Genomic DNA, 56,063 nt, shown 5'->3' with positions numbered 1-56,063 from the left:
AACGGGCCGACCACCAGTTCGGTGCCGTCGAAGAAATAGAACCCGACCCAGTTGAGGTCCGGCAGCGCGTGGTAGACCAGCGCCGACAGGTTGGCGGCGTTGGCGATGCGGTCCGGTTCGCCGGCCAGCAGCGCGCGTGCCTGGGCGACCAGCTGCGCGTACTGCTCGGGCTTGTCGCCGCTTAGAATCTGCGAGGTGAACATGACCGCAAGTGTAGCGCGCGGGGTGCTGGTGACCGGCACCGACACCGGCGTGGGAAAGAGTGTTGCCAGCGTCGCACTGCTGCACGCGCTGCGCGCCCGCGGGCTGCGCGCGCGCGGCATGAAGCCGGTGGCTGCCGGCTGCGATGCGACGTCGCTGGGCCTGCGCAACGAGGACGCGCTGGCGCTGCAGGCGGCCAGCGATCCGCCAGCCGACTACGTCGACGTGAACCCGTGGGCACTGCCCGAGCCGACCGCGCCACAGCTGGCCGCGCGCGCGGCCGGGATCGTGGTGGCACTGCCGCCGGTCGTGGCGGCCTACGCGCGGCTGGCCGCGGAGGCCGATGCGATGGTGGTGGAGGGCGCGGGCGGCTGGCTTTCGCCGCTGGCGGACGGCATCGAACATGCCGACCTGGCGCGCGCGCTGCAGCTGCCGGTGCTGCTGGTGGTCGGCCTGCGCCTGGGCTGCCTCAGCCACGCCCGGCTCAGTGCGCGCGCGATCATCGGCGACGGCTGCGATCTGCTGGGCTGGGTGGGCAGCGCGCTGGACGACCGGTTCACGCGCCGCGACGAGTATCTCGAGCTGCTGCGCGGCACCCTGCCGGCCCCCTGCCTTGGCGTGCTGCCGCATGCCGGCGCGATGCCGGATGCCGGCGTGCTCGCGGGCAGCCTGCACGCCGCGGCGGTCGCCGTCGCCGGCGCCCGGCCATGACATGTACCTGCACCTGCACCTGCGCATGCCAGCATCGGGGCTGGCCGGCCTGACTTCAGGCACGGTTTTTGGCCGGGACCGCCGATGCCATACTTGCCAGTTCAAGAATCCCCCGTGCCCAAGGACCTCCCATGCGTCGCATCGCCCTGATCCCGGTCCTTCTCGCGGCATTGGTGGCATGCGGAGGGGAGGAGCAGCAGCAGGCACCGCCGCCGCCCGAGCTCGGCGTGGTGACCGTGCAGCCGGAAGACCTGCCGCTGCGCAAGGAGCTGGTCGGACGCCTGGCCGCGTTCCGCAGTGCCGACGTGCGTGCCCGCGTGCCCGGCGTGGTGCAGCGGCGCGTGTACGAAGAAGGCAGCGACGTGGCGGAAGGCGACGTGCTGTTCGTCATCGACCCCGCGCCGCTGCGTGCGGCGGCCGGCGAGGCACAGGCCGCGCTGGCGCAGGCGCGTGCCAGCCAGGCCAATGCGCGCGCCACCGCCGCACGCGCGCGCCGGCTGGCACCGGAACGCTTCATCTCGCAGTCCGACCTCGACAACGCGCAGGCCGCCGAGCGCAGCGCGAATGCCGCCGTGCAGGCCGCGCAGTCGGCGGTGGACAGCGCCAACATCAACCTCGGCTATGCCACCGTGCGCGCGCCGATCTCCGGCCGCGCCGGCAAGCAGCAGGTCACCGAAGGCGCGCTGGTCGGGCAGGGCGCGGCCACGCTGCTCACCACCGTCGACCAGGTCGACCCGCTGTACGTCAACTTCACCATGGGCGTGGCGGAGCTCGACGAGGTCCGCCGCATGCAGCTCGACCGCAGCGGCCCGGTGTCGGTGCAGGTGCTGCTCGCCGACGGCGTGGTCTACGACCATCCCGGCCAGCTCGATTTCTCCGGCGACGTGGTCGATCCGCAGACCGGCGCGGTGTCGCTGCGTGCCACGCTGCCCAATCCCGACCGCCGCCTGCTGCCGGGTTCCTACGTGACCCTGGTGGCGACGCTGGGCGTGCAGCAGAGCGTGTACGCGGTGCCGCAGGCCGCGGTGCAGCGCGATGCCGCCGGCGCCTATGTGCTGGTCGTGGGTGCCGATGACATGGTGGCGCGCAAGGAAGTCGTGACCGACCGCGCCGATGCCGGCCGCTGGATCATCAGCAGCGGCCTGGCCGCGGGTGACCGCGTGGTGGTGTCGGGCCTGCAGCGTGCGATCCCCGGCAAGCCGGCCAAGGCCACGCCGTGGCAGCCGGCCGCCGCGCCGGCTGCAGCGCCGGGAGCAGTACCCGCCGCCGCGCCTGCCGATGCGGCCGCGCCCGCGGATGCCGGCGATGCCGCGGATCCCGCGGAGCCGGCCGCTGCGGCCCCCCCGGCCGACGAAGGCTGACCTCCGATGCCCCGTTTCTTCATCGACCATCCGGTCTTCGCCTGGGTCATCTCGATCCTGATCTCGCTGTCCGGCGTGATCGCGCTGCTCAACATGGGCGTCGAGTCGTACCCGAACGTGGCGCCGCCGCAGGTCACCGTCTCGGCCAGCTATCCCGGTGCCGATGCGCAGACCACCGAGCGCGCGGTCACCCAGGTGATCGAGCAGCAGCTGACCGGCATCGACAACCTGCTGTATTTCAGCTCGAGCTCGAGTTCGTCCGGCCGCGCCAGCGTCACGCTGACCTTCCAGACCGGCACCGACGCCGACATCGCCCAGGTGCAGGTGCAGAACAAGGTGTCGCTGGCCACGCCGCGCCTGCCCACCGAAGTCACCCAGCAGGGCGTGGTGGTGGCCAAGGCGAATGCCGGGTTCCTGATGGTGGTGGGCCTGCGCTCGCAGACGCCGTCGATCGACCGCAACGCGCTCAACGACCTGATCGGCTCGCGCGTGCTGGAGCAGATCGCGCGCGTGCCCGGCGTCGGCAGCACCCAGCAGTTCGGCTCCGAGTACGCCATGAACATCTGGCTCAACCCGGACAAGCTGCAGGGCTACGGACTGTCGGCCACCCAGGTGCTGGCGGCCGTGCGCGGCCAGAACGTGCAGTTCGCGGCAGGCTCCATCGGCTCCGACCCCGCGCCCGCGGGCCAGGGCTTCACCGCGACGGTGTCGGCCGAAGGCCGTTTCAGTTCGCCCGAGCAGTTCGGCGACATCATCCTGCGCGCGGACGCCGGCGGCGGCACGGTCCGCCTCAAGGACGTGGCGCGCATCGAGGTCGGTGCGGCCGGCTTCGGCTTCGACACCCGCTTCAACGGCCAGCCGACCGGCGCGTTCGCGATCCAGCTGCTGCCAGGCGCCAACGCGCTGACCGTGGCCGAAGCCGTGACCGCGCGCATGGACCAGCTGGCGCCCAGCTTCCCGCAGGGCGTGGAATGGTTCAGCCCGTTCGACAGCACCACCTTCGTCACCATCTCGATCAAGGAAGTGGTGAAGAGCCTCATGGAGGCGATGGTGCTGGTGTTCCTGGTGATGCTGATCTTCCTGCAGAACCTGCGCGCGACCATCATCCCCACGCTGGTGATCCCGGTGGCGCTGCTGGGCACGTTCCTGGGCCTGAGCCTGATCGGCTTCACCATCAACCAGCTGACGCTGTTCGCGATGGTGCTGGCGATCGGCATCGTGGTGGACGACGCGATCGTGGTGATCGAGAACGTCGAACGCATCATGGCCGAGGAGCACCTGCCGCCGCGCGAGGCGACCATCAAGGCCATGGACCAGATCACCGGCGCGGTGGTGGCGATCACCGTGGTGCTGGCGGCGGTGTTCATCCCCAGCGCGCTGCAGGGCGGCGCGTCGGGCGAGATCTACAAGCAGTTCGCGATCACCATCGCGGTGGCGATGGGCTTCTCGGCGTTCCTGGCGCTGGGCTTCACGCCGGCGCTGTGCGCCAGTTTCCTCAAGCAGCACGACGCGGACGCGCCCAAGCGCCAGAACGTCGTGTACCGCACCTTCAACAAGTACTACGACCGCATCAGCGGCACCTACGTGCGCCACATCGGCGGCGCGGTGCGCCATGCGCCGCGCTGGATGATCGTGTTCGTGGCCTTGACCGTGCTCTGCGGCCTGCTGCTCACGCGCCTTCCGGGCAGCTTCCTCCCCGAGGAGGACCAGGGCTATGCGCTGGCCATCGTGCAGCTGCCGCCCGGTTCCACGCTGCAGCGCACGCAGGCGGTGTTCGAACAGGTGCGCACCACGCTGGAGCAGGTGGATGGCTACCAATCGATGATGCAGGTCGCCGGTTTCAGCTTCGTCGGCCAGGGCGAGAACGTCGGCATGGCATTCATCAAGCTCAAGGACTGGGGCGAGCGCGACGGCACGGTGCAGGATTTCATCCAGGCGGCCAACGGCGCGCTGTACGGCGTGCGCGATGCCGGCATCTTCGTGGTCAACCTGCCTACCGTGCAGGGCCTCGGGCAGTTCGGCGGCTTCGACATGTACCTGCAGGACCGTGCCGGCATGGGGCGCGAGGCACTCACCCAGGCGCGCAACCAGCTGCTTGGCGCCGCCGCGCAGAACCCGGCGCTGGTCGGTGTGCGCCCCAACACGCTCGAGGACGCGCCGCAGCTGAAGCTTGCGGTCGACCGCGTGCAGGCGCAGGCGATGGGCCTGTCGGTGAACGACATCTACGGCGCGATCCAGCTGATGCTGGCGCCGGTGTACGTCAACGACTTCTTCTCCGAAGGCCGCATCAAGCGCGTCAACATGCGTGCCGATGCCGAGTACCGCAAGGATCCCGCGTCGCTCGCGCGCTTCTACACCCCCGGCCCCGCCACGGCGGACGGCACGCGCACGATGATCCCCCTGTCCAACGTGGTGGACGCCAGCTGGGGCACCAACACGCCGTCGCTGACCCGCTACAACGGCTACTCGGCGGTGAACATCGTCGGATCGCAGGCGCCCGGCCACAGCTCCGGCGAAGCGATGGCGACCATGGAAGGCCTCGTGGACAGCGAGCTCCCCGCCGGCTTCGGCTACGACTGGGCGGGCATGTCCTACCAGGAGATCATCGCCGGCAACACCGCGACCCTGCTGCTGGTGCTGTCGGTGGTGGTGGTGTTCCTGTGCCTGGCGGCACTCTATGAGAGCTGGTCGATCCCGGTGGCGGTGCTGCTGGTGGTGCCGCTCGGCATCCTCGGCGCGGTGGTGTTCACCATGCTGCGCCCGGGGCTGTCGAACGACATCTTCTTCAAGATCGGCATGGTCACGGTGATCGGGCTGGCGGCGAAGAACGCGATCCTGATCATCGAGTTCGCGGTGCTGGAGCGCGCCGCCGGCAAGACCCTGCGCGATGCGGTGGTCGAAGCCGCGCGCCTGCGCTTCCGCCCGATCCTGATGACCTCGTTCGCCTTCATCATGGGCGTGACGCCGCTGGCGCTGTCGAGCGGTGCCGGTGCCAACGCGCGCCATGCGCTGGGCACCGGCGTCATCGGCGGCATGCTGTTCGCGACCTTCCTCGGGCTGCTGCTGATCCCGGTGTTCTTCGTCAGCGTGCGCCGCGTGCTCGGCGACAAGATGGACGAGCCACTGCCGGGGCTCGGACAACGGCAGCAGCAGTAGGCTGACGCCACCGGCTTCAGCCGGAGGCGCGCGCCTCGCGCAGCACCCTGGCGAACAGCGTGAGGAACTGTTCCGCCGCTTTCGACGGGGGGCGGTCCTCGAGGTGCACGGACTGCACCTTGAACCGCAGCGAGGGCGAGAACGGCCGGAAGCCGGTGGTCCCGTCGCGGCTGGCGCGCGCGGTGAATTCGTCGACCACCGCCATGCCGGCGCCACAGCACGTCAACGCGGCGGCGATATAGAACGACTGGTTGGAGACCACTTCGCGCACGTTGACATCGAGTCGGCGCAGTTCGCGATTGAACAGCTCGCCAAGCGGCCCGCCGATGGTCAGGCCCACCATGTCCCGGCCTTCCAGCAGCTGCATCGGCACGCTGTCGCCGACGTCGGGCAGGCTGGTCTTCTCGAACAGCAGCATCAGCTCCGCGGTGTCGATGTCGCGACGCTTCATGCGCGGGTGCATGGGCGGGTCGTAGGCGATCGCGATGTCGCAGCTGCGCTCGTAGAGCGCCTCGAACAGCTCGTCGTGGTGCAGCGCCTGCACGTCGAAGAGCACGTCGGGGTGCGTCTTGCGGAAGCGCGTGATGGCCAGGGGCGCGAGGTGCAGGCCGAGCGAGGGCACCACTGCCAGGCGGATGCGTCCACCGGACACATTCTTCAGGTTGCCGACCGCCTTCTGCAGCGACGTCAGGCGCTGGAAGACCTCCGACGCTTCGACGAACAGCGCATGCGCCTGGTCGGTGGCCACCAGCCGGCCGCGCACGAGGCGGAACAGCTCCAGGCCCAGCTGCTGCTGGGTGTGGTTCAGCACCTTGCTGACCGAGGGCTGCGAAACGTGCAGGAGCCTGGCCGCGGCGCTGATCGAGCCGGTGGTGTAGACGGCGTGGAAGACCTCGATCTGGCGGAAACGCATGGTCCGATCCCGTGGGGCGATCGCCATGATGGCCGATCGCGTGCGGCGCTGCCGGCGCCATAACCGTGGGTTATGCGTGCATGTCGGGTTTTCCGTGGCGCCGCGTGCGGCCAGCACCGAACATGGTGGCAACCCCATCGCAGGGCATCGCCCGCAGGCCCAACACCATGCCGACCTCACCGCCCGACGTTTCCCCCGAAGCCGCCGGCTGGCCGCCGCCTTACCTGCTGTACCTGGGCAATGCCCCGGACGAACTCTCCGGCAAGACCGCGCGTGGCCTCGCGCAGTTCCGCCCGCAGTGGTGCGTGGGCCAGTTCCGCGGACCCGACTGCAAGGCCACCATCGACCTGCCGGTGATGGGCTTCGATGAAGCCCGCGCCGCCGGCGCCAACACCATGATCGTCGGCGTGGCCAACGCAGGCGGCAGCCTCGATCCCGCCGCGGTCCAGCATGTCGTGGCGGCGCTGGAGGCCGGGATGAACGTCGCCTCCGGGCTGCATGACAAGCTGGCCGCGTATCCGCCGATCGTCGAGGCCGCCCGTCGCAATGGCCGCCAGCTGTTCGACGCACGCACGCCACCCCCGACCCCGGTCGGCAACGGCCGCAAGCGGGCCGGCCGGCGACTGCTGACCGTCGGCACCGACTGCTCGAGCGGCAAGATGTACACCACGCTGGTGCTGGAAGCGGAAATGCGCGCGCGCGGCATCACCGCCGACTTCCGCGCCACCGGCCAGACCGGCATCTTTGTTTCCGGCCGTGGCATCCCGATCGACGCGGTGGTCGCGGACTTCATCTCCGGTGGCATCGAGTGGCTGTCGCCCGCGCGCGACGACAACGGCTGGGACCTGATCGAAGGCCAGGGGTCGTTGTTCCACCCCTCGTTCGCCGGCGTCTCGATGGGCCTGCTGCACGGCGCACAGCCCGACGCGCTGGTGCTGTGCGACGAACCCGGGCGCCCGCACATGCGCGGCCTGCCGCACTTCGCGATGCCGTCCCTGCGCGACACGCTCGACGCCAACCTGGCCCATGCCCGGCTCACCAACCCCGCGGTGCTGGCGGTCGGCGTGGCGCTGAACACGGCCAGGCTCGACGACGACGAAGCCGTGCGCATCTGCCGGCGCGTCGAGGACGAGCTCGGGCTTCCGGCGCAGGACCCGGTGCGCCATGGTGTCGGTCGGATCATCGACAGGCTGAAGGCATGCTTCCCGGACTGACGCTCGAACCCGCCGTCCATCCGCTTTCCGCGCCGTTCCGCATCTCGCGCGGGGTGCGCACGTCCACCGAAGTCCTTGTTGCAACCGCCAGCGACGGCCGTCACGTGGGCCGCGGCGAATCGCTGCCGTATGCACGCTACGACGAGACCGTGGCATCGGTGGCCGCGCAGGCCGCACCGTTGCGCACCGAGATCGCCGCGGGCATGGACCGCCGCAGGCTGTGCGCGCTGCTGGGTCCGGGTGCGGCGCGAAATGCGCTGGACTGCGCGCTCTGGGACCTCGAGGCACGGCGCCGCGGCATGTCGGTGGCGGCGATGCTCGGCCAGCCGGACGCCCTGCCGGCGCTGTGCAGCGCGCAGACCGTCAGCCTGGACACGCCGGCGAACATGGCGCGCGCGGCGGCCGGGTTGCGCCACCTGGACCTGGTCAAGGTCAAGGTGGACGCCAACGATCCCGCCGCCCTGGTGCGCGCGGTCCGCGCCGAGCTGCCCGCGGCGCGGCTGATCGTGGACCCCAACGAGAGCTGGGACATCGAGCTGCTGCGCGCGATGCAGCCGGTGCTCGCCGAAGCCAGGGTCGACCTGGTCGAACAGCCGTTGCCGGCCGCCGCCGACGATGCACTGCAGGGCTTCGCGTCGGTCTCGCGGCTGTGCGCGGACGAGAGCTGCCACGTCGCGGCCGACCTGCCGCGCCTGCGCGCGCGCTACCAGGTCGTCAACATCAAGCTCGACAAGACCGGCGGACTCACTGCGGCACTGGACCTGCTGCAGGCCGCCCAGGCCGGCGGCTTCGGCATCATGGTCGGCTGCATGATCAGTTCCTCGCTGGCAATCGCTCCGGCCTGGCATGTCGCACGCCACGCGGAGTTCATCGACCTCGACGGACCGCTGTGGCTGCGCGAGGATCATGCCGGAGGGGTGGCGATGCGCGACGGCATGCTGCAGCCGGCATCGCCGCAGCTGTGGGGTGGCGGACGTCCGCTGGCTGCCCGCCGACCCGCGGCAACGCACTGACCAGGAGCCACCATGCTGCAGCTCGACGCCGTCCAGACCCTGGCCTTTGCCGGGCTCGCACTGTTCCTCGGCTACGGGCTCTGCAGGGCGATCCCGGTGCTCGGGCGCTACAACCTGCCGCCACCGGTGATCGGCGGCCTGGTGTTCGCCATCGCCGCCTGGATCGCGCATGGCCGCGGTGAAGCGCTGTTCGTACTCGACACCGGGCTGCAGGCGCCGCTGATGATCGCGTTCTTCACCACGGTCGGCGTCAATGCCAGCCTGCGCCTGCTCAAGATCAGCGGCCGGCAGGTGGTGGTGTTCCTGCTGCTGGCGTCGCTGTTCGCCGTCGCGCAGAACCTGCTGGGCATGGCGGTGGCGGTCGGCTTCGACCTGGATCCGCTGTTTGGCGTGCTGGCCGGTTCGACCACGCTGACCGGCGGCCCCGCCACGGGCCTGGCGTTCGCGCCGCTGTTCGAGGAGGCCGGGGTGCAGGGTGCCGAATCCATCGCCGTGGCCTCGGCGATGGGCGGCATCGTGCTCGGCGGTCTGGCTGGCGGGCCGGTGATCACCGTGCTGATCCGCCGCTTCGGCCTCGTGTCCAGCCGGCCCCACGACCATGCCGCGCCGGTCGACGAAACCAGCGGCTCGGCGCAGACCGAGGCACAGCGCGAGTTTGGCGCGCTGAAGAGCATCGTGGTGATCCTGGTGGCGATGTGGCTGGGCGCATGGGTCAGCGGCTGGATCTCGGCCACCGGCATCACCTTGCCCGCCTACGTCGGCGCGATGCTGGTCGGCGCCCTGATCCGCAACCTCGACGATGCGACCGGATGGATCGGCCTGTCGGTGCCGACCACCGACCTCATCGGCAACGTCTCGCTGTCGCTGTTCCTGGCGGTGGCGCTGATGAACCTCAAGCTGTGGGAGCTGGCGGGCCTGGCGCTGCCACTGCTGGTGAACCTCGGACTGCAGCTGGCGATGGTGGTCGCGTTCTGCAGCGTGGTGTTCCGGGTGATGGGCCGTGACTACGACGCGGCGGTCATGGGCGGCGGCTTCATCGGCTTCATGCTCGGCACCACCGCCAATGCCATGGCGGTGATGCGCACCCTGGTGGAGCGCTACGGCGCGGCGCCGCGCGCCTTCCTGGTGGCGCCGCTGGTCGGCGCGTTCTTCATCGATTTCAGCAACGCGCTGATCATCACCACCTTCATCAACATCTTCGACTGAGTCCGGCGGCTTCGCGCGGTGCACTCCGTCCCACGACATATGGCCACGGGCCGAACCAGGAGTGTTTCGATGATCGAGGGAGGGCGGTCGCGGCGGCTGGCGGGGTTCGCGGCGATGCTGGTGCTGGTGGCGGGCGTGGCGCATCCGCGCGACGCAGGGGTTGCTGCCGCCGAGCGGCCGCGCGCACGCGATGCGGGGGTCGTGATCGGGCTGCTGCCGACAGGCCCCCGCAACGCCATCGTCGACGTCGACGGCGTGGCCGTCGGACATGCCACGGTCATCGAGGGTGACGGCATCCGCACCGGCGTCAGCGCCATCCTGCCGCACGCCGGTGACCTCTACCGCGACCGCGTACCCGCCGCGATCGTGGTCGGCAACGGCTACGGCAAACTGGTTGGCGCCACCCAGGTCGAGGAACTGGGTGAGCTGGAAACACCGATCCTGTTGACCGGAACGCTGGGCGTCTGGCGCGCGGCGGACGCCCTGGTGGCGTGGCAGCTCGCGCAGCCGGGCATGGAGGAGGTGCGCTCGTTGAACCCGGTCGTGTGCGAGACCAACGACGGCTTCCTCAACGACATCCGCCTGCGCGCGCTGCGCCCGGCACACGTGCACGCCGCGCTCGACGCGGCCTCCATGGACAACGTCGACGAAGGCGCGATCGGTGCCGGAACCGGAACCGTCGCCTTCGGCTGGAAGGGCGGCATCGGCACCAGCTCGCGCAAGCTGCCGCAGGCGGCGGGCGGCCATACAGTCGGCGTCCTCGTGCAGAGCAACTACGGCGGTCGCCTGACCATTGGTGGCGTCGCGCTCGATGCGCTGCGGCCGGGCGCGTCCCCGGCGCCGGAGACACGTGATGCACCGCTGGCCACCGGCGACGGCAGCATCATGATCGTGGTCGCCACCGATGCGCCCCTGGATGCCCGTCTGCTGCGGCGGCTGGCGACGCGCGCGCTGCTGGGCGTCGGTCGCACCGGATCGTCGATGAGCAACGGCTCCGGGGACTACGTGATCGCCTTCTCCACCGCGCTGGAGGCGCGCAGGACGCAAGATACGGAACGCCACCGCGTGGTGGTGCTGGACAACGGCATGATGACCCCGCTGTTCGACGCCGTGGCCGAGGCGACCGAGGAGGCCATCATCAACTCGCTGTTCCGCGCGGACACGATGAGCGGACATCGCGGCACGGTGCCGGCGCTGCCGCTGGAGCGCGTGCTGCCGCTGTTGCGCGCGGCAGGCGCCGCCGGGGATCCGCGCGCTGCGGAGTGAGCCGGCCCCCGCGGGAGCGGGCACGAAAAAACCCGGCAGTTCGCACTGCCGGGTCTGTCGCACGCGGGAGAAATGCCGCGCGGTGCCTGGCCCTGTCGCCGGGGCCGTCGGCGTCTTACTTGCGGGTCTTGCCCGACGCGGCCTTGGCGGCGCCTTCCACGGTTTCCTGCGCCTTGGCGGCGGCGGCCTCGACCTGGCCCTTGGCCAGCTGGGCGATCGCCTCATTGGTGGCGACGGTCTGGCCGAACACTTCCTGGCTGGCGCTGACCGAGCGCTCGATGCTCTCGCGGGCAATCTGCGCGCCCTTCGGCCACGCGGCCTTCAGGCCATCGGCGTCACGCACCTCGGCCAGCTCGCCCCAGAACGAGAACGCGGCGGTGGCGTTCTGCTCGAAGGTGGCCAGCTGCAGGCCGAACGCCTTCTGGGTGTTCTCGAGGGCCAGGCGGCTGATCTGCGAGGTGCTGTCGGCGAACTGGCGGGCAGCGGTGGTGAACTGTTCGTTGATGTTCTGGTACATGGCGGGTTTCCTGCTGATGTCCGGCAGGGATTGCCGGTTTGTGCAGTGCACAATAGACCAGCTTATGTTGCGATGCAACATTACGCCGACGAACGGTGGGTTCTCGTTCAGTTCTTATGGATATCAATCACTTGCGGGGCCACGATAGCGGCATCCCGAGGTGCAGGTCTCGTGCACCACCACCTCGCTCAGCAGCGGCAGCGCCGGCTTCAGGCGGTCCCAGATCCACGCCGCGAGCCGCTCGCTGGTGGGGTTTTCCAGCCCTGGGATGTCGTTGAGGTAGTAGTGGTCGAGCTGCGCGTGGATCGGCTTGAAGGCCGCCTTGATGTCGGCGAAATCCATGATCCAGCCGCTGTCGTCGCCGGGCTCGCCGCTGACACAAAGCTCGATGCGGAACGAGTGCCCGTGCAGGCGCGCGCACTGGTGGCCTTCGGGCACATTGGGAAGCCGGTGCGCGGCTTCGATGGTGAAGACCTTGAAGATGTCCATGGCGCGGATTCTACCCGGGCACCCGCACCGCGCCGTCCATCAGCACGCGCGCGCTGCGGCTCATGACGGCCTTGGTCACCGTCCAGCGGCCGTCCACCTCGCGCGCCTCGGCGCCCACGCGCAGCGTGCCCGAGGGGTGGCCGAAGCGGACCGCGCTGCGGTCTCCGCCGCCGGCCGCGGCATTCACCAGCGTGCCCGGGATCGCCGCCGCCGTGCCGATGGCCACGGCGCAGGTGCCCATCATCGCGTGGTGCAGCTTGCCCATCGACAGCGCGCGCACGTTGAGGTCGATGTCGCCGGCGGCGATGGCCTTGCCGCTGGACGCCACGTAGTCCGCGGCCGGCGCCACGAAGGCGACCTTGGGCGTGTGCTGGCGCGTGGTGGCGGCGGCGATGTCGTCGATCAAGCCCATGCGCACGGCGGCGTGCGCGCGGATGGTCTCGAACATGGCCAGCGCCTTCGCGTCGCCGTTGATCGCGTCCTGCAGCTCGGTGCCGGCGTAGCCGACGTCGGCGGCGTTGACGAAGACGGTCGGGATGCCGACGTTGATCATCGTGGCCTTGAGCGTGCCCACGCCCGAGACGTCGAGGTCGTCGACCAGGTTGCCGGTGGGGAACATGCCGTTCTGGAGCTGCGCGCCGGCATCGCCGTCGTCCGACGGGTCGATGAACTCGAGCACGATCTCGGCCGCCGGGAAGGTCACGCCATCGAGTTCGAAGTCGCCGGTCTCCTGCACCTCGCCATTGGCCACCGGCACGTGCACCACGATGGTCTTGCCGATGTTGTTCTGCCACACGCGCACCGCGACCGTACCGTTGTCTGGCAGCCGCGCGCGGTCGATGAAACCGTTGGCGATCGCGAACGGGCCGACCGCGGTGCTGAGGTTGCCGCAGTTGCCGGACCAGTCCACGAAGGCGCTGTCGATCGACACCTGGCCGTAGAGGTAATCCACGTCGTGCCCCGGCTGCGTGGCCGGCCCGATGATCACGCACTTGCTGGTCGACGAGGTCGCGCCGCCCATGCCGTCGGTGTGCTTGCCGTAGGGATCGGGCGAGCCGATGACGCGCAACAGCAGCGCATCGCGCGCCGGGCCGGGCACGCGCGCGGCTTCGGGCAGGTCCTCGAGGCGGAAGAAAACGCCCTTGGAGGTGCCGCCGCGCATGTAGGTGGCGGGGATGCGGAGCTGGGGAGCGTGCGACATGTCAGGCCACCCTGGAGGAGGCGAGGAAATCCTGCGCGAAGCGCTGCAGCACGCCACCGGCCTCGTACACCGAGGCCTCCTCGTCGGAGTCGATGCGGCAGGTCACCGGCACCTCGAGCACTTCACCGCCGCGGCGGCGGATGACCAGGGTGAGCGTGGCGCCCGGCGTTGGCGCACCGATGACGTCGAAGGTCTCGCTGCCGTCGATGGCCAGCGTGTTGCGGTTCGTGCCTGGCAGGAACTGCAGTGGCAGCACGCCCATGCCGACCAGGTTGGTGCGGTGGATGCGCTCGAAGCCCTCGGCGACGATCACTTCCACGCCGGCCAGGCGCACGCCCTTCGCCGCCCAGTCGCGGCTCGAGCCCTGGCCGTAATCGGCGCCGGCGATGATGACCAGCGGCTGCTTGCGCTGCATGTAGGTTTCGATCGCTTCCCACATGCGCGTCACTTCGCCCTCGGGCTCGATGCGCGCCAGGGAGCCCTGGCGCACGCTGCCGTCCTCGTTGCGCACCATCTCGTTGAGGAGCTTGGGGTTGGCGAAGGTCGCGCGCTGCGCGGTGAGGTGGTCGCCGCGGTGGGTGGCATAGGAATTGAAGTCTTCTTCCGGCAGGCCCATCTTCGCCAGGTATTCGCCGGCGGCGCTCGAGGCCATGATCGCGTTCGAGGGCGACAGGTGGTCGGTGGTGATGTTGTCGCCGAGCACCGCGAGCGGGCGCATGCCGGTCATCGCGCGCGCGCCGGCCAGCGCGCCCTCCCAGTACGGTGGGCGGCGGATGTAGGTGCTCATCGGGCGCCAGTCGTACAGCGGATCCACGCGCGTGCCGTCGTCCACCACCAGGCGGAACATCGGCTCGTACACGCGGCGGAACTGCTCCGGCTTGACGCTGGCCTTGACCACCGCGTCGATCTCCTCGTCGCTGGGCCAGATGTCCTTCAGCGTCACCGGCTGGCCGTCGGCATCCACGCCGAGCACGTCCTTCTCGATGTCGAAGCGGATGGTGCCGGCGATCGCATAGGCGATGACTAGCGGCGGCGACGCCAGGAACGCCTGCTTGGCATACGGATGGATGCGGCCGTCGAAGTTGCGGTTGCCCGACAGCACCGCCACCGCGTACAGATCGCGGTCGATGACTTCCTGCTGGATCACCGGATCGAGTGCGCCGGACATGCCGTTGCAGGTGGTGCAGGCGAAGCCGACGATGCCGAAGCCGAGCTGCTCGAGTTCGGTGAGGAGGTTCGCCTCTTCCAGGTACAGCTGCACCGCGCGCGAGCCCGGCGCCAGCGAACTCTTCACCCACGGCTTGCGCACCAGCCCGCGCGCGTTGGCGTTGCGCGCCAGCAGTGCGGCGGCGATCACGTTGCGCGGGTTGGAGGTGTTGGTGCAGCTGGTGATGGCGGCGATGATCACCGCGCCGTCGGGCAACAGGCCTTCGGCTTCCTGCGCGTGCGCACCGGCGAGGTTGCCGGCGATGCCGCGCTCGGCGAGATCGCTGACCGGCAGGCGGCGGTGCGGATTGGACGGGCCGGCCATGTTGCGCACGACGGTGGAGAGATCGAAGTGCAGCGTGCGTTCGTATTGCGCATTGGCGAGATCCGACACCCACAGGCCTGCGGTCTTGGCGTAGGTTTCGACCAGCGCCACCTGCGCGTCCTCGCGGCCGGTGAGGCGCAGGTAGTCCAGCGTGTTGTCGTCGATGAAGAACATCGCCGCGGTGGCGCCGTACTCGGGCGCCATGTTGGAGATCGTGGCGCGGTCGCCGATGGTCAGCGCCGCGGCGCCTTCGCCGCGGAATTCGAGGTATGCACCCACCACCTTCTGCTGGCGCAGGAACTCGGTCAGCGCCAGCACCACGTCGGTGGCGGTGATGCCGGGCGCGGGCCTGCCGGCCAGCTCCACGGCGACGATCTCTGGCGTGCGCATCCACGACGCGCGGCCCAGCATCACGTTCTCCGCTTCCAGCCCGCCCACGCCCACGGCGATCACGCCCAGCGCGTCGACGTGTGGCGTGTGGCTGTCGGTGCCGACGCAGGTATCCGGGAACGCCACGCCGTCCTGCACGTACACGACCGGCGACATCTTCTCCAGGTTGATCTGGTGCATGATCCCGTTGCCCGGCGGGATCACGTCGACGTTCCTGAACGCCTTCTTGGTCCAGTCGATGAAGTGGAAGCGGTCGGCGTTGCGCCGGTCCTCGATCTCGCGGTTGCGGGTGAACGCATCCGGGTCGAAGCCACCGCACTCCACCGCCAGCGAGTGGTCGACGATCAGCTGCACCGGCACCACCGGATTGACCTGCGCGGGATCGCCACCGGCATCGGCGATGGCGTCGCGCAATCCGGCCAGGTCGACCAGCGCGGTCTGGCCGAGGATGTCGTGGCAGACCACGCGCGCCGGGAACCAGGGGAAATCGAGGTCGCGGCGGTGCTCGACCAGCTGGCGCAGGTAGTCGTCGACGCGCCCGGGCTCGGCGCGGCGCACGATGTTCTCGGCATGCACGCGCGCGGTGTACGACAGCCGATCCCAGGCGCCGGCCTGCATGGCGTCCACCGCTTCGCGCGCGTCGAACCAGTCGAGATCGGTGCCGGGGAGGGGCTTGCGGTGCTGGCTGTTGGTCATGGCGGCGCGCAGTTCACGGGAAACGGCCATTGTATCGCCGCCCGGCGTCTTGCCCTGGATCAAGGCCCACTCCGCGTCTATGGGAGAGGCTGGGTGCACGGGCCGGCTCCGGCCCGGTGAAAGGAGGATGCCGTGCCGGAATACAGCTGGTTGCTGGTGGCGATCGTGCTGCTGGTGCCGTCGCTCGTGGTGGGGTTCCTGCGGTTCGGGCTGCGGAAAGAGGCTTCGGCAATAAATGGCTGGGGCGGCGTGCTGTTTGCGCTGATGACGTTCGCGGCCGCCATCTGGATCATTCTGGAAAAAGTGTCCTGATCGGCTTTCAGGCGTCCGGTTTCGTTTCTGGTGGCTGGCCGGCCGGCGCGTGTCGCCGCGGGCCGTACCAGAAATGCAGGGCATCCCGTGTGCGCGAGACGCGCTTGGGCGATGCGAGGAACCGCAGCGTGAAGCGGACCTTCTCGCCCATCGAGTACGTGTGCATCTTGCGCGCCGAGGTGGTCACCGCAGCGCGCAGGATGGCCACCCGCCCCTGCGTGGCCAGCGCACGCCCGAACGCGACGTCCTCGGCCACGAACAGGCGTTCGTCGAAGCCACCCGCGGCCTCGAACGCGGCGCGGGTGCAGAAGATGAAGCAGCCCGGAGTGACGCCGAACATGCGGAACAGCACGATCGACGCGGATTCGAGCAGGCGGATGTAGAGCGGCAGCGGGCGCATGAAGCGCACGGCGGTGCCGCCGCCCACGGCGCCGGCATCGAGCGCCTGCATCGCTGCCTCGATGGCCTGCCGGTTCACCAGGGTGTCGGCATCGACGAACAGCATCCGGTCGCCACGGGCGGCGGCTGCACCGGCATTGCGCGCGGCTGCGATGTGGCGCACGTCCACCTGCACCACGCGTGCCCCGCGAGCGCGCGCGATCGCCGCGGTGGCGTCGGTCGAGGCATCATCCACCACGATCACGTCCACCCTGGCGCCGAGTGCGCGGGTGGCAACCGCGACAGCGTCGAGCGTGGCGCCAATGACCGGAGCCTCGTCGTGCGCGGGAATGATGATGGACAGCACGCGTGCTCCGGCAGTTCATTGCAATGGGATTCAGGATGATCGCGGGTGCCGGTAATCCACGTGAAACGCGGCACGGCAGGCGCTTTCCGCGATAATGGTGGCATGAGCACCAAGGCAGACCGCATCCGCGCCGCGCTCGGCGCCCTGTCGCCCACGCATCTCGAGGTGCTGGACGAGAGCCACATGCACAGCCGCGGCCTGGAGACGCACTACAAGGCGATCGTGGCCAGCGACGCGTTTTCCGGCCTGGCCGCGGTGCGCCGCCACCAGGCAGTGTATGCGGCGCTGGGTGGCCTGATGACGGAGATCCACGCGCTGGCGCTGCACACCTACACGCCGGGCGAGTGGGCGGGGCAGGGCGCGGCACCGGATTCACCCGCATGCAGGGGCGGGAGCAAGCACGACCGCGCGTGAGCGGCGGGCCCTGGCGCAGTGCCGGGCGGCCGCGTCGGAACTGCATGCTGGCCGCTGCTGGCGCCTGCAGTGTGTCAGGGTGAAGATCACGTTTTCCCACGGGGATGCCCATGACCGGAACCAGTGCGCGGCACAAATGGCTGTTCGTCGCCGCGGCCGTGGTCGTCGTGCTGGTGCTCCTGTGGGGCCTCGGGCGCCTGCGTGGCCCGGAGCTGCCGGGGTACGAGGTCGTCACCGGCCCGCTGGTGCAGAGCGTGGTCGCCACCGGGCGGGTCGCGGCGCCGTCGCGCGTGCAGGTGGGCGCGGAAATCGCCGGCCTGGTGCTCGAACGCCGGGTGATCGAAGGCGATCGTGTCGCCCCCGGTGACGTGCTGGTGGTGCTGCGTGCGCGGGATCTTGAAGCGCGGCGCGCCGAAGCAAGCGCCGCCCTCGACACCCTGCGCCAGGCGGACCGGCCCGATGCCGAGGCGCGCCTGCGCCAGGCGCGCGCCGGACTTGCCCAGGCCGAGCGCGAACTCGCGCGTCGCCGTGAGCTGGGCCAGCGCCAGCTGGTGGCGCGCGAGAGCGTGGAGCAGGCCGCGCAGGCGGCCGTTGCTGCGCGTGCAGCCGTGGAGCAGGCGCGCGTGGCGGTCGCTGCGCTGAGCGGCGGCGCGCGCGAGGCGCAGGCGCGCGAGCGCCTTGGCGCGGCCGACGCCGATCTGGCGCGCGCAGTGATCCGGGCCACCGTGTCCGGCACCGTGCTCACGCGCGACGTGGAAGCCGGCGACACCGTCAACCCGGGCGATGTGCTGCTCGAGATCGCCCGCGACGCGCCCGGCGAGATCCTGCTGCCGCTTGATGAAAAAAACCTCGCGCGCCTGGCGCTGGGACAACCCGCCACCTGCATCGCCGATGCGTTCCCCGACCGTCCGTTCGCGGCCACCGTGCATCACGTGGCGCCGGGCATCGACCCCTCGCGCGGCACGGTCGACGTGCGCCTGCGCATCGATCCGGCCGCGGACTTCGTGCGCCAGGACATGACCGTCACCGCGACCATCCGCACCGGCAGCCGCGAGGACGCGTTGGCGGTGCCCAACGACGCGCTGCTCGACGCGGATGCCGGCTCGAACCGTGCCAGCGTGCTGCTGGTGCGCGACGGCCGCGTGCAGCGCACGACGGTGCGCATCGGCCTGCGGGGGTTGGCGATGAGCGAAGTCACCGAGGGGCTGCGCGCCGGCGACCACGTGCTGGCCGCCGCTGCGCTCGATGCCGCGGACCTGCCCGGCGATGGCAGCCGCGTGCGTGTCGCCGGCCAGCCGCCGCCCGACAGCGGACACGCCACGCGCGGCGAGCTGCCGGTGAAGTTCGACTGAAGCGGTGTGGATCGAATCCACCATCGCCGTCCGCTTCATGCGCCAGGGCAGGGCGCAGACGCTGCTGATCCTGGTTGGCATCGCGGTGGGCGTGGCGGTGATCGTGTTCGTGACCGCACTCATCGCCGGCCTGCAGGACAACATCGTCGCGCGCACGCTCGGCACGCAGGCGCATATCCGCGTGGAGGCGCCGCGCGAGGCCAACCGCATCGCGCCGGCGCCGGCCGGCACGCTGCAGCTGGTGCTGGAGGATCCGCGCCCGCAGGCGCTGCGTCCGATCAACAACTGGCTCGAGGCACGCGACGTGCTCGACGGCCTTGACGGCGTGGCGGCGGTGTCGCCGGTGGTGTCGGGGCCTGCGTTCGGGCGTCGCGGCGAGGCGGTGGAGTCGGTCGCGCTGGTGGGCATCGACCCGGCGCGCTACCTGCGCGTGATCCCGCTTGACGACAACATGGTGGAAGGGCGCCTCGACGTCGGTTCCGGCAATGCCGTGGTCGGCCGCCAGCTCGCCGAGGACCTTGGCCTGCGCCTGGGCGGCAAGCTCCGGCTCGACGCCGGCGGTGGCCGCGAGGCGATCGTCAACGTGGCCGGGATCTTCGAACTCGGCGTGCGCGAGCTCGACGCGCGCTATGTCTACCTCGACCTGAAGCAGGCGCAGTCGCTGCTCGCGCTGCCCGGTGGCGTGACCGTGATCGACGTGACCGTCGACGACCTGTTCGGCGCCGACCGGGTGGCGTCGCGCGTGCGCGGCCTGACCGGGCTGCAGGCGGAGAGCTGGATGGAGTCCAATGCGCAGCTGATGAACGCGCTCAGCTCGCAGAGCCTGTCCACGAACATGATCAGCTTCTTCGTGGCCATGTCGGTGGCGCTCGGCATCGCCAGCGTGCTGGCGGTGAGCGTGGCCCAGCGCACGCGCGAGATCGGCATCCTGCGCGCGATGGGCACGCGCCGGCGGCAGATGCTGCTGGTGTTCCTGGTGCAGGGCGCGGTGCTCGGGCTGGTCGGCTCGGCACTCGGCGCGCTCGCCGGCTGGGGCCTGGTGGCTGCGTTCAACACCTTCGGCCCGAAACTCTTCACCATCCCGATGCCGGCCGTGCTGGTGCCGGCGGCGATGGCGCTGGCGACCATCGCCGGCGTGGGCGCGGCCCTGGTGCCGGCCTCGCGCGCCTCGCGGCTCGACCCGGTGGAGGCCATCCGTGGCTGACACCCGCGAAGTGCTGCGCCTGGAAGGACTGCGCAAGTCGTACAACATCGGCAAGCCCAATGAAGTCGAGGTGTTGCACGGCATCGACCTGCGCCTGGACAGCGCCGACTTTGCCGCGCTGGTCGGGCCGTCGGGCTCCGGCAAGAGCACGCTGCTCAACCTCATCGGCCTGCTCGACTCGCCGACCGCCGGCGAGCTCTACCTGCGCGGGGAAGCCACGCGCGCGATGGACGACGAGGCGCGCACCGCGCAGCGTGGCCGGCACATCGGCTTCGTGTTCCAGTTCCACCACCTGATCGGCGCGTTCACCGCGCTGGACAACGTGCTGATGCCGTGGATGGTCGCCCACGGCAAGCCCGGCCCGGAAACGGTCGACATGGCCCGCGGCCTGCTGGCCGACGTGGGGCTGGAGAAGTTTGCCGATCGCCATCCCGACCAGCTCTCCGGCGGTCAGCAGCAGCGCGTCGCGATCGCCCGCGCGCTGGTGACGCGCCCGGCATTGCTGCTCGCCGACGAACCCACCGGCAACCTCGACACGAAGACCGCCGCCGAGGTGTTCACGCTGCTGCGCCGCTTCAACGCGCAGTACGGCTGCGCTGTGCTGGTGGTGACCCACGATCCGCGCCTGTCGGAGACCTGCGACCGTACGGTCACCCTGGTCGATGGGCAGGTGGTTTCGGATGAGCGGCGGGCGGCGGCGGGGCGGGCTGCGGACCCGCCCTGACCCTTGTCCGGGCAGGTGTGCGGCGCGCATGGCGGGTGTACGCTCGGCGCACAACCAGGATGGAGGGCAGACATGAACTCCCTGACGGCGGCGCTGGATCGCGTCTACGCGCAGATCGCGCCTGAACTCCTGGAGATCTACAAGGACCTGCACCGGAACCCCGAGCTGTCGATGCAGGAGCATCGCACCGCGGGAATTGCCGCCGACTACATCGGCAAGCTTGGCTACGCGGTCACCCGCGGCGTCGGCGTCACCGGCGTGGTCGGCGTGCTGCGCAACGGCGAAGGGCCCACGGTGATGCTGCGCGCCGACATGGACGCGCTGCCCATGGCCGAGGACACCGGCCTGCCGTACGCGAGCACCGTCACCGCGACTGACACCGAGGGTCGCAGCGTGGGCGTGGCGCATTCCTGCGGCCATGACCTGCACGTGGCCTGGATGCTGGGCGCGGCGCGCGTGCTGGCGGAGCATCGCGATGCCTGGCAAGGGACCGTGTTGATCGTGTTCCAGCCCGGCGAGGAAACCGCGGAAGGTGCCAACGCGATGATCGCGGACTGGGACGCTGCCGGGTTGCCGCGCGCGGACGTGGTGCTGGGCCAGCACGTGATGGTCGGCGCGGCGGGCACGGTGAGTTGGCGCGAAGGCGTGATCCTGTCCGCCGGCGACAGCCTCAAGGTGCAGCTGTTCGGGCGCGGCTCGCACGGCTCGCAACCGCAGACGTCGATCGATCCGGTGGTGATGGCCGCCGCCACCGTGATGCGCCTGCAGACCATCGTCTCGCGCGAGATCGGGCCGCAGGAGAGCGCGGTGCTGACCATCGGCTCGCTGCAGGCCGGCACAAAGGAAAACATCATTCCGGACGATGCCACCATCAAGCTCAACATCCGCACCTACGACGAAGGCGTGCGCGAGCACATGTTGCAGGCGGTCAGGCGCATCTGCTGCGCCGAGTGCGATGCCTCCAACGCGCCACGGCCGCCGGAGTTCACGACACTCAGCAGCTATCCCCTGACCGACAACGACCACGCCGCGACGGCGCGCATCGTCGACGCGTTCCGCGCGCAGTTCGGCGACGCGGTGCTGGAGAGCAAGCGCATGGCCGCCAGCGAGGACTTCAGCGTGTTCGGCCGCACCTGGGGCGTGCCGTATGTGTTCTGGTTCGTCGGCGGCACCGATCCCGAGGTGCATGCGAAGGCGAAGGCGGAAGGCACGCTCAACCGGATTCCAAGCAACCACTCGCCACGGTTCGCACCAGTGCTCGACCCCACCCTGGAGACGGGGCTGCAGGCGATGCTGAGCGCGGCATCGGCGTGGCTGTGTCCAACGGCCAGCACGAAGGGAGATGCCGCATGAGCGCCGTCATGGGAAATGTCCACATCCCGGAGACCGGGTTCCGCGGCAACGACCGCCTGCTGTTCGGAATGATCCTCGGCGTCGTGACCTTCTGGCTGTTCGCCCAGTCCACGCTCAACATCGCGCCGGACATGCAGCGCGACCTCGGTATCTCCGCGGGCACCATGAACAGCGCGGTGGCGATGGCCGCGCTGTTCTCCGGCATCCTGATCGTGGTGATGGGCGGTCTGGCCGACCGCCTCGGCCGCATGCGCATCCTGCGCGTCGGCTTCGTGCTCAGCATCGTCGGCTCGCTGCTGGTCGGGCTGGCGCCGACGGGGGCGTTGGCCGCGCCGATGCTGCTGGGCGGGCGCGCCGTGCAGGGCATGTCGGCGGCCTGCATCATGCCCGCCAGCCTCGCCCTGGTGAAGGCGTACTGGGATGGTGCCGAACGCCAGCGCGCGGTGAGCATGTGGTCGATCGGGTCCTGGGGCGGCGCCGGCCTGGGGTCGCTGTTCGGCGGCCTGATGGCGCAGACGCTGGGCTGGCGCTGGATCTTCTTCTTCTCGGTGGCCGTCGCCCTGCTCGGGCTGTGGCTGGTACGCGGCACGCCTGAAAGCAAGGCGGCTGGCGGCGGTGCCTACCGCTTCGACTTCGCGGGCATCCTGGTCTTCGCCGTGGCCATGCTCGCGCTGCAGGTGGTGGTGACCCAGGGCAGCGCCCTGGGGTGGGGCAGCCCGCTGGTGCTGGGCCTCATCGCCGTTACGGTCATCGCCGGCATCGCGTTTTTCCGCATCGAGTCCGGCAGCGACCATGCCTTCGTCGATTTCCGCCTGTTCGGCAACCGCACCTACACCGGCGCCACCATCTCCAACTTCCTGATCAACGCCACGGTGGGCATGCAGCTGGTGTCGCTGCAGCTGGTGCAGATGGGTGGCGGCATGAGCGCGCAGCAGGCGGGCATGCTGACCCTGGGCTACGCGATCGCGATCATCGGTTTCATCCGCGTCGGCGAGAAGCTGCTGCAGCGGTTCGGTCCGCGCAAGCCGATGGTCTGGGGCTGCCTGATTACCGGCGTGGCGATCGCCTGCCTGATGCCCACGCAGATCATGCTCGACCAGTACCGCATCGTCGCGATCGTCGGCTACACGCTGTTTGGCCTCGGGCTCGCGTTCTACGCCACGCCGTCGACCGACGCGGCGCTGTCGAGCCTGCCCATGGACCAGTCGGGCTCCGGCTCGGGCATCTACAAGATGGCGTCGTCGCTGGGCGCCGCGCTGGGCGTGGCGATCTCGGGCGCGATCTTCGCCGCGCTGGGCGCGACCGACGCCGGCGTGCGCTGGCTGGAGGGCGTGATCACCTTCGCGGGCCGCCAGGACAACCTCGCCATCCGCGAGGCCGCGATGGTGGCGCTGGGCTTCAACCTGCTGATGGTCGCCGTGGCCATCGTCTCGATCCTGCTGACCATTCCGGCGGGCAAGCGGGAGCGCTGAGCGGAACGCAAAAGGCCCCGCGGTGGCGGGGCCTTGCAGTGGTGGCTATGGGTGGACTCGAACCACCGACCCCAGCATTATGAGTGCTGTGCTCTAACCAGCTGAGCTACATAGCCATTCGGCACGCGCACGGGGCGCGGCGAGCCGGGAATTGTCCATGGCCGGCGGGCCGGCGTCAAATCCCCGGGCACTGCGCTTGTTCCCCCGTTCCACCCGTGGCAGAGTCGGTCGCAGTGACGCAGGTTCGCGTCGACCCCTTCAGGAGTCCGCATCGTGATCGATCCGGACGGTTATCGGCCCAATGTCGGCATCATCCTGATGCACCCCGACGGGCGCGTGTTCTGGGCGCGGCGGGTGCGCCGTGATGGCTGGCAGTTCCCGCAGGGCGGAATGAACACCGACGAGACGCCGCTCGAGGCCATGTACCGCGAGCTGCGCGAGGAGACCGGGCTCTTGCCCGACCACGTCGACGTTGCCGGGGTGACGCCGGGCTGGCTGCGCTACCGCCTGCCCCCGCGGGCGATCCGCCGCAACGACCGCATGGTGTGCATCGGCCAGAAGCAGGTCTGGTACCTGCTGCGTTTCACCGGCAACGAGGCCGACCTGCGCCTGGACCTGACCGAGAAACCCGAGTTCGACCACTGGTGCTGGGTCGATTTCTGGTACCCGCTGGAGCACGTGGTCAACTTCAAGCGCGGGGTCTACGAACGCGCGCTGCAGCACCTGGCACCGTTCGCACGGCAGATCGCGGGCATGCAGGCGGTGCCGAGCGTCAGTCTGGAGGCGACGCGCAGCCGGGCGCGGCAGCGGCCGCAGCGCACGCGGCCGGGCCCCGCGCGGCTGGCTGCGGACGGCATGAAGGGACCGGACGGCGGCGTTCGCTGAACCCGTTGGCGCCACGGCGACCAGCGGTATTGACAATCATTCTCATGTGCAAAGACAATGGGAACCAGTCCCATCTGCCAGTGAGCCCGCCGTGTACGTCTGTGTCTGCAATGGCGTGACCGACCACGATATCCGCCAGGCGGCCGCTTCCGGCTGCAGCGGCATGACCGAACTCACCATGCGCACCGGTTGCGGCGCGAGCTGCGGGTCGTGCGTCGAGACCGCGATGGGACTCCTCGATCAGGAAGCCCGCGCCCGCGACGCCACGCGCGCGCTGCCATTCGCCCAGGCTGCCTGACCCTACCCTCCCGCGCGGGCGGGATGAGCACGATTCGCGTTCCGCCACGCACACGGTGATGGCGATACAGTCCCGGTGACTCATTACTGCCGGAGACATCCCATGCAAGGCGACGCACAGGTCATCAAGTACCTGAACGAGGCGCTCTTCAACGAGCTGACCGCGATCAACCAGTATTTCCTGCACGCCAAGATGCTCAAGAACTGGGGCATCCAGGAGCTCGCCAAGCACGAGTACGAGGAATCGATCGACGAGATGAAGCACGCCGATCGCCTCGCGGACCGCATCCTGTTCCTCGAAGGCCTGCCCAATTTCCAGGCGCTGGGCAAGCTGCGCATCGGCGAGAACCCGCGCGAGATCCTCGAATGCGACCTCGCGCTCGAACTCGACGGCCTGCCGCTGCTGCGCACCGCGATCGAGTACTGCGAGAGCATCAAGGACTACACCAGCGGACGCCTGTTCAAGGACATCCTCGATTCCGAGGAAGAGCATGTCGACTGGATCGAGACCCAGCTCGACCTGATCAAGCGCATCGGCGAGCAGAACTACCTGCAGTCGAAGATGGGCGGCTGAGCCTGCCCATCGGATCCGACGCCGTCAGGCCTGTGCCGGCGCCCAGGCCTTGAGCGCAATGCGCGCGCGCGTGAACTCGTTGGCCACCAGCGCCACGGCTACGGCCGGGCGTTGCAGCGAGCGCTCGCGGGCACCCAGTTCCACGCGCTTGGCGGCCGCCGACAGCGACATCGCGCCGAGGTTGGCGCTGGACGACTTGAGGGAATGCGCGGCGTCGCGCAGGCCGTCATAGTCGGGACCGATGGCGGCGTTTTCCATGGCGGCGACCAGCCTGGGCGTGTCATCGAGGAACACCTCGATGAGGCGCTCCACCTCGCTGCCCAGCATGGCGCGCAGCTCTTCGAGGATCTCGTTGTCGATGACCGGCGGTTGCGGCGTGGCATGCGGCACGGCCGGGGGCACCGCAACACCCCCAGCGGGCGCGGCGGGCGCCACCGCGAGCTCTTCGACGGGAGGATCCGCCGCCGCGGCCGGTGCCGGCCCGATGGCTTCGCCGCTCAGCGGGTCCACCTGGTAGAACGCCATCTGCGGCGCGGCCGCGGCCGCCTGTTCCGGCGACCACCAGCGGTGCAGCGCACGCTCCAGCTCGCTGCGCGTGACCGGCTTGGCCAGGTAGTCGTCCATGCCGGCGTCCAGGCACTTCTGCCGGTCGCCGGCCATGGCGTTGGCGGTCATGGCGATGATCGGCACGCGGCGCCCGTCGTTCACGGCGTCCTCGCCTTCGCGCCAGCGGCGCGTGGCGGTGTAGCCGTCCATCACCGGCATCTGGCAGTCCATCAGCACGATGTCGTAGCGCGATGCCGACATGCGCATCAGCGCCGCCTCGCCGTTGCTGGCGGTGTCGCAGGTGATGCCGAGCACGGACAGCAGGCGCTGGCCGACCATCAGGTTGACCGGGTTGTCCTCGACCAGCAGCACGCGTGCCGCGCGGACGGGCAATGAGGGCGTTTGCAGGCTGGCGCGGGTGTCCATGGCAGGCTCTCTGGCGATGACCGATGTCTGCGTGACCGGGCTGCCGATGAGGGCGGCGCGGAGATCGGCATCGGGGGCCTGCCGGCTGAGGAGGGTGACGCTGCGCTGCAGCTCGTCGGGCACGGCATCGTCGCCGTACAGGCACACCAGCTTGAGGTCGCCGTAGACCGCCTGGCGGCCGAGATTGCGGTACAGGGCCACCGCGGTGCTGCGCATGCCGGCGAGATCGGCCAGCACCAGCGAGTACGCCCAGGGCGCACCCTGCGTGGCGGCGGTGCGCAGCCGTTCCAGTGCTTCCTGGGTGTTTTCCACCGAGCTCACCCGCAGGCCCCAGTTGGGCAGCAGCATGGACAGGCGCAGGCGCAGGCGCGGGTCGGCGCTGAGCAGCAGCAGGCGGCCGCCGGAGGAGGTGTCCTCCGCCAGCGACGGCATGTCGCCCTGCGCCTTGAGCAGCGGGATCTCGAACCAGAACGTGGCGCCCTGGCCGGTCTCGGACTCGACGCCTATGCGCCCGCCCATCAGGTCGACGATGCGCTTGGAGATCGCCAGCCCCAGGCCGGTGCCGCCGTACAGGCGGGTGGTGGATGCGTCGGCCTGGTTGAATGCCTGGAACAGCCGCGACTGCGCGGCGGATGCGATGCCGATGCCGGTGTCGCGGACTTCGAAACGCAACTGGTGTTGCGCGGCGCTCTCGCCGATGCGGCGCACCGTGACCGACACCGAGCCGCGCTCGGTGAACTTCACCGCGTTGCTGACCAGGTTGCCCAGTACCTGGCGCAGGCGCACCGGGTCACCGCGCACCGCCAGGCGCACCGCCGGCTCGATGTGCAGCGTCATGCGCAGCGCCTTGCCGAGCGCCGGGCGCTCCATCAGCTGCATGACGCTTTCCAGCAGTTCGCGCAGGTTGAAGGCGGTGCTCTCCAGCTCGAGCTTGTCCGCCTCGAGCTTGGAGTAGTCGAGGATGTCGTCGACGATGCGCAGCATCTGCTGCGACGAGGTGTAGGCGGTGCGCACCAGTTCGCCGTGGTCGGCCGCGAGTTGTGCGTGCATCAGCAGGTCGAGCATGGGCACGATGCCGTTGAGCGGGGTGCGGATCTCGTGGCTCATCGTGGCCAGGAACTCGCCCTTGGCCATCACCGCCGATTCCGCCGCCTGCTTGGCCTGGCGCAGCTGCTGCTCGAGCTGCGTGTGGCGCTCGACTTCGGCCTGCAGCTGTGCGAGCAGGGTCTCGTCACGCCGCGCACGCTCCTCGACCTCTTCGATCTCCTGGTCGCGTTTGCGCAGCACGATGATGGTGGCGATCACCGCGAACACCGCCAGCAGGGCCAGCACCAGCGCCGCGTGCTGCCACGGGCCGGCCAGGCCGATGATGTCCAGCACCAGCGTCAACGCCGCGCCCGCGGCGGCGCCCAGGGCGAGCCAGCGCATCATCAGGGCGGAAGGACGCGTGCGTTGGATCATGTCAGAGCACCGAATGGTGGAAGTCGAAGTCCATCCCGTCCGCGGCCTGCTGCACCAGGTTGCCCTGGATGTAGTCCACGCCGCTCATCCACAGGGTCGCGGCCGCCTGCGGGTCCTCGACCTGCGGGCCGATGACCTGCAGACCGAGGCGATGCGCGCGTTCGATGGCGTTGCGCATCTCGTCGCGCACGGCGGTGTCGTCGAGGCGGCTCGAGTAGCGTGCCGCCAGGCGCACGAAGCCCAGCGGCAGCTGGGTGAGCAGCGCATCGGCCTCGCGGCTGGCGTGGTACTGGCTCAGGCAGAGCTGGATGCCGGCCGGCACCATGGCGGCGCAGAACTCCTTGAGCGCCAGGGTGTGGATCAGCGCCTCGTCCTGGCGGACGTCGATCACCAGGCTGCCGCCGCCGCCGCCGTGCGCGGCCAGGGTTTCGATGACGTGGTCGGCATAGCGCTCGCGCGCCAGCGTGCGCGCCGACTGCGAGACGAACAGCCGCACCGGCCGGCTCATCGCGCTGCGCGTGTGCAGCACCTCCACGGCCAGCTCCAGCACGCGGCGGTCGACCTCGTGCATCAGGTCGGCGGCGTCGGCGGCGGGCAGGAACTCCGCCGCGGCGTGCAGCCGCCCATCCCCGTCGCGCATGCGCAGCAGGGTCTGGTACTGCGCAGCGTCACCGCCGGCCACCGCGACCACCGGCTGGAACGCCAGCTCGAAGCGGTTGTCGAGCAGGGCCTGGCGCACCGACTCCACCACGGCCTGGTCGTGGTTGCGCTGCGGCGGCGGCTGGAACCCGGCGATCGCGGCGGGCAGCGCGCGGGCCTCGCGCAGCGCGCGTTCGGCGGCGGCCAGCGCGCTGCTGGCGTCGCCATAGGCATGCGAGAGCGTGGTGTAGCCGACGAAGGCCTGCAGGCGGACCGTTTCCTCGCCGACCGGGAACAGGTGGCGACCCAGCACATCGCGCAGGATGCGTGCGGTCTCGGGCAGCTGCCCGGCGGGGAGGACCGCGGCGTGGATCAGGTAGATGCTGTCGCTGAGGCGCGACACGGCGTTGCCGCTGATGGCCTGGGCGATGCGCCCGCCGGCATCGGTCAGCAGCTGTTCCAGGCCCGCGTACCCGTAGCGGTCGCGCAGCGCGCCGATGCCGGCGACCTCGAGCATGAAGATCGCGCCCTGGCCATCACCGGGGATCGCGGAATTCAGCAGTTGCAACATGTGCGAGCGGGTGAACAGCCCGGTCACCGGGTGGCGCGCACCGCCGTTGCGCTGCTGCGCCAGCATGCGCGCGCGCCGCACCCGGCTCTGCACCGCGGCGATCAGGTGGCGCGGACGCACCGGCTTGGTCAGGAAGTCGTCGGCACCGACCTCGAGCACCTCGAACTGGCGTTCGGGGTCGGGATCGCCGGTGAGGAACACGATCGGCACGTGGCCGTGCACGTCATGGCCGCGGATCAGGTTGGTGAGTTCCACGCCGTCCATGCCGGGCATGTGCAGGTCCATCAGCACCAGGTCGGGGCGGAAGCTCTCCAGCGACGCCATGACCTCGCTGGCCACCGAGACCACCGTGGCCTCCATGCCGGCACCGCCGAGCACGCTCTCGGCGAACAGGCCCTGGCTGATGTCGTCCTCGACCACGAGCACGCGGTAGGGCGCCTCGACGCTGCCGTCCGCGCCTACTTTCGGCTGCGGTGCGGGCAGCGGCTCGACGGCCGGGGCGTCGACGGCGGCGGCGAGCGGCGCGCCGGCATCGCCACACCAGCGGCGCCAGTACTGCGCGGGCGGAAACTCCGCGCGCACCCCCGCCGCATGCGCGCGCGGCAGGGCCGCCAGGTCGCGCGCCGTGCTGTTGTCGATGCCGGGTGCTGCGTTCGCCACGTTGCTCGATCCCCCAAACGGGGTCGACGCCTCGCGCCCCCCGGCCGTCAAGCCTACAACGAACGCGTGCCCGGATCGCTGCGGGCCGTCGCAGTCACGCGCCGGGCGGGGTGGCGTGCGGTGGCCGGCGGCGGAACAGGCGCCGCCAGACCCACCACAGCGCCAGCGCCAGCAGCGCGCTGATCAGGCCCGCCAGTCCCAGGGCCAGCCACGGGTAGGCGAGGGCAAGGCCCATCAGCCCGACCACCGCCACGTCTTCCGCGGCCGATGCGCCCCAGTTGCTGAGCGGTTCCGGCGATGTATTGATCAGTGCGCGGCTGCCGGCCTTCAGCACGTGGCTGCCAAGCGCGACCCCGGCCCCGGTGGCGAGCATGCCGGTGGACAGGTCGCCGTCAGGCGACAGCGCGGCGGCCGCCAGGAAGGCGCCTGCCGGCACGCGGGCGAGGGTCTGCAGCAGGTCCCATGCGGAGTCCACCCCGGGGATCTTGTCGGCGAAGAACTCGACCAGCGCCAGCACGCCGGAGATGCCCATCACCCACGGCGAGGTGGTGACCTCGAGTGCCTGCGGCAGGTCGAGCCAGCCGAGCGCGCCGGCCACGCCCACGCCGAACACCGTCATGTACACGCGGATGCCGGCAAGCCAGGCCAGCAGCACGCCGATTGCGAACAGCTGGGCTTCGGACATCGCGCATCTCCCCGAGGGTGGTACGCCGCGGAGTATAGGGGCCTTGCGCCATGGCCGAGGACCCGCGCTACCATGCGCCGATGCCCGATTCGCAGCTCCCGGAACATCCGCACCCACGCGCGCATCTCGCGCTGCTGATCCTGCTGGCCGCGGCGCTGCTGTTCGGCCTGTGGGGCGTGTGGACGGTGGTGGGCGCGCGCGGCGGCGAGGCGGCGACGGTCGGCTCGGAACTCGATGGCCTGCGCCAGCAGGTCGCCACCCTGGCGCGTTCCGACCAGGTCAGCCGCGAGGCCAACCAGGACCTGCAGGGCACCCTCGCAGAGCGCGACGAGGAGGTCTCCGCGCTGCGCGCCGACGTCGCCTTCTACGAGCGCCTGGTCGGTTCCACCAGCCAGCGCCGCGGCCTGACCGTGCATGGCCTGCGCCTGCAGCCGCAGGGAGAGGGGGCCTGGCACTTCACCGCCACCCTCACCCAGACCCTCAACCGCGCCGCGGTCAGCCGCGGGCGGCTGACGCTCGCGGTGGAAGGCTCGCGCAACGGCAGCCTGGAGCGGCTCGAGTGGAGCGACCTGCGCCCGCAGGACGATGCGATGGGCGCGGAGTATTCATTCAAGTACTTCCAGCAGCTGGAGGGCGACATCCTGTTGCCCGAGGGGTTCACCCCGCTGCGCGTGCACGTGCGCCTCGCGCCGGTCGGGGCGCCCGCGGTCGACGGGTCCTTCCCGTGGGCGGACGCGGCGGGCGACGTGGCACCGCGTTCCAGCCCCGACGCTTGAAGCGGGGGGCCGTGCCCCCCATCCTGTCCGCATGGACACCATCATCGATCTGGCCGCCCCCGATTACCTGGGGCTGGACCGTCCGCTCCATTTCACGCCCGCCGCTGCCGCCAAGGTCCGCGAGCTGATCAGCGAAGAAGGCAACCCGGCGCTGAAGCTGCGCGTGTATATCCAGGGCGGCGGCTGCTCCGGCTTCCAGTACGGCTTCGAGTTCGACGAGACCCGTGGCGAGGACGACCTGGCGGTGGACACCGACGGCGTCACCCTGCTGGTCGACCCGCTCAGCCTGCAGTACCTGATGGGCGCGGCGGTGGATTACAGCGAAAGCCTGCATGGCGCGCAGTTCACCATCCGCAACCCGAATGCCAAGTCGACCTGCGGCTGCGGCAGCAGCTTCACGACATGACCGAGCGGCGCCGGGCGCCGTTCGCCTTCATCGACGCACCGCTCGACCGCGCCGAACACCTCCGTGACGATCCCGCCGCCCTCGCGCGCCTGTGGGCGGATGGCCGCGTGCTGGTGGTGGACGCCGATGGCCGCGCCTGGTCGGACGACCAGGGGCAGCTGCTGGCGCCGCCGTGCGCAAGCCTCGGCGCGATGCCTACCGATGCGCTGTTCCTCGGCCTGCGTGGCGAGGAAGGCTGGTTTGCCCTTCCGGCCACCTCGGCGGTGGAATCCGGCGAGCCGCCGGGCGTCGACCTGCGCACCGCGGCCGGCCAGTGGCCCGGCTTCGAAGCCACCGCATTCGCGCAGGCGCGCGCGGTGCTGCACTGGCGCGCGCGCCACCGCCATTGCGGCGCCTGTGGCACGACGCTCGCCTTCGCCCGCGCCGGCTGGCTGGGCCGCTGCCCGGGCTGCGCGCTGGAACACTACCCGCGCACCGATCCGGCAGTGATCGTGGCGGTCAGCGATGGCGCGCGGCTGCTGCTCGGGCGCAGCCCGGGCTGGCCACCGCGTCGCTATTCGGTGCTGGCGGGCTTCGTGGAGCCGGGCGAATCACTGGAGCAGACCGTGGTGCGCGAAGTCTTCGAGGAGAGCGCGGTGCGCGTGCGCGCCTGCCGCTACCTGGGCTCGCAGCCGTGGCCGTTCCCGTCGTCACTGATGCTCGGCTTCGCGGCCGACGCCCGGCCGGACGTTCCGCGCTGCAACGACGAGCTCGAGGACGCACGCTGGTTCGGGCGCGACGAGGTCGGCGCCGCGCTGCGCGGCGAGTCCGGTGATGACGGCCTGCTGCTGTCGCCGTCGATCTCGATCTCGCGCTGGCTGATCGAGGACTGGTACGCCGGCACCGGCTGAGCCACGCGACAGGCCACGCGCGCCCGCCATGGCTGCGGCTAGAATCGGCGCATGTTCTCCACCCTCTTTGCCGTCGTGATCGCACTGGCGATCGGCCACGGAGCACCCGCATTCGCCGCCGCCATGCGTGACGACGGCTGGTACCAGGCGTGGCTGCGCTGGCTGGACGGCCGTTTCCCGGGCGACAGCTTCTGGCGTGGCCCCGGTGGCGTGCTGCTCGCGCTGCTGCCGCCGCTGCTGGTGGTCGCGTTGCTGCAGCTGCTGCTGCGCGACGTGGTGTTCGGGCTGCCCTCCCTGCTGTTCGGCGTGGCGCTGCTGTTCTACGCCTGGGGGCCGCGCGATCTGGATCGCGATGTCGACGTGATCATCGACGCCCCCGATCCCACGGCCCGCTCCGTGGCGCTCGCGCTGCTGAGGCCACCGGCGGCGGCCGGCGCCGCCGATGCCGGCGACCCGGTGGGCCGGGTGTTCTCCGCCGCGCTGCGGCGCTGGTTCGGGGTGCTGTTCTGGTTCCTGCTGCTCGGGCCGGCAGGCGCGCTGCTGTACCGCCTGGCGGCGATCGCCGCCGAAGGCGAACCCGCGCTCTACCTGCCCGCCGGCTTCGTCGACGGCGCGCGCCGCCTGCTGGCGCTGCTCGACTGGCCGGCGGCGCAGCTGATGGCGCTGTCGCTGGCGCTGGTCGGCAATTTCGACGTGGTGGTCGGCGCGTGGAAGGCGGGTGGCGGTGCGCGGTTCACGCTGGATGCCGGGTTCCTCGCCGCCGTGGGGCGCGCCAGCGTGCGCCACGAGCTGGAGGAAGACGGCATGCAGGACGCCGCGCTGCCACAGGCGCTGCGCGACGCGATGTCGCTGGTGTGGCGCATCCTGCTCGCGTGGCTGGCGCTGCTGGCGCTGTTCGTGGTCGCCGGCTGGGTGAACTAGGCGGCGTCGCCGCGCAACGTGCGCACCTGCGCCTCGAGCGAGGCCGCCGTGGCGTCCTGGCCCGCGACCGGCGCCTGGGCCATCACCGCGACATGGGCGCGGAAGCGGCGCGGCACGCGCATGCGGTCCAGCAGGCCGCCCTCGGCCGCGGCGCCGCGGCGGCTCCACATGCTGGCCCACATGCCGCGCAGCGCCATCGGCACCACCGGCACCGGTCGCCGCGCCAGGATGCGCTCGACTCCCGACTTGAACGGCGCGATGGCGCCATCCCGCGTCAGGCGGCCCTCGGGGAAGATCAGCACCAGTTCGCCGTCGGCCAGCGCGGCATCGATGGCGTCGAAGGCGCGTTCCATCATCGCCAGGTCCTCGCGCGGGCTGGCGATCGGGATCGCGCCGGCGGCGCGGAAGATCCAGCGCATCACAGGGATCTGGAAGATCCGGTAGTACATGACGAACCGCACCGGGCGCGGGATGCTCGCCGCCAGGATCAGCGCATCCATGTAGCTGACGTGGTTGCACACCAGCAGCGCCGGGCCCTCGTCGGGCACGTGGCGTTCGATGCCGTGCAGCTCCAGCCGATACAGCGTGCGCACCAGCAGCCAGCTGACGAAGCGCATCGCGAACTCGGGCACGATGGTGAAGATCCACGTGGCGACCACCAGGTTGGCGATCGCCAGCGCCAGGAACACCTGCGGAATGCTCCAGCCGAGCACCTGCTGCAGCGCCAGGCCAATGACTGCCGCGGCGACGATGAAGGCCGAGTTCTGGATGTTGAGCCCGGCGAACACGCGTGCCATCTCGTGATTGGGCGTGCGGCTCTGCACCAGCGCGAACAGCGGCACGATGAACAGGCCGCAGGAGAAGCCGATGCCGGTCAGGTCGAACGCGATGCGCCAGCCGTTGTCGCCGGCGAGGAAGCCGGCGATGTCGAGTCCGGCCTGCGGTGCCAGCCCGCTGCGCGCGAAGTACAGGTCCAGCATGAAGGCACTGATGCCCAGCGCACCGAGCGGCACCAGGCCGATCTCGACGGTGCGCGCGGAGAGCTTCTCGCACAGCAGCGAGCCGGTGCCGACGCCGATCGAGAACAGCGCCAGGCCGAAGATGTAGAGGCTGGTCGAGCGCTCGGCTGCGCCGAGGTGCAGTTCGGCATAGTTGGGCAATTGTGCGGTCAGGACCGTGCCCACGAACCAGAACCAGGACACGCCCAGGATCGCGTTGCGCACCGCCGGCGTGCGCCGGGTGAGCTTCCAGATGCGCACCGATTCCGGCACCGGGTTCCAGTTGACCTGGAGGTCAGGCGCGCCGGCGTCGACACGCGGGATCATGCGCGCCACCAGGTTGCCGATGACCGCCAGCGCGACCACCGAGGCGGCCGCGGCCTCCGGCCCCCAGCTGCCCGCCACCTGGAAGACCAGCCCGCCATAGATCATGCCGGCGAGGATCGACAGCGACGTGCCCATCTCCACCAGGCCGTTGCCGCCGGTGAGTTCCTCGGGTTTCAGCACCGCCGGCAGGATCGAATACTTCACCGGCCCGAACAGCGTCGACTGCATGCCGGTCGCGAACAGCGCCACCAGCAGCAGCGGCATGCTGCCCATCAGGAAGCCCACGCCGGCCAGCGACATGATCACGATCTCCATCGCCGTGGTGATGCGGATCAGGCGCTGCTTCTCGAGTTTCTCGGCGAACTGCCCGGCGATCGCAGAAAACAGGAAATAGGGCGCGATGAACAGTGCCGGCGCGAGGTTGGTGTAGAGCGTACGCTGGTCGCTGTCGACGCCGAGATGGAACAGCAGGCCGATGATCGCCTGCCGGTACACGTTGTCGTTGAAGGCGCCGAGCGCCTGCACGCCGAAGTAGGGCAGGAAGCGGCGCTGGGTGAGCAGTGCGAACTGGCTGTGGCGCATGCGGCCCCCGGTCGAGTGGCCGTGAGACTAGCAGACCGGTTGCGGGCTGCGGACGACAGGCAGCGATACCTGCCGTCCGGTATGTCAGGCGTTCGCGGCCTTCTTCGCGCGCGGCTTGGCCTTCGCCTTGGGCGCGGTGGACAGCGCCTCGAGTCGCGCCTGCGCTTCGCGCTTGCCGAGCGAACGCAGCGGCACGATGCCCGCGACCTGGGTGGCGCGGGGAATGGTCTTGCCGTTTTCCCAGTTGTAGACGGACTGCGCACTGGCGCCGGCCAGCTTGGCGAAGTCGGCGGCGGACAGGTCTAGGCGCGCGCGCAGCGACTTCAAACCCTTGGCTGAAAAGCGCGACGAGGTCGCGTCGTCGGCGTCGCCGGAGGTATCGACGGCCTGCTTGCCGCCCGACTTCTTCAACTGCCGCGACAGCACGGCCACCTGGCGCTTGAGTTCGGCGATGTCGCGGCGATAACTGCTGCTGGCCTTGCGCAGGGCATCGGTCTGCGCCTTCATTTCCTTGCGGGCAAGGCGCGAGATTTCGGACTTCAGGGTCGACGCGAGGTTGGACACCGGCAATACCTTGTTCGGGGGATTCGCGAGTTTAGCGACAAACCCGGAAATATCCACGCAAGGGTATGGGGACGGTATGGCCAGGGTATGTCGCCGGTATCCCGCCGTGGCGATCGCGGCGGCCTTCATCGGGCCTTTCGCTGCCCGGTGCTGGAATGCGCGCCACAGACCCATGGGAGCGGGGCAATGCGCTACATCCTGTTAATGGTGCTGGCCGTCATGTTGAGCGGCTGCGGCTACAACCAGATCCAGCAGAAGGACGAAGCGGTCGACGCCGGCTGGTCGGAGGTGCTCAACCAGTACAAGCGGCGCGCGGACCTGGTTCCCAACCTGGTATCCACGGTGAAAGGCTACGCCGCGCACGAGCAGCAGGTATTGACCGCGGTGACCGAGGCGCGCGCCAAGGTCGGCGAGGTCAACGTCAATGCCGACGACCCTGCTTCGCTGCAGCAGTTCCAGCAGGCACAGGGTGAGCTGTCGAGCGCACTGTCGCGGCTGATGGTGGTGGTGGAGAACTATCCCAACCTCAAGGCCGACCAGGGGTTCCTCAACCTGCAGACGCAGCTGGAGGGCACGGAGAACCGGATCACCGTGGCTCGCGGCCGCTACATCCAGCTGGTGCAGGACTACAACACCTACATCCGCTCGTTCCCGCAGAACCTGGTCGCCAAGATGTTCGGCCACAAGGTCCGCCCCAACTTCGAGGTCGAGAACGAACGCGAGCTCCAGGACGCGCCGGCGGTCGACTTCGGCGCGGCGGCGGACCGCGCGCCGCAGCCCATGTTGCAGCTGGCGGCCTGAGCGGACGCCGGGCGCCAGGATGCGCATGCGCGCCGTGCTGACGGGCCGGTGGTGGCCGGCGCTGGTGCTGGCCTGCGCGCTGGCGTGGCTGCCGTTGCCGCAGGCGCGCGCGCAGGAACTGGCCGCGGTCCCGGCGCTGGACTCGCCGGTGGTCGACGCCACCGGCACCCTCGATGCCGCGCAGCGCGCGCAGCTGGAACGCCAGGCGCTGGAGCTGCAGCAGCGCAAGGGCAGCCAGCTGCAGGTGCTGGTGGTCGCCAGCACGCAGCCGGAATCGATCGAGCAGTACACGCAGCGCGTGTTCGACCAATGGCGGCCGGGACGCAAGGGCGTCGACGACGCGGTGCTGGTGGTGGTGGCGAAGGATGATCGCCGCGTACGCATCCAGCCCGGCTACGGCCTGGAGGGTGCGATACCCGATATCACCGCCGGGCGGATCATCCAGGAATACATGGCACCCAGGTTCCGCGCCGGCGATTACGGCGGCGGGATCATCGATGCCACCGCGGTGCTGGTGCGCCTGATCGATGGCGAGCCGTTGCCGGAACCGATCGCCAGCCACCGCGAAGGCGGTGGTGGTGGCGGCAGCGGCAGCTGGCTCGGCGCGCTGTTCGCCGCGTTCGTGGTCGCGACCATCGTGCGCGGCGTGTTCGGGCGCGCACCGGCCGTCCTGCGCGGCCTGTTCACCGGCGGTGCCGCCGGCACCGCGGCCTGGCTGCTTTCGGCCGCGCTGGGGCTGGGTGGCGTGGCGGCGGTGATCGGCTTCCTGTTCGGCCTGTCGAAGGCGTCCGCTGGCCGTTACGTACGCCACGGCGGCTGGGGCGGGTTTGGCGGCGGTGGCTGGGGTGGCGGCGGTTTCGGTGGCGGCGGTGGCGGATTCGGCGGTGGAGGTGGCGGTGGCTGGTCCGGCGGTGGCGGCATGAGCGGGGGCGGTGGTGCCTCGGGGAGCTGGTGAGATGGCGACCGTGATGCGCCTGCTGCGGCACCTGTTCGCGCCGACCGCCCACGGCGTGTTTCCCGCCGACAGCCTGCAACGGATCGCGGAGGCCGTGGCGGAGGGCGAACGGCGCCATCGCGGCGAAGTGTGTTTCGCGGTGGAGCCTGCACTGCCGGCGTTGCGCGTGGTCCAAGGCGTCACCGCGCGCGCGCGCGCGAGCGAGGTTTTCGCCGAGCTGCGCGTGTGGGACACGCAGGCCAACAACGGCGTACTGGTCTACCTGCTGCTGGCCGACCACCGGATCGAGATCGTCGCCGATCGCGGCCTCGACGGGCTGGTCACCGATGGCCAATGGCGCGAGGCATGCGCGCGGATGGAGGAACGCCTCCGCGCCGGCGAACACGAAGCCGCCGCGCTCGCCGGCGTCGGCGCGGTCTCCGGCCTCCTCGCACGACACTTCCCGCGCGTGGCCGGGGACATCGACGAGAACGAACTGCCCGATCTCCCGCGGCTGCTGTGAGCCACGCCCGGCGCGACATCGCGCCGCACGGTCAGGCGGGCGCCAGCCATGCGCCGGCGGCGGCCAGCACCACCATCAGCACCAGCCCACCGCCCGTGATGCGGCCATAGCGCGCCCCGCCGCTGGCGAAGGCCAGCACCAGCTTGGTCAGCGCCGACGCCGCGAGCAGGCCGGCCACGCCCCAGCGCGCCTGCGCATGCGGCAGTCCGCCGATCTCGGCCAACCGCGCGATGGTGGCCCCCGCGGCCTGCAGTTCGGCCAGCGCGGCGACCGTCGCGCCGATCAGCGCGCCGGCATCGCCGAAGCTGCGCCGCAGGGCCTCGGCGGCGAGCATGACCGCGGCAATCAGCAGCGCGATGCCGATCGCGTGGCTGAGGCGGAAGGCCCGCGCCTGTGGCGCCTCGGCGGCAGGCGAGTCGCCGCGCGTCCGATGCAGGCCGGTGGCGGCGACCAGCAGCAGGCCGATCGCGGCACCACCGAGCGGCCACGCCGCCGTGCGCAGGAAGCCCGGCGACACGGCGCCGATCACCGCGGCCAGCAGCAGCACCGAGGCCAGGTTGGAGAGCAGCGCGGCGGCGGCGGCCTCCGTCGCCAGGCGCGGCTGGTCACGCGCCAGGCGGCCGTAGCTGGCAACGGCCGCGGTGGAGGAGGCGAATCCGGAGAAGAAACCGGCAACAGGCAGTCCGCGGCGTGCGCCGACCGCGCGCAGTGCGACGTGCCCGACCATGCCCACCGCCAGCACCAGCACCACGATCCGCCACAGCATCGCCGGCTGCAGCACGCCCCAGGGATCGAGTGGTACGTCGGGAAGCAGCGGCAACACCACCAGCGCGGCGGCCGCCAGCAGCAGGCCGTCCTTCATCTCGCGTTCGCTGATCAGTTCGCGGCTCAGGCGCCGCAGCGGATCCTTGGCCCAGAGCAGCACCGCCACCACCACGCCGAGGCCGGCGGCGAGTGACGGCGATTCCCGCGTCAGCCCGGCGAGCGCCACGGTGAGCAGCATCGCCACCTCGCCGGTGAGGCCCGGATCCTGGTCACGCGTGCGCACGTAGGCGGCATGCGCCAGCAGGGCGACCGCCAGCAGCACTGCGACATACGCGGCGGTGCCGAAGCCGTAGGCGATCGCGCCCAGCAGCGCCAGCAGCGCATGGGTACGGACGCCGGCGACGCTCGAACCGTCGACGTGCGCACGCTCGCGCACCGCACCGATCAGCAGGCCGATGCCGAGCGCGGCGCTGAGCGCGCGGACCACCTCGTTCCAGTCCACCGCGTCGCGCTCCCGGCGTCAGCCGCGTTCGCGCGCGATCGCGCGCCAGCCGATGTCGTGGCGGTGGAACTCGCCGTGCCAGGAGATGCCGGCAAGCTCCGCATAGGCGCGCCGCTGCGCGTCGGCGACGCTGTCGCCCAGCGCGCACACGCACAGCACGCGGCCACCGGCGGTGACGGCCTGCCCGTCCTCGAGGCGGGTGCCGGCGTGGAACACACGGGTGTCGTCGAGGTCCGGAACGTCCCAGGCGTTGATGACGTCCCCCGTGCGCGGCGTGCCCGGATAGCCTTCGGCCGCCATCACCACGCCGAGCGCGGGCCGCGGATCCCAGCGCGCCTCCATCCCGGCCAGGCGGCCGTCGATGGCGGCCTGGATCAATGCCGCGAGGTCCGACTGCAGCCGCATCATCACCGGCTGGGTTTCGGGATCGCCGAAGCGCACGTTGAATTCGATGACCTTCGGCATGCCGTCGCCGTCGATCATCAGCCCCGCGTAAAGGAATCCGGTGAACGGGATGCCGTCGGCGGCCATGCCGCGCACGGTCGGTTCGATCACCTCGCGCATCACCCGCGCGTGCACCGCGGGCGTGACCACGGGTGCCGGCGAATACGCGCCCATGCCGCCGGTGTTGGGCCCGGTGTCGCCGTCGCCGACGCGCTTGTGGTCCTGGCTGGTGGCCATCGGCAGCGCGGTGGTGCCGTCGACGATGGCGATGAAGCTGGCTTCCTCGCCTTCGAGGAATTCCTCCACCACCACGCGCGCGCCGGCGTCGCCGAAGGCGTCGCCGGCGAGCATGTCGTCGATCGCCGCTTCCGCCTCGGCCAGCGTCATCGCCACGATCACGCCCTTGCCGGCGGCCAGGCCATCGGCCTTGACCACGATCGGCGCGCCATGCGCGCGCACGTGGGCGACCGCCTCGCCCGCATCGGTGAACACCGCGTAGTGCGCGGTGGGAATGCCGTGGCGTTCGAGGAACGCCTTGGCAAACGCCTTGCTGCCTTCCAGCTGCGCGGCCGCCGCGGTGGGCCCGAAGATGCGCAGCCCGGCGGCGCGGAACCGGTCGACGATGCCGGCGACCAGCGGCACCTCGGGGCCGACCAGGGTGAAGGCGACGGCTTCGTCCTGCGCCAGCTGCAGCAGCGCGTCCAGCTCGCTGACGGCGATGGCGACGTTGCGGCACTTGCCCTCGATGGCGGTGCCGGCGTTGCCGGGCGCGACCAGGACGTCGTGCACGTCCGGCGACTGCGCGAGCTTCCAGGCCAGCGCGTGCTCGCGGCCGCCGGAACCGATGACCAGGACTTTCATGTGTCGACCTCGCCGTTCAACTGGGTTGAGCATAGCCCCCTGAGTCAGGGGGCGATTCGCGCCGCAGGCGCGAATGGGGGTATCAATGCCTGAAGTGGCGCACGCCGGTGAACACCATGGCGAGGCCGTGCTCGTCGGCGGCGGCGATCACCTCGGCGTCGCGCATCGACCCACCCGGCTGGATCACCGCGCGGATGCCGGCCGCGGCCGCGGCGTCGATGCCGTCGCGGAACGGGAAGAACGCGTCCGACGCCATGACCGAACCCGGCACCACCAGCCCGGCCTCTTCGGCTTTCAGGCTGGCGATCTTCGCGCTCACCACGCGGCTCATCTGCCCCGCGCCGATGCCGACGGTGTACTGGCCGCTGGCATAGACGATCGCGTTCGACTTCACGAACTTCGCAACGCGCCAGGCGAACAGCAGGCTGTCGAGCTCCGCGGTGTCCGGCGCGCGCGCCGTGACCACGCGCAGCTCCTCGCGCGCGACCTCGCGATTGTCGGCGTCCTGCATGAGCAGGCCCGAGCCGACGCGCTTGACGTCCATCATGTTGCGGCCCGCACCGTGCGCGATGCGCAGCACGCGCACGTTGGCCTTGCGGCGCGCGACATCCAGCGCGCCCGCGTCGTAGTCCGGTGCGATCAGCACTTCGACGAACTGGCGGTCGAGGATCGCCTTGGCCGTCGCGGCGTCGAGCGTGCCGTTGAAGGCGATGATGCCGCCGAAGGCCGAGGTCGGGTCGGTGGCGTAGGCGAGCTCGTAGGCATCACCGCAGCCGGCGCCGGTGGCCACGCCGCAGGGATTGGCGTGCTTGACGATCACGCAGGCCGGCGCATCGAACTGGCGCACGCATTCCCAGGCGGCGTCGGCATCGGCGAGGTTGTTGTAGCTGAGCTCCTTGCCCTGCAGCTGCGTGAATGTCGCCAGCGTGCCCGGCACCGGATGCAGGTCGCGGTAGAACGCGCCACGCTGGTGCGGGTTCTCGCCATAGCGCAGGTCCATCACCTTCACGAAGCTGCCGTTGGCCTGCGCGGGAAACGCGCTGCGCGCGCCGTCGTCGCCGATCGAGGACAGGTAGTCGCTGATGCAGGCGTCGTACTGCGCCACGCGGTTGAACGCCGCCACCGACAGCGCGAAGCGCGTCTTCGCCGACAGCGTGCCGTCATGGGCGTCGAGTTCGGCGAGCACGCCCGCGTACTGCGCGGGATCTGTGGCCACGGCGACGCGCGCGAAGTTCTTCGCCGCGGAGCGCAGCATCGCCGGGCCGCCGATGTCGATGTTCTCGACGATGTCATCCAGGCTGCTCGCCGGATCCGCCGACACCCGCTCGAACGGGTACAGGTTCAGCACCAGCAGGTCGATCGCGGCGATCCCGTGTTCGGCCATCACCGCGTCGTCCACGCCGGCGCGCCCGAGCAGGCCACCGTGCACCACCGGGTGCAGGGTCTTGACGCGGCCATCCATCATTTCCGGGAAGCCGGTGGCGTCGGCGACGTCACGCACCGCCAGGCCGGCGTCGCGCAGCGTGCGCGCGGTACCGCCGGTGGAAAGGAGTTCGACACCGCGTGCGGCGAGCGCGCGCGCGAGGTCCAGCAGCCCGGTCTTGTCGGACACGGACAACAGGGCCCGGCGCAGGGGCAGGCGGTCGATGGTCATGGGGTGCGTACCGCAGCGGGAAAACGCCGATTATACGGCCGGGCCCGAAGCACCGGCCCTCGCAGCCGCGTCAGACGATGCCGTAGTCGCGCAGCTTGCGGCGCAGGGTGGCGCGATGGATGCCGAGGATCGCCGCGGCGCGGCTCTGGTTGCCCTCGCAGTGGTTCAGGACCTCGACGAACAGCGGGATCTCGAGCTCGCGCAAGGCGATCTCGTAGAGATTCTTGGCGTCGCGGCCGTCGAGGTCGCGGATGTAGCGGCGCACCGCGTTCGCGACGTGCTCGCGCAGCGGCGGACGCGGCGTGCCGCGCGCATGCGGCTCGGAATGGTCGGCAGCGTTCAAGAGGGCCCCGGAAGCACCACGCCCTGGTGGCGCGGATCGTCGTCGAGTCTAGCGCGCGCCCGGCGGGCACGCCAAATGGCGTGCCGTCAGCGGAAGTCGAACATGAAGGCGACCGCGCCGCGGCCCGGCTCGCGCACGTCCATGCGGATCACCGCGCCGGCACCGCTGTCGACCAGCGCGTTCTCCGGCGCCTGTCCGAGGTATTCGGCGGGTGCGAACGCGCGCGTGCCGAGTGGCCGGCCATCGACGTCGGACAGCGTCAGCACCACCTCCGGCCACGCCTGCGGCCACGTGGCGTTGTTGCGGAAACTGGCGGTGATGCGCAGCGTGTCGGCGCGCTGCGGATGCGGGCGCACGTCACGTTCCAGCAGCGCGAAGGCGGCGGGCTCGCGCCACGGCGGCAGCGAACAGCGCAGCAGCGCGCAGGTGCGCGCCACGACCGGGCGCCACGCCGGGTCGGCGGCCAGGCGTGCGCGATCGGCGAGAAGCCACTGCACGCCCAGCAGCACGGCCAGGCCGACGATGGCCGCCGGCATCACCCAGCGGCGTCCGGCTGGCGCATCGGCGGCGATGCGGCGGGCGCGCGCGAAGCTCGGCGCGGGCTTGCCGCCGCGGCGCGACGGTGGCGGCGGGTCGGCCGGTGACTCCACGGCATCGGAGCGTGCGGGCGCGTCCGCGGCTGCGGATGCGACCGCGGCCTCGGACGAGGCCGCGGGGTGGGGCGCGGCGTCGGCGGCTATCGGAGCTGCCGCGTCAGGTGGCGGCGCGTCGCCCTCGGCTGCGACATCGCTGCCGGTGCGCAGCAACGAGGCCACCGAAACCGCGGGCTGCGCGAGCAGGGCGGCGTGCGCGTCGCGCGCGGGTCCGAAGGCATCCTCGATCGCCGCGGCCACGCCGCTGCGCGCGGCGTCGATCGCGGCGGCGTCGGGGCCGCGCATGTCATCCGCCTGCTGCGACGGCTCCGCCGGCTGCCCGGCATCGAGCTGTGCAGCACAGCGCGGGCAGCGCGGCGGCGGCAGGTCGGTGGCCGGATCGGTGGCGATCAGGCCGCGGCAATGCGGGCAGTTGATGAACATGGCGGCTATTCAAGCATGCGCGGCGGATGCCGTGCAGGGGCTCAGGCGTCGCCGCGGCGCACGCCGTCGATGCGCACCCAGTCGCCGTCGATGGTCACGTCGAGTGCGTCGAACCAGGCGCCGTAGCGCGCGAGCAGCGCGTCCTGCTGGCCGTCGAGGATGCCCGACAGCGCCAGTCGGCCACCCGGCGCCACGCGTGCGGCGATGGTGTCGGCCAGCGCATCGAGCGCGGAGGCGAGGATGTTGGCCACCAGCACCGGCCAGGTGCCGGCCGGCGCGTCGCCCGGCGCGAACACCGCCAGGCGCGCGGCGACGCCGTTGCGCGCGGCGTTGTCGTGCGTGGCGAGCAGCGCCTGCGGGTCGTTGTCGATGCCGGTGGCGTGGGCCGCGCCCAGCTTCAGCGCGGCGAGCGCGAGGATGCCGCTGCCACAGCCGAAATCGAGCACGCGCGCGCCGGCGAGTACGCCTTCCGCGGCCAGCCCGTCCAGCCAGCGCAGGCACAGCGCGGTGGTCGGGTGGGTGCCGGAGCCGAACGCCAGGCCGGGGTCCAGGCGCACCACCGCGGCGTCGGCGCCGGCGGCATCGTCCGGCAGTTCGCGGTTCCAGGGCACGATCCAGGTGCGCTCGCCAAAGCGCAGCGGTTCGTACTGGTCCATCCACGCGCGCTCCCAGTCCTGGTCCTCGACGCGTCGGAACGCCACGCGTGCCCAGTCCAGCTCCGGGTCGAAGCTTTCCAGCGCGGCGAGCAGCAGCAGCGCGTCGGCATCGTGCGCGAACAGCGCGGTCAGGCTGATGTCGTCCCACAGCGGCGTCTCGCCGACGCCGGGCTCGAGGATGGCGTGTTCGTTGCTGGTGCCGGCATCGGCATCGAGCATGGTCACCGCCAGCGCGCCGACGTCGTCGAGCGCGTGTTCGTAGCGGGCCTGCTCGGATTCGCGGCAGCGCAGGGTCAGTTCGAGGAAGGGCATCGCACGCCACCGTGACCTGGGGCGAGCATGGTACGGCCTTGCCGGCGTGGAAGCCGGCCCGGGATCGCCCGGGCCGGCCAGTGCCTCAGGTTCCGGGCACCAGGGTGGCGACCTGGAAGCTGCGCGGTCGCGTGGCACCGTCGGCGCGCAGGGTGGCGACGCCGTTTGCCGGGGCCTTGGTGGACATCAGCGTGAACGAATGCAGCACGCCCCAGGACAGCGAGTTGCCGCCGGACGCATCGCTCCAGCCGATCAGGTTGGCGCCGGTGGCAAACTGCCAGTCATTGCCGGCGTTGGTGTCGCCGTCGCGGAACACCGTGCCCGACACCTGGGCGCCGGCGCTGGTGGCCAGCGAGAAGCCATCGAAGCCCTGGCTGTTGGACACGCGGATGTTCGGGTTGGTGCCGGTGATCTCGGCGAACGCGAACTCGAAATTCATCACCGCGTAGTGGTACTGCCACAGACCGCTCGGCAGGCGCTTGGCCTTCACCGCCACCTTGGCGCGCGATGCCTCGGTCACGAGTTCGGTCATGAGCGTGCGCTCGAACCTCGCCCCCAGCTTGGGGTTGCGCGGGTTGGTCGGCGCCTGGCCCTGCGCGAACCAGCGGTCGATCGCCGGACCCAGGCGTTCGCTGCCGTTGCTGGCGTTCCAGGTGGAGCCCGTCCAGGACGGCGTGACCGCGCGCGAGGACATCGAGTTGTAGATGTTGATGTCCTCGCGCGCGAGGTACCAGGACTCGTACATCCAGGTCGCGCCCGGATGCAGCGTCGGCGCGATCTGCGATTCACGCACCACCATGCGCTCCCAGTACTGGTCGCCGGGGCCGGTGTCCATCACGCCATTGCAGTCGGGGTCGAAGGTCGAGCCGCAGCGGCCCCACAGCCCGCTGGACGGCACGATCTCGCTGCGCGGCGACAGGCCCTGGGTGTAATCGTTGTTGCCGGCCGAGTAGGTGTCGGTGCAGCCGCGGCCGAGGGCATGGCCGTGGTGGTCACCGCTGTCCAGGCAGCTGCCGTTGGTGGTCAGGTAGGCCTGCTTCACGCCGGAGCGGCCGATCTGCTCGATGCTGCCGTCGGCGTTGGTGCGGTACATGTTCCAGATGAGGTAGGGGTGCTGGTCGTTCTGGTACGGCGGCGAGGGCGCGGTGAACTTCTGGTACCACGGGATGGTGGCGGTCCAGCGCGCGCTGCTGGTGCCGAGCGGGTCGCCGGGCACGGTGGCGGCGATGTTGCCTTCGTTGACGTTGTTCTTCAGCGTCGACGACGGCGTGAACACCACCTGGCCATTGCCGTTCGGGCCGCTGCAGCCCTGGCAGCGGGTGTAGTACAGCGTGGTGTCCCTCATGAACAGGTCGTTCTGGTAGATGCCGCCGTCCGGGGCCGGGGCGCCATGCCAGGTGATGTAATTGGCCTGCGGGCGCGTACCGCCGCTGCCGCGCACCTGCACGGTGGCGTCGAGCTGCACCTCGCCGATCGGCCAGCCGGCGGCGTACGGCGCGCCGATCCGCCTGGCCAGCCGCTCGCTGATCATGATGTCGGACGAGCCGATGGTGAGGGCCGCGGGGTCGTCGAGCAGCTCGTGCATCACGCGGTCGACGTGGAACCAGGCTACGCCGTCGGCACCGACCAGGTCGAACTCCGGCTCGGCACCCGCCGCGACCTTGCGCGGCACCAGGCGGAAGCCGTCGAGGTCGATGCTGCCGTCGCGCACTTCAAGCGTGTAGCCGCCGCGCGCCTGCAACGCGCCGCCGGTCATCTCGCGTGCATAGCCGTTGACCACGTTGAAGCGCAGCTGGGAGAACGGCTGCAGCGCGAAACGTTCGGAGCCGTCGCCGGCGCGCGTGCCGAGCACCGATGCGGGACGTATGCGGATGCCGAGGTCGGCGGCGAGGTCGGTGTTCCAGCGGATGCCGATGTCGCCGCCGGCCGCGGCCCATGGCCTGGCGTGGACATCGCCCGCCGCGGGCTTGGCGATCGCAGTGCGCGCCTGCGACTGCGCGAGCGCGGTGGCGGTGGTGCCGGCCATGCCGGCCGCCAGCAGACCGCCGATCACGACGGGTAGGACGTTCTTCCTGCAAAGACGCATCGGTTCTCTCTCCCTTGCACGTGATGCCGGCCCCCCCGGTCCGACGAGCGTCCGAGCATATGCGAGAAAAGGGCGGGTCTACCACGTTCGCCGGCGCAGGGTGCGCCGGCGGAGCGAGGGGCGGTGGCCGCCCCTCGCGCGCATCACAGGATCGAGAGCGCCATGTCCTTGCGCTCGGACAGCCGCTTCTCGAGGTAGTGGATGTTCTGTCCACCATCCTCGAAGCCGCGGTCGGCGAGGATGCGCTGCTGCAGCGCGATGTTGGTCTTGATGCCATCGACCACCATCTCCGACAGCGCCACGCGCATGCGGCAGATCGCCTGCTCGCGCGTCGCGCCGTGCACGATCAGCTTGCCGATCATCGAGTCGTAGTTGGCGGGCACGCGATAGCCCTCGTAGATGTGCGAGTCCACGCGCACGCCCGGCCCGCCCGGGGCGTGGAAGTGCTGGATCAGTCCGGGCGAGGGCAGGAAGCTGTCCGGGTCCTCGGCGTTGATGCGGCACTCGATGGCATGGCCGTTGAGCACCACGTCCTCCTGGCGGATCGACAGCGGCCGGCCGGACGCGATCAGCAGCTGTTCGCGGATCAGGTCGATGCCGGTGACCATCTCGGTGACCGGGTGCTCCACCTGGATGCGGGTGTTCATCTCGATGAAGTAGAAGCGCCCGTCCTCGTACAGGAACTCGAACGTGCCCGCGCCGCGGTAGCCGATGCGGATGCAGGCCTCGACGCACACCTTGCCGATCCCGGCGCGCTGCTCCGGCGTGATGCCCGGCGCCGGCGCTTCCTCGACCACCTTCTGGTGGCGGCGCTGCATCGAGCAGTCGCGTTCGCCGAGGTGGATGGCGTTGCCCTGGCCGTCGGCCAGCACCTGGATCTCCACGTGGCGCGGGTTTTCCAGGAATTTCTCCATGTAGACCATGTCGTTGCCGAACGCGGCCTTGGCCTCGGCCTTGGTGGTCTGGATGGCGGTGAGCAGCGCGGCTTCGGTATGCACCACGCGCATGCCGCGCCCGCCGCCACCGCCGGAGGCCTTCACGATCACCGGGTAGCCGATCTGGCGGCCGATCTTGACGTTGGCATCCGGCTCGTCGCCCAGCGGGCCGCCGCTGCCGGGCACGCAAGGCACGCCGGCCTCCTGCATGGCGCGGATCGCCTCCACCTTGTCGCCCATCAGGCGGATGGTCTCCGCCCGCGGGCCGATGAACACGAAGCCGGACTGCTCGACGCGCTCGGCGAAGTCCGCGTTCTCTGCGAGGAAGCCGTAGCCGGGGTGGATCGCCTGCGCATCGGTGACCTCGGCGGCGGCGATGATGCTGGCCATGTCGAGGTAGCTCTGCTGCGATGGCGCCGGCCCGATGCACACCGATTCATCGGCCATCGCCACGTGCTTGAGGTTGCGGTCGACGGTGGAGTGCACCGCGACCGTGCGGATGCCGAGCGCATGGCAGGCGCGCAGGATGCGTAGCGCGATCTCGCCGCGGTTGGCGATGACGACCTTGTCGAGCATGGTCCGCGCCTCAGCCGATCACAAACAGCGGCTGGTCGAACTCGACCGGCTGGCCGCTCTCGCCGAGCACGGCGAGCACGGTGCCTGCGACGTCGGCCTCGATCGGGTTGAACATCTTCATCGCCTCGATGATGCCCAGCGTCTCGCCGGCCTTGACCGCCTGGCCCACGGTGACGAAGGCCGGCTTGTCGGGCGCCGGCGACGAGTAGAAGGTGCCGACCATCGGCGAGCGCACGACGTGGCCGTCAGGCAAGGCCGGCCCGCTCGGCTCGGCTGCACCCGGGCGACCGCCGGTCGCGGCCTCGACCGGCGACTGCATCGGCATTGCCGGGCCGCGGTGGTAGTCCGCAGGTGCCGGCGCGGACATCGCCGCCGTGCCGCGCGGGATGCGGGCCAGGCGCACCGACTCCTCGCCCTCCTTGATCTCGATCTCGGCGAGGTTGGATTCCTCGAGCAGGTCGATCAGCTTCTTGATTTTTCTCAGGTCCATGCGGGCCTCGTCTGGTGGTGTCCGCGCAGGTGCGCAGGCGATGGGAATGGGGTGTGGAAGGTCAGGGCGTGCTGCCAAGGCGCGGCAGGGCCGCATCCAGGGCGAGCGCGTAACTGGTGGCACCAAAGCCGCAGACCACGCCGACGGCCAGGTCGCTGAAGTAGCTCTGGCGCCGGAACGGCTCGCGGGCATGCGGGTTGGACAGGTGCACCTCGATGAAGGGCAGGGCGACCGCGGCCAGAGCGTCGCGCAGGGCCACCGAGGTATGGGTGAAGGCGGCGGGATTGACCAGCAGGAAGCCGGTGCCGTCCCCGGCGGCGGCCTGGACGCGCTCGACCAGCACGTGCTCGGCGTTGGACTGCAGGCTCTCGAACGCGTGCCCGGCCGCCTCCACCCGGGCGCGCAGCGCGGCGTCGATCGTCGCCAGCGTGTCGCGGCCATAGATCTCCGGCTCGCGGCTGCCGAGCAGGTTGAGGTTGGGTCCATGGAGGACGAGGAGCTTGCCCATTCGTTGCCGCACGGCCTGTGGCCAAAACGGCGGCCAGTCTGCGCCAAGCGTCCGATCGTGTCCAGATCGCAGAAGTTGCGCCAAATATGGCTGTTTTAAGCGACCGTTTGAGTCGCTGCGCTCAGGGCTTCGCCCAGCCGCTGATTTCGCCATGCGTGAATGGGCCGATGCGCTGTTTCAGCAGGCGTCCATCGGACCCGATCAGCACCGTGTACGGCAGCACGCCCCGCGGGTTGCCCAGCTGCACCCCGGCGTCGCGCGGCCCGGGGATATCGATGGCGATCGGGTAGCTCACCGGGATGCGCGTGAGAAAGTCCTCCACGGCGTTTTGGTCGTCGAGCGCGATTCCGATCACTTGCACGCCATTGGCACCCTGTTCGACGGCGAAGCGTTCCAGTTCCGGCATTTCCTCGATGCAGGGGCCACACCAGCTGGCCCACAGGTTGACCAGCAGGGGGCGGCCGGCTGCGTGGTCCGGGATGAGGATCGGGCTGCCATCCAGGCCGGGCAGGGTGAGCGCGGGCACCGGCTCACCGCGGACCGCGACCTGCAGTCCGTCAGGCGCAAGCGGCGCGACGGCCGTCATCGCACCCTGGAGCGCGCGCTGCCCGAACTCGGTGCGCAGCAGTGGGCCCGGGCCGTTCACGGCCAGGCCGGCGACGATCCCCAGCACGCCCGCGGCCAGCGCCGCCAGCACCACGGTGCGCGTGCGCATCAGCGTGCCGCCCGTTCGATCGCGGCCACCGTGCTGCTGCGGTCCAGCACCGCCGGCAGCACCTCGCCCGCCCCGCCGCCGCGCGGGTACACCACGTACAGCGGCACGCCGACCGCGCGGTGCGCGGCCAGGAACGCGCTGATCTCCGGATCCACGTTGGTCCAGTCGCCGACCATGTAGGTGGCGCCGGCGCGCTGCAGCGCGTCGCGGAACGCGGCGCTGGACAGCGTGCCGCGTTCGTTGGCCTTGCAGGTCACGCACCAGTCGGCGGTCATGTTCACGAACACCACGCGCCCTTCGTCGCGCAGCGCCTGCAGGCGCGCGGCGGAGTAGGCGACGGTGGCCTCGCCGGCCTGCTGCGGCGCGCGGTCGGGCGGCGGCATGCGGGTGACCAGCCACACCGGGGCGAGCGCCACCAGCAACAGGGCGAGCGCGGGCAGGCGCCGCCAGCCACCGCGCATGCGCGCGCGCTCGAACCACCACAGGGCGAGCGCCATCAACGCCACGCCGATCGCCACCAGCGCCATCGCGTCGACGCCGCGCTGCTTGCCGAGCACCCAGGCCAGCCAGATCGCGGTCAGGTACATCGGGAACGCCAGCACCTGCTTCAGCGTCTCCATCCAGGCGCCGGGCTTCGGCAGCCGCTCCGCCAGCCCCGGCACGAAGCCGACCAGCAGGAACGGCAGCGCCAGCCCGAGGCCGAGCGCCAGGAACACGGCCAGTGCCACCACGGTGGGCGCGGCAAACGCGAACGCGAGCGCGCCGCCCATGAACGGCGCGATGCAGGGGCTGGCCACCACGCAGGCCAGCACGCCGGTGAAGAAGTCGCCCAGCGGCCCGCTGCGCGTCGCCAGGCCGCGACCCAGGTTGGCACTGCCACCGATGGTGAACACGCCCGACAGGCTCAGTCCGACCGCGGCCATCAGCAGGACCAGCGCGGCCACGAAGCCCGGCTGCTGCAGCTGGAACCCCCAGCCCAGCGCCTGGCCCGCGGCGCGCAGCGCGATCACCAGCAGGCCGATCACCGCAAACGCGGACAGCACGCCGGCGGTGTACCAGAGCGCGTGGCGCCGCGCCGCGCCGCGGTCGGCACCGGTCTGCGCGATCCCCAGCACCTTCAGCGACAGGATGGGCAGCACGCAAGGCATGACGTTGAGCAGCAGGCCGCCGACGAGTGCCAGCAGCAGCGCGGCCAGCACGCCGGTGGCCGCCGTGGCCGGTGGCGTGCTGCGCGCGGCGTTGTCGCCGGCGGCATCCGCGCTGGACGCGGGCGCGCCCGGCTCCGCGGCCGGGTCGTCAAGACCGCCGCTGGTGGACAGCGTGCCCGCCGCGGTGTCGCCTGGCCCGGCGGCGGGAGCGCCGGCGCCGCTGGAACTTCCCTCGGGGGGCGCGGCAGCGGGCGGCGTGGCGGCGCCTGGCGACGCGATCGGCGTCGCCGCCAGGGGCGATGCCGGCGTAACCGTCCCGGCGGGCAGCGACAGGCGCACGCTGCGCGTCATCGGCGGGTAGCAGATGCCCTCGTCCTGGCAGCCCTGGAATGTGGCGGTCAGGGTGGCCTGGCGGGCTTCGCCATGTGTGCGCAGCAGTGGCAGCGGCACATCGACCTGGTCGAAATAAACCACCACGTCGCCGAAGTGTTCGTCGTGGTGCGACACGCCGCGCGGCCAGCGCGGGGCTGCGGGCGTGATGCCGTCGGCGTGCAGCTGGAAACTGCTGCGGTCGCGGTACAGGTAATAACCGGGTGCCGGGGTGAAGCGCATCAGCACGGTGTTGCCGTCGCCGGCGATCGCCTCGAACGCGAAGGCCTGCTCCTGCGGCAGCGGCAAGGCGTCGGCCTTGCCTCCCAGCGGCCGGGCCGCAGCGCCGGCCTGCGCGGTGCCACCGCCAAGCGTGCGGCCGAGCGCGGCAAAGCCGGCGTCGGGTGCCGCCGGTGATCGCGACCCCGGCAGCGCCACGGTGACCGTGCGTGTCTGTGGCGGATAGCAGACGCCGAGGTCGGCGCAGCCCTGGTAGCGCACCTTCAGGCGCGTGCTGCCGGCAGTGCCGGCCTGTCCGGTGAGCACCGCTGCCACGCGGCCACGGTAGGTTTCGACCTCGCCAAAGAATTCGTCGGTGTGCCGGCGCCCGGCCGGCAGCTGCAGGCCGCGGGCATCCACGTCAAAGCCGGCGTCGAGCGGTTCGGCGCCCATGCGGTGGCGGTACAGGTAATAGCCGTCGGCGATCGTCCAGGCGAGTTCGATGCGCCCCGCGTCGGTCGCCTCGGCGCGCAGCACGAAGGCCTCGTCGACCGGCAACAGGTCGTCGACGTCGACGGCGGCAATGGCCGCGCATGGCAGGACAAGCAGGGCGAGCGCCAGGCAGGTGCGGCGCCAGCCTGCGGCAGACATGAGGGAGTGGACGTTCAACGTGCGCCAGCTGCGGGAAGGGCAGCCTAGGGTAGCGGAGACGTGGCCCGCGGACAGGCGGAGCATCGGGATCGGCAGGCCCTGGGACACTCAGTTCCGCAGGCCCGGTGCATCGGGCAGGCCGGCGGTTGCCGCCGGCATGCCATGCGAGGGCCGGCAACCCCGGCCGGCCTCGCAGGTGGAACCTTGCCTCAGCGCACAGCGCGCCGGATCGCCGGTGCCGACACCTTCACCGGCGCAGCGGCCGCCTTCGGCGGCGTGGCCGTGGTGGCCGGGCGGTACGGCGGGCGCAGCTTCGGGTTGCGCGGGGTGACGGGCGTGGGCGTGCCGAGTTCGCAGACGGTCGGCGTGGTGGAGGTGAACAACGCGTTGCTCGCCCACTCCGGGTGGTCGATGAACGGGTTGCGGTTGCCCTGGTACGCGGCGACCACTTCGTTGCGCGCGCGCTCGGCGTCATCCGGCGGATCGCCGGCGTGCCAGTCGAGCAGGGTGGACAGCATGCCCATGTAGGCCGGCGACGACGACGTGCCCACGATCAGGCTGCGGTTGTCGGTGAGCTCGAGGTCGGGTTCGGCCTGGTTGTTGGTCGGGTGCGTGCCGCCTTCGTAGCGGATCGCCATGTACAGCACCGCGCGCGCCATGTCGCCCTTGCGCGCACCCCAGGCTTCGAACGAGCCCTGGTTGCCGTTCGGCCCCTTGAACCAGTTCGAATTGCCGGGATACGTGCCGCTGCCGCCACCACGGCCATTGTTGGCCTCGGTGACGCGCTCGGCACAGCCCGACGCCTGGGTGCAGTTGTCGAACGGCATGTTGCCGCGGTTCGAGTTGTAGCCCTCGTCGCTCAGGTACAGCATGTGTGCGTCGGTGTAGGGCGCGTTGGGGAAGCCCAGGTTGCCGGTGGTGGCGGGGAAGCCCAGCGAGTTCGGCCAGGTGTGTTCGCGGTTGTACTTGTTGCTGCCGCCGCTGCCGGCGCGGTCGGTGCCCTTGGTGTAGCTGCGGTTGCGGTAGACGTCGAGGATCTTGCCGGCGTCGTTCGGGTCCTCGTCGGCGATCTCGAGGATCGTCCAGGTGCTGGTGCCGCTGCCGCTGTACGGATAGGCCACGTGGCCCTTGATGGTCGCATGCAGCGAGCAGCGCAGCTGGCCGGGGCTGGAGGTGTTCACCAGGCCGTAGTAGCCCTCGCCGCCGTTGCCGCCGCCGCGCGGCAGCTTCACCTTGAACGACACTGCGGTATCGGCTTCAGGCGCGGCGCCGTCGAGGTCGGCGATGTGCGTCGCGTCGACCAGCAGCGAGCACGCCTGGCCGGGCACAAGCGGCCTGGCCGGCGTGAGCGCGAAGGTGGTCGCCTGCGCGACATGGTCGAGGTCGAGGCGCTGGCGGCGCAGGCCGTCGCAGGCCAGCACGAACGCGCCGGCCTGGGCGACCACCGGCTCGCTGAAGGTCACGCTGAGGTCCGCGGCGTACGGGAAGTCGGTGCCGCCGTCGACCGGGAAGGTGGTGGTGACGCGCGGCGCGGCATTGCCGGCTTCGCCGAAGGACTGGTCGTTGTTGCAGGTACCGAAGGTCTGCGTGGCCGAGTCGGCCCAGCTGAAGTCGGCATAGGCGTTGCCGGTGCCGCCGAGCTGCAGCGACGTGCCGAGCGGGGCGGTGCTGGCCTCGGCCACGCCGATGTCGGTGCTGGTCAGGCCGGCGGCCGGACCGTTGAGGGCGGTCATCGTGCCTTCGTAGCTCAGGAACTGGACCACGTTGCCCTGCGGGTCGACCAGGGCGATGCCGTCCGGCGATCCGTTCTGCAGGCCGTCCAGCGGATAGTTGATGGTGGCCAGCCGCACCTGGCCGCCGCACGCGACCAGGTTGCCCGCGGGCACCGGGGTCGTGGAGTAGCTGCTGTTGTTGCTGCCGTTGTAGAGCACGACCTGGTAGCCGGCCAGGCTTTCGCCCGCGCTGGCGACGATCTCGATCGCCTCGCCTGCGTCGGTGCCGGCGTTGTCGTAGTGGATCTCGTTGACGAAGACATCGGCATTTGCCGGAAGTGCCGCGAACGCGGCCAGCGCGATCGCGCAGCGGACCGCCAGTGTGGAACGACGCATAGGTGACTCCCCTTGTGAAGCCGGCGAGGGTACCCCGCGCATATGACGGTTGCCACAGTGCGCTGGACGCAGCATTCCATCCGCCTGCACGCAAGCGTGACGCCCGCCCCGTATCGTGTGCCTTCCCCCGCATTCAGTCCGATCGATGCCGCTTCCGCTCCCCGTTTCCAGGGCCTGCGCCGGCCTTGCCCTCGTCTTGCTGGGCCTTGCCCCCGGCCTCGCGCCCGCCCGCGAGTCGCCCGACGTCGAGGTCGCGCTCGGCGCGTCCAACACCACCGACCGCGAGTTCACGGCGGTCGCCTCCGTGGCCTGGCTGCCGGAACTTCGGCGCATGTCAAACGCGGTGCTGCGTGCCGAGGCCGGTGCGGTGCTGGTCGACGGGCGTGGCCACGTCGTGGGCCGGGATCTCGATGAGAGCGTGGTGGTGGGTCATGTCGGCCTGCGCTACGAGCGCACCGACAACGGCCTGACGCTGGGCGCCGGCGTCGGCGGGCAAGCGGGCGAGACCGATGCGCTGTCGGGCGATGTGCAGTTCATCACCACCGGCGGCTGGCGCTGGGAACGCTTCTCGCTGCTGGTGCGCCACATCTCCAACGCCAGCCTCGACTCGCCCAACGACGGCGAGACCATGCTCGTGGCCGCCTGGCGTTTTTGAGCGAAGGATCCTGCGCCGCGGCGCATCTTTTGTTCGCCAGCCCTTGATCCGGGCCTCTCCCGCCCCATCTTCCGTGCATCCCGGCCTTGCCGGGTTTTCGCGGCCAGGGTTTTGGCACTCGGCAGGGCCGACTGCTAGAATTCGCGCCCGTTACCCCTGTTTATTCAACCCAATCAACAACTTGTGAGGATCGCCATGAACCTGAAGCCGCTCTATGACCGCGTGGTCATCAAGCCCATCGAAGCCGACGAAGTCTCCGCCGGCGGCATCCTGATCCCGGACAACGCCAAGGAAAAGCCCACCAAGGGCGAAGTCGTCGCCGTCGGCGAAGGCAAGGCCCTCGACAACGGCAGCCTGCGCGCGCCGAAGGTCAAGGTCGGCGACAAGGTCATCTACGGCCAGTACTCGGGCTCCGCCTACAAGCTGGAAGGCGTCGAATACAAGATCGTGCGCGAAGACGACATCCTCGCCGTCCTCGGCTGAGCCCCGCGCCACCCTTCTTCCACCCCTGATCCCAATTCGAGGTAATTCCAATGTCCGCCAAGGAAATCCGTTTCGGTGAGGACGCGCGCGCAAAGATGGTGCGCGGCGTCAACATTCTCGCCAATGCCGTCAAGGCAACCCTCGGCCCGAAGGGCCGCAATGTCGTGCTCGAGAAGAGCTACGGCGCCCCCACGATCACCAAGGACGGCGTGTCCGTCGCCAAGGAGATCGAGCTCGCCGACAAGTTCGAGAACATGGGCGCGCAGATGGTGAAGGAAGTCGCGTCCAAGACCTCCGACAACGCCGGTGACGGCACCACCACCGCGACCGTGCTGGCGCAGGCGCTGATCCGCGAGGGTTCCAAGGCGGTCGCCGCCGGCATGAACCCGATGGACCTCAAGCGCGGCATCGACCAGGCCGTCAAGGCCGCCGTCGCCGAGCTGAAGGCCATGTCCAAGCCCACCGCCGACGACAAGGCGATCGCCCAGGTCGGCACGATCTCGGCCAACTCCGACGAGTCGATCGGCACGATCATCGCCGACGCGATGAAGAAGGTCGGCAAGGAAGGCGTGATCACCGTTGAGGAAGGCTCGGGCCTCG

Annotated in this window: 52 protein-coding genes and 1 tRNA gene (2 of these 53 running past the window's edge); 27 read left to right on the top strand and 26 right to left on the bottom strand. The window is 70.6% G+C overall.

Annotation, left to right across the window (positions count from 1 at the left end; translation table 11 throughout):
* Positions 1-203: the start of a GAF domain-containing protein gene (locus tag H5368_RS07950; protein WP_182823065.1), read on the bottom strand. Its footprint begins 283 nt before the window's first position; only the first 203 of its 486 coding nucleotides appear in the window; its start codon is at positions 201-203; the stop codon falls past the left edge of the window.
* Here H5368_RS07950 and bioD point away from each other — a divergent pair.
* The 3 genes from bioD to H5368_RS07935 all read left to right on the top strand — a co-directional run bounded on the left by bioD (position 196) and on the right by H5368_RS07935 (position 5,429).
* Positions 196-912, top strand: a complete 717-nt coding sequence (bioD, locus tag H5368_RS07945) for a dethiobiotin synthase (RefSeq protein ID WP_182823063.1) — start codon at positions 196-198, stop codon at positions 910-912. The two genes, H5368_RS07950 and bioD, sit on opposite strands and share 8 nt — an antisense overlap.
* A 131-nt stretch (positions 913-1,043) precedes the next feature.
* Complete coding sequence (locus H5368_RS07940) at positions 1,044-2,273, top strand: efflux RND transporter periplasmic adaptor subunit (RefSeq protein WP_182823061.1); 1,230 nt, start codon at positions 1,044-1,046, stop codon at positions 2,271-2,273.
* A 6-nt stretch (positions 2,274-2,279) separates the two neighbouring features.
* The gene (locus tag H5368_RS07935) at positions 2,280-5,429 is read left to right on the top strand and encodes a multidrug efflux RND transporter permease subunit (protein WP_182823059.1); all 3,150 of its coding nucleotides are present in this window, start codon (positions 2,280-2,282) and stop codon (positions 5,427-5,429) included.
* Positions 5,430-5,445: 16 nt separating this feature from the next.
* On the opposite strand, the gene H5368_RS07930 is transcribed toward H5368_RS07935, so the two are convergent.
* The gene (locus H5368_RS07930) at positions 5,446-6,342 is read right to left on the bottom strand and encodes a LysR family transcriptional regulator (protein WP_182823057.1); all 897 of its coding nucleotides are present in this window, start codon (positions 6,340-6,342) and stop codon (positions 5,446-5,448) included.
* A gap of 122 nt (positions 6,343-6,464) precedes the next feature.
* Here H5368_RS07930 and dgcN point away from each other — a divergent pair, with 122 nt between their 5' ends.
* The 4 genes from dgcN to H5368_RS07910 all read left to right on the top strand — a co-directional run bounded on the left by dgcN (position 6,465) and on the right by H5368_RS07910 (position 11,041).
* On the top strand, positions 6,465-7,556 hold the full coding sequence (dgcN, locus tag H5368_RS07925; RefSeq protein WP_255486391.1) for an N-acetyltransferase DgcN: 1,092 nt from the start codon (positions 6,465-6,467) through the stop codon (positions 7,554-7,556).
* On the top strand, positions 7,541-8,569 hold the full coding sequence (gene dgcA / locus H5368_RS07920) for an N-acetyl-D-Glu racemase DgcA (protein WP_182823055.1): 1,029 nt from the start codon (positions 7,541-7,543) through the stop codon (positions 8,567-8,569). Before dgcN ends, dgcA begins: the two co-directional genes overlap by 16 nt.
* A 12-nt stretch (positions 8,570-8,581) precedes the next feature.
* Complete coding sequence (gene gltS, locus H5368_RS07915; protein ID WP_182823053.1) at positions 8,582-9,775, top strand: sodium/glutamate symporter; 1,194 nt, start codon at positions 8,582-8,584, stop codon at positions 9,773-9,775.
* A 69-nt stretch (positions 9,776-9,844) separates the two neighbouring features.
* Positions 9,845-11,041: a P1 family peptidase gene (locus tag H5368_RS07910; RefSeq protein ID WP_220486515.1), complete on the top strand. Its 1,197-nt coding sequence runs from the start codon at positions 9,845-9,847 to the stop codon at positions 11,039-11,041.
* A 115-nt stretch (positions 11,042-11,156) separates the two neighbouring features.
* Here the strand turns inward: H5368_RS07910 and H5368_RS07905 are convergent, their stop codons facing one another.
* From H5368_RS07905 to acnD, 4 genes are all read right to left on the bottom strand, one after another.
* Entirely contained in the window at positions 11,157-11,558 is a 402-nt protein-coding gene (locus H5368_RS07905; RefSeq protein WP_182823050.1) for a phasin family protein, read from the bottom strand.
* 123 nt (positions 11,559-11,681) lie between these two features.
* Positions 11,682-12,047, bottom strand: coding sequence for a 6-carboxytetrahydropterin synthase QueD (queD, locus tag H5368_RS07900; RefSeq protein WP_182823048.1), 366 nt, complete (start codon positions 12,045-12,047; stop codon positions 11,682-11,684).
* Between the two features lie 10 nt (positions 12,048-12,057).
* Positions 12,058-13,248, bottom strand: coding sequence for a 2-methylaconitate cis-trans isomerase PrpF (gene prpF, locus H5368_RS07895; protein WP_182823046.1), 1,191 nt, complete (start codon positions 13,246-13,248; stop codon positions 12,058-12,060).
* A 1-nt stretch (position 13,249) separates the two neighbouring features.
* A complete protein-coding gene (gene acnD, locus H5368_RS07890; RefSeq protein ID WP_255486390.1) occupies positions 13,250-15,895 on the bottom strand; it encodes a Fe/S-dependent 2-methylisocitrate dehydratase AcnD in 2,646 nt (881 codons plus the stop codon).
* 102 nt (positions 15,896-15,997) lie between these two features.
* Between acnD and H5368_RS07885 the strand changes: the two genes are divergently transcribed.
* Complete coding sequence (locus H5368_RS07885) at positions 15,998-16,177, top strand: hypothetical protein (protein WP_182823044.1); 180 nt, start codon at positions 15,998-16,000, stop codon at positions 16,175-16,177.
* Positions 16,178-16,184: 7 nt separating this feature from the next.
* Here the strand turns inward: H5368_RS07885 and H5368_RS07880 are convergent, their stop codons facing one another.
* Positions 16,185-16,922, bottom strand: coding sequence for a glycosyltransferase (locus H5368_RS07880; RefSeq protein WP_182823042.1), 738 nt, complete (start codon positions 16,920-16,922; stop codon positions 16,185-16,187).
* Between the two features lie 102 nt (positions 16,923-17,024).
* On the opposite strand from H5368_RS07880, the gene H5368_RS07875 reads away from it, so the two are divergent.
* The 6 genes from H5368_RS07875 to H5368_RS07850 all read left to right on the top strand — a co-directional run bounded on the left by H5368_RS07875 (position 17,025) and on the right by H5368_RS07850 (position 23,441).
* A complete protein-coding gene (locus H5368_RS07875) occupies positions 17,025-17,336 on the top strand; it encodes a BolA family protein (RefSeq protein ID WP_182823039.1) in 312 nt (103 codons plus the stop codon).
* Positions 17,337-17,446: 110 nt separating this feature from the next.
* Complete coding sequence (locus tag H5368_RS07870) at positions 17,447-18,688, top strand: efflux RND transporter periplasmic adaptor subunit (protein ID WP_220486514.1); 1,242 nt, start codon at positions 17,447-17,449, stop codon at positions 18,686-18,688.
* A gap of 4 nt (positions 18,689-18,692) precedes the next feature.
* The gene (locus tag H5368_RS07865; protein WP_343203893.1) at positions 18,693-19,892 is read left to right on the top strand and encodes an ABC transporter permease; all 1,200 of its coding nucleotides are present in this window, start codon (positions 18,693-18,695) and stop codon (positions 19,890-19,892) included.
* Entirely contained in the window at positions 19,885-20,616 is a 732-nt protein-coding gene (locus H5368_RS07860) for an ABC transporter ATP-binding protein (protein ID WP_182823034.1), read from the top strand. The genes H5368_RS07865 and H5368_RS07860 overlap by 8 nt, the downstream gene beginning before the upstream one ends.
* A 72-nt stretch (positions 20,617-20,688) precedes the next feature.
* Positions 20,689-21,969: an amidohydrolase gene (locus H5368_RS07855; RefSeq protein WP_182823032.1), complete on the top strand. Its 1,281-nt coding sequence runs from the start codon at positions 20,689-20,691 to the stop codon at positions 21,967-21,969.
* The gene (locus H5368_RS07850) at positions 21,966-23,441 is read left to right on the top strand and encodes an MFS transporter (RefSeq protein WP_182823030.1); all 1,476 of its coding nucleotides are present in this window, start codon (positions 21,966-21,968) and stop codon (positions 23,439-23,441) included. The genes H5368_RS07855 and H5368_RS07850 overlap by 4 nt, the downstream gene beginning before the upstream one ends.
* A 39-nt stretch (positions 23,442-23,480) precedes the next feature.
* On the opposite strand, the gene H5368_RS07845 is transcribed toward H5368_RS07850, so the two are convergent.
* Positions 23,481-23,557 (bottom strand) — tRNA-Met (locus H5368_RS07845).
* Between the two features lie 157 nt (positions 23,558-23,714).
* Between H5368_RS07845 and H5368_RS07840 the strand changes: the two genes are divergently transcribed.
* The 3 genes from H5368_RS07840 to bfr all read left to right on the top strand — a co-directional run bounded on the left by H5368_RS07840 (position 23,715) and on the right by bfr (position 25,197).
* A complete protein-coding gene (locus H5368_RS07840) occupies positions 23,715-24,326 on the top strand; it encodes an RNA pyrophosphohydrolase (protein WP_182823028.1) in 612 nt (203 codons plus the stop codon).
* A gap of 91 nt (positions 24,327-24,417) precedes the next feature.
* Complete coding sequence (locus H5368_RS07835) at positions 24,418-24,624, top strand: (2Fe-2S)-binding protein (RefSeq protein WP_182823026.1); 207 nt, start codon at positions 24,418-24,420, stop codon at positions 24,622-24,624.
* 102 nt (positions 24,625-24,726) lie between these two features.
* On the top strand, positions 24,727-25,197 hold the full coding sequence (bfr, locus tag H5368_RS07830; RefSeq protein WP_182823023.1) for a bacterioferritin: 471 nt from the start codon (positions 24,727-24,729) through the stop codon (positions 25,195-25,197).
* Between the two features lie 24 nt (positions 25,198-25,221).
* Here bfr and H5368_RS07825 read toward each other — a convergent pair whose 3' ends face one another.
* The 3 genes from H5368_RS07825 to H5368_RS07815 form a co-directional block, all read right to left on the bottom strand.
* Complete coding sequence (locus H5368_RS07825; protein WP_223878001.1) at positions 25,222-27,630, bottom strand: hybrid sensor histidine kinase/response regulator; 2,409 nt, start codon at positions 27,628-27,630, stop codon at positions 25,222-25,224.
* A 1-nt stretch (position 27,631) separates the two neighbouring features.
* Positions 27,632-29,500, bottom strand: a complete 1,869-nt coding sequence (locus H5368_RS07820) for an EAL domain-containing protein (protein WP_343203892.1) — start codon at positions 29,498-29,500, stop codon at positions 27,632-27,634.
* A 94-nt stretch (positions 29,501-29,594) separates the two neighbouring features.
* On the bottom strand, positions 29,595-30,185 hold the full coding sequence (locus H5368_RS07815) for a DUF4126 domain-containing protein (RefSeq protein ID WP_182823022.1): 591 nt from the start codon (positions 30,183-30,185) through the stop codon (positions 29,595-29,597).
* Positions 30,186-30,235: 50 nt separating this feature from the next.
* Between H5368_RS07815 and H5368_RS07810 the strand changes: the two genes are divergently transcribed.
* Genes H5368_RS07810 through H5368_RS07795 form a run of 4 tightly spaced genes read left to right on the top strand, consistent with a single transcriptional unit; the run spans position 30,236 to position 33,178 of the window.
* The gene (locus H5368_RS07810) at positions 30,236-30,961 is read left to right on the top strand and encodes a DUF6776 family protein (protein WP_182823020.1); all 726 of its coding nucleotides are present in this window, start codon (positions 30,236-30,238) and stop codon (positions 30,959-30,961) included.
* Positions 30,962-30,992: 31 nt separating this feature from the next.
* A complete protein-coding gene (gene erpA / locus H5368_RS07805) occupies positions 30,993-31,367 on the top strand; it encodes an iron-sulfur cluster insertion protein ErpA (RefSeq protein ID WP_182823017.1) in 375 nt (124 codons plus the stop codon).
* A complete protein-coding gene (gene nudC, locus H5368_RS07800; RefSeq protein ID WP_182823015.1) occupies positions 31,364-32,257 on the top strand; it encodes an NAD(+) diphosphatase in 894 nt (297 codons plus the stop codon). Before erpA ends, nudC begins: the two co-directional genes overlap by 4 nt.
* 51 nt (positions 32,258-32,308) lie before the next feature.
* Positions 32,309-33,178, top strand: a complete 870-nt coding sequence (locus H5368_RS07795) for a hypothetical protein (RefSeq protein ID WP_182823013.1) — start codon at positions 32,309-32,311, stop codon at positions 33,176-33,178.
* Here the strand turns inward: H5368_RS07795 and H5368_RS07790 are convergent.
* Both H5368_RS07790 and H5368_RS07785 read right to left on the bottom strand, forming a co-directional pair.
* On the bottom strand, positions 33,175-35,085 hold the full coding sequence (locus H5368_RS07790; protein ID WP_182823011.1) for an MFS transporter: 1,911 nt from the start codon (positions 35,083-35,085) through the stop codon (positions 33,175-33,177). The two genes, H5368_RS07795 and H5368_RS07790, sit on opposite strands and share 4 nt — an antisense overlap.
* Positions 35,086-35,169: 84 nt before the next feature.
* Positions 35,170-35,649, bottom strand: coding sequence for a helix-turn-helix domain-containing protein (locus H5368_RS07785; protein ID WP_182823009.1), 480 nt, complete (start codon positions 35,647-35,649; stop codon positions 35,170-35,172).
* A 186-nt stretch (positions 35,650-35,835) separates the two neighbouring features.
* Here H5368_RS07785 and H5368_RS07780 point away from each other — a divergent pair, with 186 nt between their 5' ends.
* The 3 genes from H5368_RS07780 to H5368_RS07770 are packed head-to-tail and all read left to right on the top strand — an operon-like array spanning position 35,836 to position 37,907.
* On the top strand, positions 35,836-36,450 hold the full coding sequence (locus H5368_RS07780) for a LemA family protein (protein ID WP_182823007.1): 615 nt from the start codon (positions 35,836-35,838) through the stop codon (positions 36,448-36,450).
* Between the two features lie 19 nt (positions 36,451-36,469).
* Positions 36,470-37,405 carry a TPM domain-containing protein gene (locus H5368_RS07775; protein WP_182823005.1) on the top strand — a complete coding sequence of 312 codons (936 nt, stop codon included), beginning with the start codon at positions 36,470-36,472 and terminating at the stop codon, positions 37,403-37,405.
* Positions 37,406-37,418: 13 nt separating this feature from the next.
* On the top strand, positions 37,419-37,907 hold the full coding sequence (locus H5368_RS07770; protein ID WP_182823884.1) for a TPM domain-containing protein: 489 nt from the start codon (positions 37,419-37,421) through the stop codon (positions 37,905-37,907).
* A 31-nt stretch (positions 37,908-37,938) separates the two neighbouring features.
* On the opposite strand, the gene H5368_RS13600 is transcribed toward H5368_RS07770, so the two are convergent.
* The 13 genes from H5368_RS13600 to H5368_RS07705 all read right to left on the bottom strand — a co-directional run bounded on the left by H5368_RS13600 (position 37,939) and on the right by H5368_RS07705 (position 54,325).
* Positions 37,939-39,174 carry a DUF4010 domain-containing protein gene (locus H5368_RS13600; RefSeq protein WP_182823002.1) on the bottom strand — a complete coding sequence of 412 codons (1,236 nt, stop codon included), beginning with the start codon at positions 39,172-39,174 and terminating at the stop codon, positions 37,939-37,941.
* Positions 39,175-39,192: 18 nt separating this feature from the next.
* Positions 39,193-40,479 (bottom strand): phosphoribosylamine--glycine ligase, encoded by a 1,287-nt coding sequence (gene purD, locus H5368_RS07760; RefSeq protein WP_182823000.1) that lies wholly within the window; start codon positions 40,477-40,479, stop codon positions 39,193-39,195.
* Between the two features lie 82 nt (positions 40,480-40,561).
* Complete coding sequence (purH, locus tag H5368_RS07755) at positions 40,562-42,133, bottom strand: bifunctional phosphoribosylaminoimidazolecarboxamide formyltransferase/IMP cyclohydrolase (protein ID WP_182822998.1); 1,572 nt, start codon at positions 42,131-42,133, stop codon at positions 40,562-40,564.
* A gap of 70 nt (positions 42,134-42,203) precedes the next feature.
* Entirely contained in the window at positions 42,204-42,476 is a 273-nt protein-coding gene (gene fis / locus H5368_RS07750) for a DNA-binding transcriptional regulator Fis (RefSeq protein ID WP_182822996.1), read from the bottom strand.
* Positions 42,477-42,562: 86 nt separating this feature from the next.
* The gene (locus H5368_RS07745) at positions 42,563-43,552 is read right to left on the bottom strand and encodes a DUF3426 domain-containing protein (RefSeq protein WP_182822994.1); all 990 of its coding nucleotides are present in this window, start codon (positions 43,550-43,552) and stop codon (positions 42,563-42,565) included.
* A 41-nt stretch (positions 43,553-43,593) separates the two neighbouring features.
* The gene (gene prmA, locus H5368_RS07740) at positions 43,594-44,520 is read right to left on the bottom strand and encodes a 50S ribosomal protein L11 methyltransferase (protein WP_182822992.1); all 927 of its coding nucleotides are present in this window, start codon (positions 44,518-44,520) and stop codon (positions 43,594-43,596) included.
* An 85-nt stretch (positions 44,521-44,605) separates the two neighbouring features.
* Entirely contained in the window at positions 44,606-46,606 is a 2,001-nt protein-coding gene (locus H5368_RS07735; RefSeq protein ID WP_182822990.1) for a hypothetical protein, read from the bottom strand.
* A 143-nt stretch (positions 46,607-46,749) separates the two neighbouring features.
* The gene (gene accC / locus H5368_RS07730) at positions 46,750-48,117 is read right to left on the bottom strand and encodes an acetyl-CoA carboxylase biotin carboxylase subunit (protein ID WP_182822988.1); all 1,368 of its coding nucleotides are present in this window, start codon (positions 48,115-48,117) and stop codon (positions 46,750-46,752) included.
* Between the two features lie 10 nt (positions 48,118-48,127).
* Complete coding sequence (gene accB, locus H5368_RS07725; protein WP_182822986.1) at positions 48,128-48,607, bottom strand: acetyl-CoA carboxylase biotin carboxyl carrier protein; 480 nt, start codon at positions 48,605-48,607, stop codon at positions 48,128-48,130.
* Between the two features lie 61 nt (positions 48,608-48,668).
* Positions 48,669-49,115, bottom strand: coding sequence for a type II 3-dehydroquinate dehydratase (gene aroQ / locus H5368_RS07720; protein WP_182822984.1), 447 nt, complete (start codon positions 49,113-49,115; stop codon positions 48,669-48,671).
* 121 nt (positions 49,116-49,236) lie between these two features.
* On the bottom strand, positions 49,237-49,830 hold the full coding sequence (locus H5368_RS07715) for a TlpA disulfide reductase family protein (protein ID WP_182822982.1): 594 nt from the start codon (positions 49,828-49,830) through the stop codon (positions 49,237-49,239).
* Entirely contained in the window at positions 49,830-52,217 is a 2,388-nt protein-coding gene (locus H5368_RS07710; RefSeq protein ID WP_182822980.1) for a protein-disulfide reductase DsbD, read from the bottom strand. The genes H5368_RS07715 and H5368_RS07710 overlap by 1 nt, the downstream gene beginning before the upstream one ends.
* A 209-nt stretch (positions 52,218-52,426) precedes the next feature.
* Positions 52,427-54,325, bottom strand: coding sequence for an endonuclease (locus H5368_RS07705; protein ID WP_182822978.1), 1,899 nt, complete (start codon positions 54,323-54,325; stop codon positions 52,427-52,429).
* Between the two features lie 196 nt (positions 54,326-54,521).
* Here H5368_RS07705 and H5368_RS07700 point away from each other — a divergent pair, with 196 nt between their 5' ends.
* From H5368_RS07700 to groL, 3 genes are all read left to right on the top strand, one after another.
* Positions 54,522-54,980 (top strand): acyloxyacyl hydrolase, encoded by a 459-nt coding sequence (locus H5368_RS07700; RefSeq protein WP_182822976.1) that lies wholly within the window; start codon positions 54,522-54,524, stop codon positions 54,978-54,980.
* A 195-nt stretch (positions 54,981-55,175) separates the two neighbouring features.
* On the top strand, positions 55,176-55,463 hold the full coding sequence (locus H5368_RS07695) for a co-chaperone GroES (RefSeq protein WP_182822973.1): 288 nt from the start codon (positions 55,176-55,178) through the stop codon (positions 55,461-55,463).
* Positions 55,464-55,513: 50 nt separating this feature from the next.
* Positions 55,514-56,063 carry the 5' portion of a chaperonin GroEL gene (gene groL, locus H5368_RS07690; protein WP_182822971.1) on the top strand. The gene runs 1,091 nt beyond the window's last position, so the window shows 550 of its 1,641 coding nt (coding positions 1-550); its start codon is at positions 55,514-55,516; the stop codon falls past the right edge of the window.

The sequence above is a fragment of the Luteimonas sp. MC1782 genome, from assembly GCF_014164605.1.
GTDB lineage: Bacteria > Pseudomonadota > Gammaproteobacteria > Xanthomonadales > Xanthomonadaceae > Luteimonas.
This window is presented reverse-complemented; position numbering and strand designations above follow the sequence as displayed.

Excerpts from the sequence above, each read along its gene's own strand:
- purH (WP_182822998.1), bottom strand. The coding sequence starts at position 42,133 with ATGACCATCGACCGCCTGCCCCTGCGCCGGGCCCTGTTGTCCGTGTCC.
- H5368_RS07935 (WP_182823059.1), top strand. The coding sequence starts at position 2,280 with ATGCCCCGTTTCTTCATCGACCATCCGGTCTTCGCCTGGGTCATCTCG.
- H5368_RS07930 (WP_182823057.1), bottom strand. The coding sequence starts at position 6,342 with ATGCGTTTCCGCCAGATCGAGGTCTTCCACGCCGTCTACACCACCGGC.
- H5368_RS07745 (WP_182822994.1), bottom strand. The coding sequence starts at position 43,552 with ATGTTCATCAACTGCCCGCATTGCCGCGGCCTGATCGCCACCGATCCG.
- H5368_RS07695 (WP_182822973.1), top strand. The coding sequence starts at position 55,176 with ATGAACCTGAAGCCGCTCTATGACCGCGTGGTCATCAAGCCCATCGAA.
- H5368_RS07810 (WP_182823020.1), top strand. The coding sequence starts at position 30,236 with ATGGCCGAGGACCCGCGCTACCATGCGCCGATGCCCGATTCGCAGCTC.
- nudC (WP_182823015.1), top strand. The coding sequence starts at position 31,364 with ATGACCGAGCGGCGCCGGGCGCCGTTCGCCTTCATCGACGCACCGCTC.
- accB (WP_182822986.1), bottom strand. The coding sequence starts at position 48,607 with ATGGACCTGAGAAAAATCAAGAAGCTGATCGACCTGCTCGAGGAATCC.
- H5368_RS07710 (WP_182822980.1), bottom strand. The coding sequence starts at position 52,217 with ATGTCTGCCGCAGGCTGGCGCCGCACCTGCCTGGCGCTCGCCCTGCTT.
- H5368_RS07775 (WP_182823005.1), top strand. The coding sequence starts at position 36,470 with ATGCGCATGCGCGCCGTGCTGACGGGCCGGTGGTGGCCGGCGCTGGTG.
- prpF (WP_182823046.1), bottom strand. The coding sequence starts at position 13,248 with ATGTCGCACGCTCCCCAGCTCCGCATCCCCGCCACCTACATGCGCGGC.
- H5368_RS07815 (WP_182823022.1), bottom strand. The coding sequence starts at position 30,185 with ATGTCCGAAGCCCAGCTGTTCGCAATCGGCGTGCTGCTGGCCTGGCTT.
- dgcN (WP_255486391.1), top strand. The coding sequence starts at position 6,465 with ATGGTGGCAACCCCATCGCAGGGCATCGCCCGCAGGCCCAACACCATG.
- H5368_RS07875 (WP_182823039.1), top strand. The coding sequence starts at position 17,025 with ATGAGCACCAAGGCAGACCGCATCCGCGCCGCGCTCGGCGCCCTGTCG.
- acnD (WP_255486390.1), bottom strand. The coding sequence starts at position 15,895 with ATGGCCGTTTCCCGTGAACTGCGCGCCGCCATGACCAACAGCCAGCAC.
- H5368_RS07735 (WP_182822990.1), bottom strand. The coding sequence starts at position 46,606 with ATGCGTCTTTGCAGGAAGAACGTCCTACCCGTCGTGATCGGCGGTCTG.
- bfr (WP_182823023.1), top strand. The coding sequence starts at position 24,727 with ATGCAAGGCGACGCACAGGTCATCAAGTACCTGAACGAGGCGCTCTTC.
- H5368_RS07715 (WP_182822982.1), bottom strand. The coding sequence starts at position 49,830 with ATGCGCACGCGCACCGTGGTGCTGGCGGCGCTGGCCGCGGGCGTGCTG.
- H5368_RS07905 (WP_182823050.1), bottom strand. The coding sequence starts at position 11,558 with ATGTACCAGAACATCAACGAACAGTTCACCACCGCTGCCCGCCAGTTC.
- H5368_RS07705 (WP_182822978.1), bottom strand. The coding sequence starts at position 54,325 with ATGCGTCGTTCCACACTGGCGGTCCGCTGCGCGATCGCGCTGGCCGCG.
- gltS (WP_182823053.1), top strand. The coding sequence starts at position 8,582 with ATGCTGCAGCTCGACGCCGTCCAGACCCTGGCCTTTGCCGGGCTCGCA.
- aroQ (WP_182822984.1), bottom strand. The coding sequence starts at position 49,115 with ATGGGCAAGCTCCTCGTCCTCCATGGACCCAACCTCAACCTGCTCGGC.
- prmA (WP_182822992.1), bottom strand. The coding sequence starts at position 44,520 with ATGCCCTTCCTCGAACTGACCCTGCGCTGCCGCGAATCCGAGCAGGCC.
- H5368_RS07790 (WP_182823011.1), bottom strand. The coding sequence starts at position 35,085 with ATGCGCCACAGCCAGTTCGCACTGCTCACCCAGCGCCGCTTCCTGCCC.
- H5368_RS07855 (WP_182823032.1), top strand. The coding sequence starts at position 20,689 with ATGAACTCCCTGACGGCGGCGCTGGATCGCGTCTACGCGCAGATCGCG.
- H5368_RS07795 (WP_182823013.1), top strand. The coding sequence starts at position 32,309 with ATGTTCTCCACCCTCTTTGCCGTCGTGATCGCACTGGCGATCGGCCAC.
- purD (WP_182823000.1), bottom strand. The coding sequence starts at position 40,479 with ATGAAAGTCCTGGTCATCGGTTCCGGCGGCCGCGAGCACGCGCTGGCC.
- H5368_RS07770 (WP_182823884.1), top strand. The coding sequence starts at position 37,419 with ATGCGCCTGCTGCGGCACCTGTTCGCGCCGACCGCCCACGGCGTGTTT.
- erpA (WP_182823017.1), top strand. The coding sequence starts at position 30,993 with ATGGACACCATCATCGATCTGGCCGCCCCCGATTACCTGGGGCTGGAC.
- H5368_RS07910 (WP_220486515.1), top strand. The coding sequence starts at position 9,845 with ATGATCGAGGGAGGGCGGTCGCGGCGGCTGGCGGGGTTCGCGGCGATG.
- H5368_RS07825 (WP_223878001.1), bottom strand. The coding sequence starts at position 27,630 with ATGATCCAACGCACGCGTCCTTCCGCCCTGATGATGCGCTGGCTCGCC.
- H5368_RS07870 (WP_220486514.1), top strand. The coding sequence starts at position 17,447 with ATGACCGGAACCAGTGCGCGGCACAAATGGCTGTTCGTCGCCGCGGCC.
- dgcA (WP_182823055.1), top strand. The coding sequence starts at position 7,541 with ATGCTTCCCGGACTGACGCTCGAACCCGCCGTCCATCCGCTTTCCGCG.
- H5368_RS07780 (WP_182823007.1), top strand. The coding sequence starts at position 35,836 with ATGCGCTACATCCTGTTAATGGTGCTGGCCGTCATGTTGAGCGGCTGC.
- H5368_RS07850 (WP_182823030.1), top strand. The coding sequence starts at position 21,966 with ATGAGCGCCGTCATGGGAAATGTCCACATCCCGGAGACCGGGTTCCGC.
- queD (WP_182823048.1), bottom strand. The coding sequence starts at position 12,047 with ATGGACATCTTCAAGGTCTTCACCATCGAAGCCGCGCACCGGCTTCCC.
- accC (WP_182822988.1), bottom strand. The coding sequence starts at position 48,117 with ATGCTCGACAAGGTCGTCATCGCCAACCGCGGCGAGATCGCGCTACGC.
- H5368_RS07940 (WP_182823061.1), top strand. The coding sequence starts at position 1,044 with ATGCGTCGCATCGCCCTGATCCCGGTCCTTCTCGCGGCATTGGTGGCA.